Consider the following 57,321-nt stretch of genomic DNA (forward strand, 5'->3'; position numbering starts at 1 on the left):
CTCAGCATTGGGATACGGCTCATCGGAGTAATGGACTTTACCGTCCTTATCGACCCATTTGTACACTGCTGCCTGTGCTAATAGGCTAAGCAGCAGTAAGCTGATGAGGGTTAATAAACGCATGAGAAAATCCTTTTACCTGAGAGATGAGATTATTCAAGAGTAGTTGTTTTTTCATCAAAAATCATGGTGTTTATGCATCGCTAACGAGGTTTTATTGGCGATCAACGGGTTTGCAAGATGACGAGGTGTGCTCGAATGATGGCGTTAACTTTTTTGTAAAAGTCACTTTAAGGCTGGATACGCCTAAACGTGAGTATCCCTTGCCCCGTTTGAGGGAATATCAACGCACCATGATGGTGCGTTGATATCTTTCAAGGCTCACCGCTGCATGGGATTGCAGAGGTGTGAGCTTGAACTATAAGGCGAGAGTTAAAATGTCGCGGCTCATGGCGGGATCGATATTGCCATGTTCACCTAAGGCAACCATGCCATGTTTCTCGAGTTGGGCCACAACGGCGTCAACAGCTTCCTTACCTAAATCATAACTGGATAAGTGTGTTGCAATGCCCATGGCTTCGAAAAACGCTTGGATTTTCACAATCGCAGCCTCAATACGTTCGTCTTCCGAGCCTGTGGTGATATGCCATACTCTGTCTGCAAATTGTAGTAACTTTTCACGTTTAGCAACCTTAGTGCAACGCAATAGTGCTGGTAATACAATGGCTAAGGTTCGGGCGTGGTCAATATCATAGAGCGCGGTAAGCTCATGGCCAATCATGTGAGTCGCCCAGTCGTGCGGAACGCCCGTGGCAATCGTGCCATTGAGAGCCATGGTTGCGACCCACATCAGGTTGGCGCGAATATCGTAATCTTCAGGTTTTGTGAGCGCTTGTGGGCCTAATTCAATCAAAATTTGCAGTAGACCTTCGGCAAATCTGTCCTGAACTGCGGCGTTTACTGGGTAGGTAAGGTATTGCTCGGTGATATGTACAAATGCATCGACGACACCGTTCGCCACTTGACGTTCTGGTAGTGTGAAGGTTTTTGTGGGATCGAGGATGGAGAATTGCGGATAAACTAAGTCGTTACGGAACGGCAGCTTAGCTTTCAATGATTTACGAGTCACCACGCTGGCGTTGTTCATCTCTGAACCCGTCGCAGGTAGGGTTAATACCGAACCGAATGGCATGGCTTTAGTCACCTTAGCACCCCAGCTCGTGAGAATATCCCAAGGCTCGCCTTCGAAAACGGCGGCAGCGGCAACAAACTTAGTGCCATCGATGACTGAACCACCTCCGACCGCGAGTAAAAAGTCGATATTTAATTCACGTACTTGCTCGACAGCCTGCATCAGGGTTTCGTAGGTTGGATTGGGTTCGATACCCTCGAATTCGACCACAAAACGATTTCCAAGCGCTTGTTTTACTTCAGCTAAGGTGCCTGTTCGTTTGGCGCTGCTGCCACCAAATAACACCATAACTCTGGCATTGCTGGGGATTAATGTGTCGATTTCTACGATGGTATTTTTACCAAAATGGATGCGAGTTGGGTTGTAATAGGTGAAATTGAACATACTGCTAGTTGTCCTATGGTTGTATAACGAATTTAGTAGACCAGTCGTCTAGTTTGTGGCTGTAAAATTGATCGATAAGCGATCTTACAAGTAAAATCTCTATCAATTGGTTGTTGTGGCCACCTTTCTGGCTAGCACACCGTTTTATGCTTCAAAATGGATTCAGTTGTTACAAGAGCGCGTTCAAATGCCGCATGACTGTGGCCGAGTTTATTCATCAGACTTGCGCCGAGCCACATGTGATATAGCAGCTCTGCCGTTGCTTGGGCATCCTGATTACAGATGGAGCTATCTTTAATACCATCTTGAATACAGTGTGTTAAGCGTTCAATAATGCCTGCAGACCCCTTTAACAGAACAAGGCGCATAGCCTCAGACAGATCAGCCACCTCGGCACTTAATTTAACCACTAAGCATTTTTGATCGACGCAGCCATCTTGCTGGATATGCAACCACTTTTGCCAGTATTGCATTTGGCGATCAAAGCCTGAGAGTTGAGTGTTGGCAAACAGACTATCAAGCTCCACTTGATATTGCTCAAAATAGCCCGTTAATAATGCCTCGCCGAATTGCTCTTTGGATGTAAAGTAATGGTAAAACGAGCCTTTTGGTACTTGAGCCGCTTTGAGTAATTGAGCTAACCCCAAGCATGAAAAGCCTTGTTTAATGATCAGTGAGTAACCGATATCGAGAATATGCTGGCGGGTAGATTGGGTTTCTGTTTTCATGGGAAAGGAGCATATAGCAAATTAGACCAGTCGTCTAGTGGCCGTTATTTATACAAATTATTGATGCAAACTGAGGAATGCTCAATACGCTCTAAGCATTCCATCGATTTAACACTATAGATAGTGACAGCAATATTCAGCTATTGCATTGTTGCGGATTTTAAAGCTCACATTGGCCGCAAGTTCGAACTGGCTGCCTTCGCTAAACGTTTGCCAAGTTGGACTATTTGGCAGCAAGACCTCAAAGCTGCCGCTGGTGACGTGCATGATTTCGCCTTGGGAGGTGGAAAATTCGTATTCTCCTGGGAGCACGACGCCTAAGGTTTGTTTACTACCATCACTGAAAAATACACTGCGGCTAGCAACTTTACCCTCAAAATAGATATTGGCTTTTTTGGCTACCGCGACTTGCTCAATGAGTTCCATCCCATGCTCCTTTGTTAATGTGTTTTGAATATATATGCAATTCAATGTGATTTTAATTCCGTCGTCAATCTGATTTTTTTACTGTTCAGCGACTCAATGATCCAGATGTTCTTCACATTGGGTTTGTTTTAACGACCAATTCCATAAATTTTATTAATTATTTCAGGTTATTACTACGTTTGTTGACAAGGTGCTTAATAAAATAAGTGACCTAGCTTTGTCGAGCATTCATTCTTCACCTATAGTTTTAAACGTTAGTCATTTAATTCCTATAGCAATGGAATGTTGAGTTCGACAAGGAGTGTTCCCATGGGATTTACGCGCAAAATTCAACTGATTAGCTTATTGATCGTTCTCTTACCTCTCATCCTATCAACAGCGATAGTGACCTATCTTGCAAAAAATGAGTTATTTGCAGAGGCTCAGTCACGTTTGGTGGCTGTTCGTGAAATTAAGCAGCGACAGATCAACAGCATGTTTCAAGACTTTTCCGATAACTTGCAGTCAGTTGGTTCGGTGATCGCAAATCAAAAGAATTTGGACACCTTAAGTGAGCTCGAACCAACACTAAAATCCCTGAATAAGCTGCTTGGTTTTTATGATCTGTTCATTATTTCCGATGATGGCACAGTTTTTTACACTGTGGCTAAGGAACCTGATTATGGAACGAATTTACGCACTGGTCCCTATCGTTCCTCAGGATTAGCGCAATTATTTGAGAAGACACTGACTTCATCCGGCACAGTTTTTTTGCAGGACTTTTCAGCCTATGCGCCATCAAATGGGCAAGCGGCGGCCTTTATTGGACAAGCGATGCAGGTCAATGGACGGCACATTGTGGTGGCGGCACAAGTTTCTATTGATCGAATTAATAGGGTGATGCAGATCCGCGAAGGCATGGGCCAGACGGGGGAGACTTATTTGATTGGTCCCGATAATCGTATGCGTTCGGACTCATTTTTAGACCCCGTCAATCGTACCGTTGTCGCTTCTTTTGCGGGAACAATCGCTAACAATGGAGTTGATACGCTTGCGGTGAAAGCAGCCTTAGCAGGTAATCAAGGTGTTATGCAGGTTTATGATTATAATAATAATTTAGTGCTTTCAGCCTACTCGCCTGTTGTTGAGATGGGGCTTAAATGGGGGTTGATGGCAGAAATAGATGTGAGTGAAATAGCCGCTCCTGCCTACCATATGATGTTGATTGGCCTGCTAGTTTGTGCTTTATCCATTGTGCTGGCGATTGCCGCAGCCAAATTGGTGACCAGCTTCGTGCTTAAACCCTTAGGAGGGGAGCCCGAAGATATGTGTCATTTAACCAGTCTTATTGCCTCTGGCGACTTAACCCATAGTTTGTTGCACACCCAGTCGGATAACCATCTGATGAGTTGGTTAGCGAGGATGCAGACTAAATTAAAAGAAATTATTGGCCAATTAATAGGTATGGGTCATGAATTGGAGTCAGCAGCGGAACAAAACTCAGCGGCAATGTATCAGGCGGATTGTAGTATTCAGCAGCAGGCGAAAGAAACCGATATGTTAGCTACCGCGGTGGAGGAGATGAGTTATGCCGCGGCCGAGATTAGTACTAATACCTCGAAATCCTCCGATGAGGTTTCTGCATGTACCCATTCGAGTCACATTCTTTCGCAAAATTTGGTCAGTACGCGCCACAGTTTAAAGGTGACTTTAGAGAGTTTTGCTGCCATTCATCAGCAAGTCGGTCATCTCGAAGCTGATAGCCAGAAAATAGGCAGTGTACTTGAGGTGATAAATGCTATTGCTGAACAGACCAATCTCTTATCTCTCAATGCGGCGATTGAAGCAGCCCGTGCAGGTGAGCATGGACGAGGGTTTGCTGTTGTCGCCGATGAAGTACGGCAACTTGCCGTGAAAGTGCAAGAGGCGACTCAGGATATCGGTAAGGTATTGCAGGGGATACAACATCAATCGGGAGTTCTGGCTCAGCACAGTGTGACTTGCTCATCCGAGGCGTCAAAAACTGCAGAGGATGCCGAAGGTATGCAAGCGGCAGTGGATGATATTGCTAAGCGGCTTGAGACACTGAGGTCATTAATGATCCAAACGGCTACGGCGGCAGAGGAGCAAACTACTGTATCGGCAACCATAGCGCAGGGGATTGCGGGATTAAGTGCTGCAGCAGAGGAAAATAGTGCGGCGATAAGCCAAGTGGCCGCCAGTACACGTAGTTTGTTAGGGTTAGCTAATCAACTTGGTTTAACAACGGCGCAGTTTAAGGTATAGGAAACCAATACCAAGCAGATGCAGTGTTCTTGCCATTGGGGCTGCGATTGTTACTGAGCTGTCTGTTATGCATCCGCCAGAAAGGATTCTCTGGCGGATTTTTTCTTAAATGTTCTCGGTTATCGTTTACGCCAGATCGTCATTTCTGAGAGGGAGTGTTGGAACTTGCGTTTAGTTTCCCGGATAACAAAGGGGATTTCCTTTACCGCGACTAGCTCAAATTGGCCGATCAAGGTTTCCGTCAACCCATCTAAAGTGGTGAAGTTTTCCCCTTTTACTTTAATGCCTCCGAGCCATTTTTCTTTTGGTGTGTAATCCTCAAGCCAAGTATAAGGCGATGCAATCACTAGGTAGCCACCTTGGTTAATGCGTTGGCCAATACTGGTGAGGAAATGTTTAGGATCGTTCAATCTGTCGATAAGGTTTGATGCATAAACTAAGTCGTAACCTGTATAGATGGGCTTAAGATTGCAGGCATCGCCTTGCATAAAACTGACTTTTTTCGCTTCTTCTTGGTAGCCCAGCTTAGTTAGGCTGGCACTCTTAAATTCTTGCAAATCTCCCTCGGTGCGAATGGTGTAGCGTTTTTCACCTTGTTCAGTCAGCGCGTAGGCTTGTTGAATAAAACGTGCCGAAAAATCGATACCGTCAACATGATCGAATACTTTGGCTAACTCAAAGCTAGCGCGTCCCACCGAACAGCCGATGTCTAACGCCTTAGCGGTATGCTCAAGTTGGATTTCGTTTAACGCCTGTTGAACGCCATTAACGCAGAAATTAGGGACGCCAAAGTATTGAGCGCCATAATGGAATTCTAAATATTGAGAAATCAGTTCATCGGTTTCGTACACATTAACCTCGGCCATTTGCTCTGGGTTTTGCAGGGACTCTACATAACGAAATCCGGCATGTTGGTAGAAGTGACGGCGAAACGCGTAGCGAGAGGCTGCAATGGCTTCATTGCCCGTCGAGATCCAAGAGCCCCCTTTAATTAGGTTATGTTTACCATCGAAAGTTGGCGTTGAAAAATCATCGTAGAGTGGATGCACTGCAAAGCCATTAAAACCATCGATAGCGGTTTCGGTCCATTGCCAGACATTACCGACAATGTCGTAAAATTCATTATGTTTAAAGCGATTCACCGGACAAGAAGAAGCGTAATAAGCCAGCGAGATATTCCCCGGTACTTCTTGCCAGTCGGGGGCATCGGTTGGAATTTTTTCTCGCAGAATATACCATTCGGCCTCTGTCAGTAGGCGGATGTTGCTTTGAGTCTGGCGCGCTTTCCAATAACAAAACGCTTTAGCTTCGAGTTGATTGACTTCAACTGGCCAATTAAGGGGAAGTGGAATTTCGCTGGTAAGATTTCGTTGCCACCATTTACCGTCATAATGGCGCCAAAAACGTGGCATCTGGGCTTGAGTGTAAGCCAGCCATGCCCGGCCTTCTTCATTCCAAAACTCGGGAGATTGATAGCCTCCGGCTTCAACAAAGCTCAAATATTCTTGATTACTCACTAAATATTTTGAGGCTTTAAAGTCTGCCACTTTAAAGCTCTTATTGCCGTACTCGTTGTCCCAGCCGTAGGTCTGATCTTGCTCTTTTTTACCTAAAGTGATTTTTTTGCCCGCCACAGCAATCAGCTGGTTAGCGTCTATCGTTCCATAGTCTTGGCACTCCGGCCAGTGCGCACTGGGGGATACTTCTTCTAAAGGCAACTGACGGATAATGACCGATGAGGTTTCTAAATGGATGCGTTCATGCTCAATTCCCATCAAAATGACCCAAGCGGGACTGTCCTGAGTGATAGGCAAGGTGATAGGCATAGTATCAATTAATTGGTTAACAACGCGATTTACCTTGTCTCGATAGTCTTTTACCTCGGCGACCGTTGGCCATTGGTAGTGGGTTTCATTGAGATCGTCCCAAGACATCTCGTCAACACCAATGGCAAACATCGACTCAAAATGATCGTTGACTCTGTCCTCAAGATATTTACCTAGTTTGAGCTTATTGATGTAGAAGGTTGCGGTGTGGCCAAAGTAAAAAATAAGCGGATGGCGTAAAGGCTCTGCTTTCAAATAATAGGCATGGTCGTGTTTTATCAACTCGAATAGAGACTCATAGAGCGCCCAAGTTTGGTTGAAGTAGTGCTTAAGCGCTTGACGTTTTAGCATTTCATTCTCACCCGTTAGATTGAGTGTTTGCAAAACAGGCATGTTCGATTTCTCCATAGGGCAAGCGGGTGCCATTGTTGTTGCCATGGGTTGTCAGGCTCAATACGTCACGGTTGGTTATCGGATCACTTTACCAACAAAATGTGGCAGTTATTTATCTGAGCTTTCAAGCTAACAGAAACCAAGCCTGAGATGAAACTAGGATTGTATTTTTGTACTCAAGATTGATTGATGCAAAAGACGACAAAATGGCTATTTGTAAATAAAATGTTTCTTCGCTGATATGATTCAGTTTTAATGAGCATAATAGGGTTGTGTTGTGAATGGGTCTTGATATGCAGAAGTTATTTTTCCAATTATTAGAAGAGCGTTATTTCAATCGTTTACCAGAGGCATTAGTGCTCAAGTTTGCAACTGAGTCGGCTGATTTTGTGCGTTTTTGGTTGGTTCACTGCATGCGAAGTATGGTTTCTGAAAGAGAACTGGCCATCGCTTTGTTTTTTAGTGCTGAGTGGGAGCTAGAGGAGCTGGTGAGTTTAAAATCGTTCTGGGGTTCCTATGTCACGATGGAAGATATTCAGCAAGAGCAAGAAGTTAAAGCGACATTTTGTCATTTTGTTCCTTGGTTAAAAACCATCTCGCCTCATCATGAGGATGCGATCTGCGTGTTTTCTGCGTTATGTCTTTTTGAGCACAGACCAACATCTGTCGGGAAACAACTGCAATCGGCAACGTTGTCCCACTCCCAACTTCCAGTGAGCTTATTAGACGAAATCAAGCTATTTTCATTGCCCCATTTGCGGCCTATTACTGTGTATGGACATCAGGGGAAGGGGAGCGTCGAAAGTGGTATCCGCAATAACATGCATTACCCAACACCGATCCCTAATGACAATCTTGCAATGGCTTGCGTCGAAAGGGTTATTGCAAAGTTTGCAGGGATTAAGTTGGCGTTTGCAGAACCCATCGTTGTACTGCGGTATGAACCTGGCCAGTTTTATCAATGGCATTATGATGCAATACATGCATATACGGCTGAAATTCAAGCTGAATTGGAGCGTTTTGGCCAAAGGTCCAGAACGGCCATTTTATATCTTAATGATGATTTTGAAGGAGGAGAAACGGAGTTCAAAGTACCGTATATTCAAGTTAAACCCGAGACTGCCGCTATTTTGGTGTTCGATAATACGGATCAAACTGGCAAACCCATTCCTTCTTCATTGCACCGCGGCTGTGAGGTGACAGCTGGGCAAAAATGGGTTTGTACCCAGTGGTTTAGAGATAAGCCATTTTGGTTAAGAGCGGGATTGTTGGCTTAGTTTTGTCTGAGTGCAATAAAGGCATTGTGATTTACAGGTGTGCTCTATAGTAAAAATTATTTATTCCTGACCAGTATTTTATCGGTCAAGGTTAGGGCAGAATGTTCACGTCCGTAAAATTATTATGCAGGATATAACGGGATGGCAATGAACGCATTATGGATACCCGCTTGGTATGAGCTTGATCCGTCGATCGTTGTGGGCGTGACTGAAGAGTTTATATTTCATAAACCCGCTACCAATGAGGCTTTGAGATTTTACAGCGGAGCGAAAAAAACGGAAGCAGTTAAGGCGACAGGGGCAATTGCAAGCATTCACCACAAGGTCTTGGGGGATATTGACAGTGTGGATGCACAGGGGCTTGATTATACAATTGTTTTAAAAGATGGCCGTCGTTTATTGGTGAATGCTGAGGAAGATCCTGGCCTACTTTACGAATGGGTTGATGACAGTTGGCAACCGTCGGAGATGGTCATTCAGGATTGGCAACTTGAGGTCAAGTTTGCATCACTTTCGCCATTTAAGGCGGTTGACTAATTCTCGTATTATTTTTCAGAGCAGTCAGGCTCACTTTGTTGAATCGACTGCTCTTCAAACAAGATTTGTAGTAATCGATATTCGTATTGGATTTTAGCTACATAATCATCATGAAAGTTCAGCAGATTAAATTCCTCTACGCATTGTCGATAACGGCGTAATTGTTCTTCGCCATCCATATCCTGATGTAGCCAGCCCATTAACATACGAATTCCTTTCGTCTTTATCCTTGGCACCAAGTTTAACCTTTTTCTAATTTAAGACTCGATTGAATCTTGGTGATATTGTTATATTTTCATGAGTAAAGCTTATAGTTTTTAAAATTATTCATATTATTTATCATGATATTAATCGAACATCGTCTTTAATTGTTTAGCCTGAATGTGTTGTGTTACTGAATTTGATTATGGTCAAGGTCTTACAACAAAAGCACGTTTAAGCTGACATTTGATGAATATAGGTATTAGATTCTCAGATTGTGCCACCCCACATTTTGGTCTAGATTGAGGGCTCTTTTAGCCCAAAACTTGTCCTGATTGGGTGTGGTATTCTCTTTCAATGGAGTCCTGTCATGGCAAATATTTTGCTGGTGGCCAATCTTAACTGTGACCGTGTGTTAATTCTTGATAAACCTTTAAAAACCGGTGGGCGCTTTCATTATCAAGATGGCGGTCAAAGGCTCGGCGGCGGTGGTGCCAATACTGGGCTTGGACTTGTTTGGGCTGGTCATCGAGTTGCATTAGTCAGCCAAGTGGGGCGAGATGAGATGGGGGATTGGGCCATTGCAGAGGCTAGTACCCAAGGGCTCGATTGTCGTTTAGTGCAGCGCCGCGCAGGGAATACCTGTGAGATGCTACTCGTAATGACACCTGACGGTGAGCGCACAATTATCCGCCCGCAGCGCCCTGTTTTTGAGTTATCAGTTCCTCCTAAATGGCAGCATTGGGATGCGTTGTATTTTAATACGTCGGCGGAAGGGACTGTGAGTTGGGCTAAAACGGCGCTCGATCATTGCCTTGTTATTGCGCAACTTGCCAAGGATGATAGACCGCGCCCTTGCCATGTATTACTTGCCTCGGTGAGTGATATGCAAGGCCGATGTGATACAGCCTCTTGGGACTACGGCGTGAGTATTGGTGGTGAATCATTACGTTATTTTGTGGTAACTGACGGTGTTCGTGGTGCGAAGGTTTATACCCAAGATGATGTTCAGCATGTGCCAGCGGTGCCTGCTGAGGTTGTCGATACCACGGGTGCTGGCGATGCCTATGCCGCTGGGCTTATTCATGCACTCTGTGCTGGCAAATCAATCACTCAAGCGATGGCTGAAGGTGCAGTTTGGGCCGCTTTTGCCGTCGCAACGGACAGTTCGATTCCTGGTGAGGCTTTAAAACAGTATTTAGAAGCATAGTGCTGGCGATGGGTAGCAACCGTTAAACGATTTGGAAGTCATTTTTCTGTCATCTTGGATTGATAGAGTACGTGCTGTGACAGATAGCTCTTGTTCCTTAACGTTTACTTGTGCTTTTCTCCCATTTTGTTGGTTCGCATGTTTGCCTCGTTTCCCCAACGGGGCATTTTTTTACCTCGAATAAAGTTATTTCATCGAAGAATATTCATATTGCGGAAATGTTGTGCGGTTACTGAAGGATTGCGTTAACATTTAGGTAACTCACCAAGTTAATACAAAATAATAAGCCTACTGCTGTTGGAGTTGGAAATGGGCAATCACGTTTGGAATGATAAAAAGAAATTTATTTGGCTACTTTCGGTTTTGTTGTTAGTTGCCTTTTTAGTGACCAGTGGTATTAGCTATAAAGTGGCCCATGATTCTTTGAGTCAGCAAATTGAGAGCAATACACTTCCCTTAACGAGCGATAATATTTATTCGGAAATTCAACAAGATCTACTACGTCCGATCTTTATTTCCTCACTAATGGCGCAGGATACCTTTGTACGAGACTGGACACTAAATCACGAGCAAGAGCCTGAAAAACTAATCCGTTACCTCAAGGAAATCCAAGATAAGTACGATACCGTCACCAGCTTTTTTATCTCCGAGCAGAGCCGCAATTATTACCACTCATCGGGTGTATTAAAAAAAATTCAAGATGTTGAGCCTAATGATGCCTGGTATTTTCGTGTTCGTTCGTTGCCAGAATCAGAACATTACGAAATCAATATTGATGCCGATACCGCTGATCGCACTAAAACAACCGTATTTGTAAACTATAAAGTTTTTGATTTTGAAGGTAAGTTTATGGGCGTGACTGGCGTTGGCCTTGCAGTTGAAAAGGTAAAGGCGCTGATTGAACTTTATCAAAAGCGTTATAACCGCCGAGTTTTTTTCACCGATAGACAGGGCAACGTCACTCTCCATGGTGATGAATATGATGGCGCTAATTCACTGCAAGCCAGTACTGGTTTGGAGCAACTATCTACACGCATTTTAACTAGCCCAAGTGCTGCATTTAGCTATCAGCGAAACGGTAAAACGGTTTATTTAAACAGTCGATTAGTGCCTGAATTCAAGTGGTATTTAATTGTTGAGCAAGAAGATGCGCCGCAGGAGCAAGAACTGCTAAATACCTTTTGGGGGAACTTAGCTCTGAGCTTGGTGGTGACCATAGGAATTTTGTTTATTTCAAACATGACCTTAGGGCGTTATCAGCGCAAACTTGAGGTTATGGCATCAACCGATAAACTCACCGGAGCCGCTAATCGACAAGTCTTTGAAGAGTATTTCCATCAGGCTTTAGAAAAAGCAAAGTTATCGCAAACTCCAACTTCAGTTCTCCTTGTCGATATCGACCACTTTAAAAAAGTGAATGATAGTTATGGTCATGGTGTCGGTGATTTAGTGCTAAAAACGGTCACTAACCTGCTGCGTAGCCAGTTAAAACCGCAAGATATTCTTTGCCGTTGGGGAGGAGAAGAGTTTTTGGTGTTATTGCCAGAGATGGATTTAAGCCATGCGGCAGAGTTGGCGGAACATTTCCGCGATTCAATCTCCCAGCGAGAATTGAAGGTCAATGGTGTACATATTGCGATCACAGTCAGTATTGGTGTCGCCGAATATCAGAAGCTCGAACCTGCGGAAGATTTGATCAAACGTGCCGATTTAGCCTTGTACCAAGCGAAAGAGGCTGGCCGTAATCAAGTGGTGTTAAATCAGTGAGGCAACGATCTTAAGAGGGTATACTTGGCGTGTGATTTAGCCCCTGTGGCGGCAATGAAGGGAGTAACCAATGTCGACCTTATTAGTAAATAGATTATCGGGTTTGTATTTAGGGGCGAGCCTGCAAGAGCTTAGCGGCGTATCAACTGGCATTGATGGTAAAAAATCGGTGCAGCAGTTAGTGGTGAATATCGACCATGTAGAAGGCGATGCACAGGCCGATCCTAAGCACCATGGCGGGCTTGATCGAGTATTACACCATTTTCCCCGTGAGCATTATGGCCAATACCGTCGTTGGGATTTAATCACCCAACTTGAAGATGCGCCGAGCATGGGCGAAAACATCAGCACAGTTGGCCTGAATGAATCAGAGGTCAATATCGGGGATGTTCTGCAAATTGGTGCTGTGACAGTGCAGGTGACTCAGCCTCGCTCACCCTGTTTTAAGTTAAATCTGCAATTTGGCCATCGAGAGTTTGCCCTTGCAATGCAGCAAAGTCAGCTATGTGGTTGGTTTTATAGGGTGTTAACGCCAGGCATTATCCTGTTAAGTGATAGGATAGAATTAGTAGAGCGTAAAACCGATATCAGCGTTGCTGAGGCGATGGCGTTGTACTTTTCACCCGAATACGATGCTAAGGCCTATGATAGACTTGCATCCTGTGAGGGGCTGGCGCAAAGCTGGGTAAATAGTCTGCAACGGCGTTTAGCCACACAGCAGGTCGAAGATTGGCAAATGCGCTTGTATGGGTAAAAAGGAAAATAAGCTTTATTTTCAAGATGATAATGCAGGGAAAGTGTAATGATAGAGTCAGTGACTAAGAGTGAAAGAGATTTTGGCTTATTTGTGTATGCCTCTAGTTTAATTGGTTATTTAGTGCCGTTTGGCTCGATTCTTGGACCACTGATAATGTGGTTGATGAAGCGTGAAGAGTCGGCCTTTGTCGACCAATGCGGCCGCAGTTGTTTGAATTTTAAGTTAAGCCTATTGATCTACGTGATTATCAGCGGAATGTTAGCCTTGGTGGGCATTGGTTTTATCTTCTTGATCATCCTAGGTATTCTTGACTTGGTTTGCACCATTCTTGGGATGATTAAGGCGAGTGAAGGGCAAGTATATCGTTACCCGCTGACGATTAAGTTCCTTTCCGATAACTAATCGGTGTTTACGCTCTGCAATAAAAACGCCTTAGGGAGAATCCGCTAAGGCGTTTTTGTTTTTAACCCTTCTTGAGCTTACACCTTAAACTTCGCCACTAAAGTATCTAAGCGGTGAGCAAGTTGATTTAGCGCTAAGCTGGCCTGCGCCGCTGCCTGTGCCGTGCTAGCGGTGCGTTGGGTGATGTCGTTAATTTCGGTCACGTTGCGGTTGATATCTTCCACAACGGTCGATTGTTCTTCCGTCGCAGCGGCCACCTGAATATTCATATCACTGATAAGGCCAATACGCTCGCTAATGCCAACCAAAGACTGGCTAGCCTCATCAACTGCAGTCACACCTTCGTGGGAGCGTGCGCGGCTCTGCGCCATAGCACTCACTGCGCGACTTGCCTCTGACTGCAATTTATCGATCATGCCTTGCACTTCATTGGTCGATGCTGCGGTGCGAGATGCCAGATTACGTACTTCGTCGGCTACCACCGCAAAACCACGTCCTGCTTCACCAGCTCGCGCGGCTTCAATGGCTGCGTTAAGGGCGAGTAGGTTAGTTTGCTCCGAAATGGCGCGGATCACATCGAGAATCCCACCGATAGATTTAGTATGAGTTGCTAGGGATTCAATCACTTCGCCTACTTGCTCAACATCATGGGAGAGCTGATTGATGGTATCGCGTGCGCGTGTAACCACCACTTGGCCACTATTGGATTCTGTATCAGCATCTTTCGCGGCGACAGCAGCTTGGGCGGCATTGCTGGCGATTTCATTTACGGTTGCGCCCATTTCATTGATGGCGGTCACCACCATCATGGTGCGATCTTTTTGCTCATGACTATCTTCAAGGGTTTGCTGCGCTTGATTAGACACATCTTTCGCCGAGAGACCGAGTTGCTCGCTGGTCTGCGCTACTTCAATTACTGAGTCTTGGATTTTGCTAATAAAGCTATTAAATCCTTGGGCAAGCTGTGCAATTTCATCTTTGCCATTTACTGGTAAGCGCTGACGCAAATCTCCTTCGCCTTCACCAATATCGCGGAACATCGCTGCGACTTGGGCAATAGGACGGCTTACCGACCCTGCTACAACTATGGCGAGCATAATAAAGCCTGCGGCAATAATTAAGGTCCAAATCAAGATTTGGTAAACTGCGTCCCTGAGTAGGGCAAAGACTTCAGCTTCTGGCACTTGAGCGACCAAATACCAATCCATCGATGGAATATAACTGCTAGCAACGAAGATTTTTTCACCTTGGATTTCGGTATCAATCAGATTGAAATCGCTACGATTGAGTAATGAACCGATGTTGGCCGCAGAATATAAACTCTTTAGGCTAGTTTTGCCGATTTGACTGGGGGCTGGATGCAGTTTGATCTCGCCTTTGGCATCGACTAAGTAGACAAATCCTGTTTCTTCAATTTTAAATGAGTCGAGCAGTTGCACCATATCATCGAGGGATTTGGCAAGCCCGACTAAGCCGCGACCGTTAGGTTGCTGATAATTGATAAAGAGTTTTATCTCGCCATTGGCTTCGGTAAATACGTTGAGCATCCGTTCTTGGCCGCTATCGCGATAACTAAAAAACCAACCGTCTTGCGCGGGGGTGAGTTCACGTAAAAAACCGTCTTGAGTGTAATAAGCCGCGGTTTGTCTATCGGCGTAGGAGGCTTGGGCTAAATGGTATTGGCGGGTGATGTCTTTTAATTGGGCAACGACTTGGGGTTCTTGTTCCTGCGGCCGACCATTTTCAAGCCATTGCAAAAGCATACGGCTGCTGGCGAGTTGTTCGGCAGCATTCATCAAGCTTGAAATATCCAGATCAATTTTATTACGGATCTGCATCATTAGGCTGGGCATTTCCGACCCCAGCATACGCTGTTGTACCACGTTTTTGGCGCTACGTTGGCTGATCACGCCAACAAGTATGGTAGACAGGAGCACCGCAAATGTGACTGTCAGCAGGATTTTCTGCTTAATCGTAAGGTTATTCAATATCATAAATATCAACATGCCTGTGTTAAACGTTTAGAAATATCGGTCGACGATTTGCTGCCAATAACATGTATTGATCAGAACTGCAAAAGTTAACCTTGGTTTAGGTCGATTGCCGAATAAAACTGCTTACAAGACATTTATTAGGCTTAACCTGTTGCTCTTACGGTAGATCTTTATATGTAGAGTATAGATGGAAATGAATTGCGGATTTGAAGCTTGTAATATTTATGGCGTAATTGTTACCAAAGTATAAGGTTAAGGCAAGTAAAAAGAAGGCGCTCAGTGAGCGCCTTATGGATATCAATTACATATTCGGATAATTAGGACCACCGCCACCCTCTGGGGTAACCCAAGTGATATTTTGGCTTGGGTCTTTAATATCGCAGGTTTTGCAGTGGATACAGTTTTGTGCATTGATAACAAACTTGGGCTTGCCTGCTTCTTCAACGATTTCGTACACGCCAGCAGGGCAGTAGCGCTGGGCGGGTTCGTTAAATTGCGTCAGGTTGATCCCAAGTGGAATGCTGCTGTCTTTGAGACGCAGGTGGCAGGGCTGATCTTCCTCATGATAGGTACTCGACAGATAAACTGAGGAGAGTTTATCGAAGCTGAGTTTGCCGTCAGGTTTGGGGTAATCAATCTTGCTGTAGGCGCTAACCGGCGCCATTTGCGCGTAGTCAGGATGCTCATCACGCAAAGTGATCGGGAACTTACCGCCAAACCAGTTTTGATCTATGTAGTTAAATGCGCCACCAAGGAAGGTGCCAAATTTGTGCATCGCTGGGCCAAAATTGCGTGACTTATACAGCTCCTCATGCAGCCAGCTTTCTTCTAGATGGGTTTGGTAGCAGTCGAGATCCTTACCACCTTCGACCTCGGCCATCATGGCTTTTGCTAAGGTTTCGGCCGCGACAATACCGCTCTTCATCGCTGTATGTGTACCTTTAATCTTGGCAAAGTTTAAGGTGCCTGCATCGCAGCCAATTAGCAGACCGCCGGGGAAACTCATCTTCGGCAGTGAGTTCAGGCCACCTTTAGTGATAGCGCGTGCGCCATAGGTCAGACGCTCGCCGCCTGCTAAATATTTGGCGATAACAGGGTGAGTTTTATAACGTTGGAACTCATCGAACGGGCTTAAGTGTGGGTTCTTGTAGTTGAGGTCGATAATTAACCCCACGGCAATTTGATTGTCTTCCATATGATAGAGGAAGCCGCCACCCGATGCGCCATCGGTTAATGGCCAACCACCAGTATGCACAACCTTACCTTGCTCGTGTTGTGCAGCGGGGACTTTCCAAATTTCTTTAAAGCCTAGGCCGTAGTGCTGCGGCGTTTTGCCATTATCTAAATGGTATTTCGCGATCAGCTGTTTGCCTAAATGACCGCGGCAACCTTCTGAGAATACGGTATATTTGGCATGAAGCTCCATGCCGGGCATAAAGCTGTCTTTTGGTTGGCCATCGGCGCCTACGCCCATGTCGCCAATCAAAATACCTTTAACGCTATTGTCCTCATTGAAGAGTAATTCGCTGGCGGCAAAGCCTGGGAAAATTTCTACACCGAGTTCTTCAGCACGGGTTGCGAGCCAGCGGCAGAGGTTGCCGACGCTAACAATATAATTGCCTTCGTTGTGCATGGTTTTCGGCACAAACGCATTGGGCATAAGTTTGCCATCGGTCTGTGAGCTGAGTAGATAGATTTCATCGTGGGTCACCGCTGTGGTCACTGGGGCGCCTTTGTCACGCCAGTCGCTGAATAGCTCATCTAACACTCTGGGTTCGAATACGGCGCCAGATAGAATATGCGCGCCCACTTCGGAGCCTTTTTCTACTACGCAGACGGTAATTGCTTTACCTGAATCCTGTGATATCTGCATTAATCGACACGCAGTCGCCAAGCCCGCAGGGCCCGCGCCGACGATAACAACATCGAATTCCATTGATTCGCGTTCCATCAGTTCACCTTTTCCTTCGCGTATCCCCGATTTTTATCGGGTGTTGTAGTTTGTTTGTAAACGGGCGTTTTATTAATGCTGTCAACCTTACCTCAAAATAACCGCATGGCACAGTGGCTAGGCAGGATGTTTAGCCTAAATAATGACAAATCTTTGGGTGAGCACTGTCACAGATTGTTCACGCTCACTTGAACCTGATCAAGAAATACCTGTTTAGGGGTATAGCTAGGCAATACTTTCGGCTTATAATCACAGCTGACGGTTCTCCGAGCTTGCCTACCTAAGTCAACAGATATGGGGGTGTAGCCGTGGCAATAAGGCCACTGGGGTGAGTAAAGAAATGCTCTCGCCTCCCACACTTGGAAAGGTGATCATGTCTCAATTACAAGACAATTTTGGTCGTAAATTTCATTACTTACGGATGTCAGTCACTGACGTTTGTAACTTCAAATGCAGCTATTGCCTCCCCGATGGTTATCATCCCAATGGCAAACAGCAGTTTTTATCTCTCAGTGAGATAGAAAACCTCGTGTCCGCATTTAGCCTCGTTGGCACTCAAAAAATCCGTATCACTGGCGGCGAACCTACGCTGCGTAAAGATTTTACCGATATTATTCGAGTCGTTGCCGATAATCCGCGTATTCATACCGTTGCCACTACCACTAATGGATATAGGCTTGAGAAGCATGCCAAAGAGTGGTTTGATGCGGGCCTGCGCCGCATTAACGTATCTGTAGACAGCTTAGACCCTAAGATGTTTTACCAGATCACCGGCGAGAACAAGTTCGACGAGGTGATGCGCGGTATTGATGCTGCCTTATCCGCGGGCTTTGAGCGCGTAAAAGTCAATGCAGTATTGCTCAAGGGCATGAACGATAAAGATTTACCGCGCTTTTTGAATTGGATTAAGCACACGCCCATCGATCTGCGGTTTATTGAGCTGATGGAAACGGGGTTGGGCCGTGAGTATTTCCAAGCCCACCATTTGGCGGGTGCCGATATCAAAGCGCAGTTGCAAGCAGAGGGCTGGCAGTTGGATATACCCAGTGCCGACGATGGCCCCGCGCAAAACTTCAGCCACAATGACTTTAAGGGCCGCATTGGTTTGATCATGCCCTATGCCACAAATTTTTGCGCCAGCTGTAATCGCTTGCGGGTCTCGGCTAAAGGTAAGTTACATTTGTGCCTGTTTACCGAATCCGGCATCGATTTGCGTGATCTACTGCAACACCCAAGTCAGCAAGCGGAATTAATCGAGCGGTTACACGGTCAACTGGCGCAGAAGAAAGAAACCCATTATCTGCATCAGGGCATTACGGGCGTAACGCAGCATTTGGCCTCGATTGGCGGTTAATCTAACTTAGGTTTTAGTCTGCTTATCGCGTTATCTTTCATGGCGTTAGATTTCGCGATTGCGCTCAATTTCCCATATGCTTGAATTTAGCAGCAGTTTAAAGGATCGCTTCAATGAGCAATGTATTTACCCATATTAATGCCGACGGCAATGCCCACATGGTCGATGTGACCGAAAAAGCCGTGACCGAGCGTGAGGCCCGTGCCGAAGCCTTTATCGAAATGGCAAGCACGACTCTTGAGATGATTATGAGCGGTAGTCATCACAAAGGTGATGTGTTTGCCACTGCCCGTATCGCGGGGATCCAAGCGGCGAAAAAGACCTCGGATTTAATCCCTCTCTGCCATCCATTAATGCTCACCAAGGTGGAAGTGGAGCTTGAGGCTCAGCCTGAGCACAATCGTGTGCGCATCACTAGCCTGTGTAAATTATCCGGCAAGACTGGCGTCGAAATGGAGGCGCTCACGGCGGCCTCTGTCGCGGCCCTGACGATTTACGATATGTGCAAAGCCGTGCAGAAAGACATGGTGATTTCGCAGGTGCGCCTGCTCGAAAAACGCGGCGGCAAGTCGGGACACTTTAAAGCTGAATAACTCAAGCTGAATAACTCAAAGCGAGATAAGAATATGATTAACGTGTTGTTTTTTGCGCAGGTTCGTGAGCTTTTAGGGGTAGCCCAACTGAGTGTTGAAGCAAGCGAGCAGACACAAACCGCGGAAGGATTACGGGCAACTTTAGCGGCTAAAGATGATAAATGGGCCAAAGTGTTAGCCTCGGACAAATTGTTGGTAGCGGTAAATCAAACCATTAGCCAGTGGGATACCCAAGTGAGCGATGGTGATGAAGTCGCCTTCTTCCCACCAGTGACTGGAGGTTAATATGCGCTTACTGCCAAATGTGCGGGTGCAAACCGTTGATTTTAATGTGGCCGATGAGTACCGCCAATTAGCCCAAGATAATAGCGATGGCGCGGTTGTGACTTTTGTGGGCAAAGTGCGCGATTTTAACGATGGCTCAGTGGTGACCGACCTGACCTTAGAGCACTACCCTGGTATGACGGAGCGCGTTCTTGAGCAAATCGTTGCCGAGGCGCGCGAGCGTTGGCCGATCAATAACGTTACGGTTATCCACCGTGTCGGCACTATGGCGCTAGGTGAGCAAATTGTGTTTATCGGTGTCACCAGCGCTCATCGCAAAGCGGCCTTTGCGGCCTGCGAATTCTTAATCGACTTTTTGAAGACCAAAGCCCCTTTCTGGAAATTAGAAGCTGGGAACAAGGGCAAGAATTGGGTCGAGGCCAAGGATGCCGACGAGCAAGCGGCGCAAGTGTGGCAACACAAAGACTAACGTAAGACTGAGCTAGCAGCAGGCGAGACAGAGAGGTGAGTTTATGCACGGTGTGACAGGGTTAGGCAAAATCTGGAGTCTAGTATTTTCTCTAGCATTGTCGTTCAGTGTTGCCTTGATGCCTGCCGTTAGCCGCGCCGAAACTGTGCCTGCAATTGCCGCCGCCGCGAATATTAAATTTGCCCTCGATGATATTGTCAAAAACTTCAGTGCCGAAACCGGGCTTAAGGTGCGGGTGTCCTATGGGTCATCGGGTAATTTTGTCGCGCAAATTCAACATGGTGCGCCATTTGAGCTGTTGCTCAGTGCCGATGAGCGTTATATCCATGAGCTGCAAAAAGCGGGCTTTACCCGCGATGAAGGTGTGCAATACGCAGTGGGGCGTTTAGCCTTAGTCGCACCCAATAAATCACCCTTAACTTTAGATTCTGAACTTAACGGCGTAAAAGCCCTACTCGCAGCGGGTAAGTTGGAGCGCTTTGCAATTGCTAATCCTGAGCATGCGCCCTATGGCGAACGCGCCCGTGAACTGTTGCAAAAACTAGGCTTGTGGGATGGTCTACAAACCAAGCTAATCCTAGGTGAAAATGCCTCCCAAGCGGCGCAATTTGCCGTGAGTGGCTCTACCCAAGGCGGTATTATTCCGTTATCCCTTGCTTTAGCTCCTCAATTTAAGGCCTTAGGTCAATCCATTGCTTTGCCCGCAGAGCTGCATGGGCCACTTTATCAGCGTATGGCGTTAACGCCTAAAGCGGGTGCTACTGCCGAACGTTTTTACCTCTATCTTCAATCTGATGCCGCCAAATCCGTATTTGTGCAATACGGCTTTGGTTTGCCTGCTCAGTAAGGTTAGCAATGGATTGGCAGGCGCTTTGGTTATCGGTCAAACTTAGTAGCATCACAGTCTTGGTGCTGATCCCACTATCGATTCTAGCTGGGCGCGCCTTGGCTTATCGCCAGTTTGTCGGTAAGTCATGGGTTGAGGCGCTCATCATGGTGCCCTTAGTCTTGCCGCCGACTGTGATTGGTTATTACTTGTTGGTGGGACTTGGCAGCCAAAGCTGGTTAGGGCAGTGGTTAGAGCGTCTGACTGGGCAGCAGTTAGTGTTTCATTTTTCTGGTTTAGTGCTGGCATCTGTGCTGGTCAATATTCCCTTTGCGTTGCAACCGATACAGCGCGCCTTTGAAGCGGTTCCCCACGATGTACGCGATGCTGCGGCCTGTTGCGGTATGAGTAAACTTAAAATACTACTTAAAATTGAACTGCCTATGGTGTGGCCGGGGGTATTGACCGCCATAGTGCTGTGTTTCTCCCATGTGCTGGGTGAATTTGGCGTGGTGCTGATGATGGGCGGCAATATCGCTGGCGAAACCAAGACGATATCGATCTCCATTTATGACAGCGTGCAGGCCTTTGATTTTGGTGCAGCAGGGACTATGTCTTTGGTATTACTGTTATTTGCTATTACCGCATTGGCGCTCACCACAAGTTTGTCACGGCGTTTAGGAGGTCAGCGTGGCGCAAATCATCGCTGATCTGCATTGCCAGATCCAAAATCACAAGCATATTAAACTGAGCGCCGAGTTTAGCTGTAAGGCGGGTGAGGTGCTGGCCGTTGTCGGGCCTTCGGGTGGCGGTAAGACAACGTTACTGCGGATGATCGCAGGGCTTAATCATCCCGACATGGGCAGTATCGTGTTTGGTGATACATCATGGTTCGACAATAAAAGCCGCACCGCGCTGACACCGCAGCAGCGCCATATTGGTTATATGCCACAGCATTTTGGCTTATTTCCCAATCTTACCGCGCTCGAAAACGTGGTAGCAGGGCTTGACCATATTCCTAAATCTGCGCGAGTTGCGCGGGCAAAAGATTGGTTAGAGCGAGTCAATCTGCATGGGTTGCCCGATAGGTTGCCTATGCATCTCTCTGGCGGTCAACGCCAACGGGTTGCGCTTGCCCGCGCCCTTGCCCGTGAACCGTCAGTGCTACTGCTTGATGAGCCATTTTCGGCGGTGGATAGGGAAACCCGCGAGCGTTTATATCTTGAGCTTGCTCGCCTAAAAGAACAGTTGCTTTGCCCCGTGATCATGGTTACCCACGATTTAAATGAAGCCTTGTTGCTGGCCGATTCGATGATTCTGATCAGCCAAGGTCAGATGTTACAGCAGGGTGCGCCCTTTGAGGTGTTATCGCGTCCACGTAACGAGGCCGTTGCGCGGCAGATGGGTTTAAGAAATATTTTCGATGGCGAAGTGGTGTTTCAAGACAGCACTAAAGACATCACTTGGCTGAAGTTTGGTGAGCAGCTGATCGCCAGTGATTTTGGCAAAGACCGTAGCGTTGGCAGTAAAGTACGTTGGGTGATCCCGAATCAAGGTATCAGATTTAACGCTATCACCAATGGGCGTTTATGCCGCAGTTTTAATAAGTTAGATGTCACCATCGACTCCTTGCTGGTGATGGGCGAGTCGGTGCGTGTGGTCTGCTATGCCACTGGGACTGAGCTACAACTTAATACGGAAGTGTCACTTCATCTCGCGCAGAAGCTAGGCTTAACCAAAGGAATGCAAACCACAGTTGCGCTTAAATCTGAGCAAATTCATATTTTAGAGTAGCTAAGTTTTTTCCCGCATTTGGCGAAATCTATTCTCCATTAACGAATAACTCAGCTTGATTTGCGAAGCTGCGTTGCCGTTAAATCCCTAGATGATCAAAGCTTAATCTTGTTTCCATCGGTGTTTCAGTAGGTATTAGGTAAACTGAATACATTCGTCAGTGTTGGCCGAGCCTGAATCAATCGGATTGAGCAATCCACATGGGTGATGAACTAGGCGCCGTCATAGACAAACAGTGATAGAGATTATGGTAGCTTTGGCACGCCATCGACATCTAACTGTTTGTCTCATAAGATACAAACTTAGCCGATTTTTATGGAGGAGCCATGAGACTATGGTTGCTAGGATTCATGTTGATATCTGGGATTGCTACCGCAGCCCAGAGCATGTATTCGATGCTTTCGAGCGGTGAATATCTGCCGCCGTTAAGCGTGATGCAGCAAATTGAGAAGGATTTTCCTGGCGTGATTGCCGAGTTTGAAATGGAAATGCAGGAAGGTGAGTTGGTCTACCAATTTGAGTTGATTAATCCGCTGGCGAATGCGATTACCCGTTTCGAATATCGGGCGCGAGATGGTAAGTTATTGAAACAAAAAGCGGGTAAAGTCACTGCCGACGATGTTGGCGAAGTGGAAGCCGCACGCCTTATCAGCACTAAGCATCAAACCTTCTCTGGCATTATTGCGATGGCGACTAAGGACCATAAGGCCTTTTTGACTGATGCGAAGTTAGATCATGACTTAGGTATCAGCTACTTAGAGTTAAAGTTGCTGGATGATACTGGTAAGTATAAATTGGCATTCGATATTGAAAATTTACGGCAACTACCTTTACTTAAGTGGGATTAGCACTGAGCATCACCGCTAAGTGAAGACAGGGGAGCGCAGCATACAGATGAAAATACTTTTAGTTGAAGATGATGCGACAACGATCGACTACATCGTTAAAGGATTTCTTGAGCAGGGGCATAATATTGAGACCGCCAGCGATGGTCATCAAGGCCTGCTGCAAGCCACCAGTGGTCAGTATGACCTCTTGATTCTCGACCGCATGTTGCCCCAACTCGATGGTTTGAAACTGCTGGCCGCCCTCAGAGCCACGGGTAACCAAACCCCAGTGCTTATCCTGTCGGCGCTTGCCCATGTGGATGAAAGGGTGAAAGGTCTGCGTGCGGGCGGCGATGATTATATGACTAAGCCCTTTGCCTTTTCGGAGCTGCTCGTGCGTGCCGAAAAGCTGATGCAACGGGGCCAATCCGTACCTATTACCACAGATTTAGTGGTCGGTGGCTTAAAAATGGAGTTGCTCACCCGCAACGTGACCTTAGATGGTCACGATTTAATGCTGCAACCCAAAGAATTCCAACTGCTTAAGTATCTGATGGAACACGCCAATCAGGTGATTAGCCGCACGCTATTATTCGAAGCGGTGTGGGATTATCACTTCGATCCCCGCACCAATGTGATCGATGTGCACATCGCCAAGTTACGCCGCAAGTTTGAAGAGTTAGGCCACGGTGAATTGATTGAAACCGTAAGGGGAGCGGGTTATCGCTTACGCCAAAGGCATTAAGCCTTACCAAAGCAGCGCCTGGCGCATCACTATTATCTTCTCGACCTTAGTGACTGTGATCATAGGCGCTTTGCTGTTTGCCCTTTATCGGCAACTGATTATCGAACAGCAGTACCAAGTGACTCAGTATCTCGAGTCAGAAACCCAACGCTATCAGCAGCTTGCGCTTACAGTTGATCGCCGCAGTTTTGCGGCACAAATTCGTGCCGCCGATCCGCAGACGGCGCTCATCGCCTGGCGTAACAGTTATGACATGGTTGGGGCCTTAAGCTTTATGCCTGAAGGCATGCCCATGCTGCCACAAACCCGGGATTTCCCGATTTTAACTGGCGGCCCTGATAAGCTGCATATCCTCACCGGCGGCCTAGTCATGACTCGCTATGGCCCTGTACTCATCGCCACTCGTACCGATAACTTAGCCACCTTGATCGATAAATTTATCAGTGCGGCGGCCACGGCCGTGATGTTGACCGTAGTGTTAACCTTGGCGTTGGGCTATTTGTTTTCTAAGGCGATTTTGCGCCGCTTAGTGCAGTACAACCGCTTGAGTGAGCAAATTGAGCGGGGGCATTACGACACGCGTCTGCCGCTCAGTTGGCGTCAGGACGAGTTCGATATGCTGGCGCTGCAGTTTAATAACGTGCTGGATATTCTCGAGAATAACCTGATGGCGGTGCGCGGGGTGACAGATAATATTGCCCACGACTTGCGCACGCCCTTATCCCATATTCGCATTGGTCTTGAGGAGTTGGCGGCCAAATCCCCCGATGAAATTAGCGAAGGTTGCGCGATTTTGACCGAAGAACTCGATCATTGCCTTGCGACCTTTGATGCCATGCTCTCCCTCACACGGATTGAGGAGGGTCAGCAAACCTTAGATTTACAAGAGCTGAGTTTGGCTCAGCTCTGCACCGATTTGCTGGAAATGGCTGATGCGGTAGCTGAGTCGAATGAGCAAACCTTGAGTCTGTCGCTACTTGCTGATCATAAAGTTCATGGCGATAAATATTTGTTATTCCAAGCCTTATATAACTTGGTCGACAATGCGATGAAGTACTCAGGCCAAGGCGCTCGTATCGATATTATTCAGTCCGGCGCTCAAATTAAGATTTGCGATAATGGCCCTGGGATCCCCGATGACAGCAAGGAAAGAGTATTTGAGCGTTTAGTTCGCCTCGACCCAAGCCGGCATTTGCAAGGCACGGGTTTGGGATTATCTATGGTCAAAGCGATTTTATCGCGGCACAATGCGCAGATTACTCTTTCGGATAATCATCCTGGCCTTGTGGTCACCATCCAGTTTTAGGCCTATATCCGCGTGACACTGTTGAGAACTCCATGTACCAAATCATAGCCGATGAGGCTGATTTCCTTGTTATTTCTAAATCGCCAAATGTGCATTTTCACAGTCAAGACGGCAGTGCTGGTGTCGTTGCACAGCTCGAGCAGGATTTAGGCATCAAGCTGTTTGCCGTGCATCGGCTCGATACGCCAACTTCAGGCCTGTTGCTGTTAGCAAAGCATCCCGCGGCAGCGCGGCAGTTCACTGAGCTTTTTAGTGCCCACCAAGTGCAAAAATACTATCTTGCCCTCGCCAAAGGTAAACCTAAAAAGAAGCAAGGCTGGGTGATTGGCGATATGGCTAAATCCCGTCGCAGCATGTTTAAGTTGCTTAGAACAAAAGAAAACCCCGCAGTAACGCAATTTTTCTCCACCAGTGTAGCTGATGGGCTAAGGCTCTATTTGCTCAAACCCCATTCGGGTAAAACCCATCAGTTGCGCGTTGCTCTTGCTAGCCTTGGGGTGCCGATTTTGGGTGATGCCCTTTATGGTGTTGATGTGGCAGACCGTTGCTATCTGCATGCCTATTGCCTGCATTTTCGTTATCGACATGAGGATGGCACTTGGCAGGATTATGCGTATCTCGATAGGCCGCAGCAGGGTGAGCTCTTTTTAACAGAGAAGGTCAGCGAGGCGCTTGCCCTTTGGCAAGCGCCAGCAACCTTAGATTGGCCTGAGCGATAGGTTTTTATTGGGTGGATAAGGCTTGGCAGATCCGGTCCCTCCCTTCGGATTTCGCGCGGTACATGGCATGATCGGCCTCAATCAGCAGTTTGTCCGGCTGACATCCTTGGTAAATAGTGGCGTAACCAATACTGGCATAAAGCTGGATTTCTTGCCCTTGGCATTGAAGCGGATTCTCCCTCAGTATCCGATGTAGTTTGTCCGCAACAACTCTGGCCGCTTGCGCGCTTGTGGCGGGGAGTAACACTAAAAACTCCTCGCCACCATGGCGACAGAGCACATCGTATTCTCGTAATGTACTGCTGAATAATCTTGCTGCTGTGAGTAGTGCGAGATCACCAACATCATGCCCATATTGATCGTTAATTTGTTTGAAGTGATCGAGGTCGAGCAAAATTACGCTATAAGGCTCATGATGTTTTTGCCAACGTTGGTGAATTGCCGTAAGCCTCTTTTGCATCGCACGTCGATTCCACAAACCTGTAAGCTGATCTTTTTCAGCTAATATTCTGATTTTGCTAACAAGACGAGTCATTGCGTTACCAATCATCACAATATTTATGAGTAGGGCGAGGAAAACATAAAACCAAAGTACTGGCACTGCATCAGCAGTGTACATGGCGATAAATATCTGTGCTTCGCTAGGGGAAAACAGTGCGATAAAAAAGCGAATACAGAAGATGGCTACCATTGCGATTAATGGCATCACCATAGCTGCCGCGACCTTGTTCCCTGTGTCTTTCATAATCGCGCTGTAATTGTCCCTTGTTAACATCATAAAAGACAGCGCTGCATTTACTGAAAACAGCATGGCGAGTATGGATTCCGAGTGATAGTTTGGCGGAACCATCAACATGAGTGCAGCGGTGATCGCAAGGATTGTAAGATCGAACCTTGCGCTGTGCTGCAATCGGAACAGGTATTGCGTGCCCCACCGCAGCATAATAAATCCGAGTAAAATAGCGATATCTGCGCAAAACCAGTAGAGGTAACTATCTGATTCTGTTCGCTGGGTGTTGAGTGTAATACCGATGAGAACACAAATATTGGCAAGGGAAAAACGCATGCTGGCTAAGGTGGCAATTTTTAATGGTTTTGCGATTAATCCCCATGCAATGGCTGCTGTACCCGTCAGCAGACAGATAAATTTAATCAGTAAAAGGGCTTGGGGATCAAATTCCATGGCAACGTTCAATTTTCCTTTAACTATAGATGGCTTTTGGTATTTTTGTTGAAAGGGTTGAATGTTAATTGAAGGCGAGTTCGAAAGCGACTTAAGCAAAGCAGTTGATAATGAAGTGGTTGCAAACCAGCGCACTAACTGCGAAGTTAGCAACTGCTCACTCGTCACTCATTACGGTTTAAGGATGGCCAGCCATGGATACAAACAAATTACTATTAGTCATTATTGCGATTCTATTGCCTCCCGTTGCGGTATTTTTAAAAGCGGGCGCAGGCAAAGAACTGCTAATTAACATTGTGCTGTGTATATTTTTCTGGTTTCCCGGTTTGCTCCATGCCTTATGGGTGGTTACAAAGGAATAGCGCGTTTCAATGAGCCAATAAAAAGCGCAACCTAGGTTGCGCTTGTTTTTACAGTCAATGAACGTGCTAATTAAAATGCCACGGTATAGCCCAAGGTGGCGGTACGGCCCATGCCTTTGAAATAACGATCATTTGTACCCATGGTTTGTGAGTAGTAGTTGAAATAATCCTTATTAAACAGGTTTTGTACACCAATGCTTAGGGTGCCAGTGTAGAGCGGCATCGAGAATGACGCATCGACAGTGGTGTAACCATCAAACTCGGCATATTTAGCACCTTTGGCATTTTCAAAATCACGGTCCATAAAGTAGTTGGCTTGAACACGTGTCGACATTTCATTATCGAAGTTGTGGGTCCAGAATAAGTTGATACGATTTGGTGAAATATTGGCGCCATCGAGATCGGTATCGACCTTGTTATCGCCGTTTACATCGTATTCGCCGCGCTGCAGGGCGATGTTCATCCCCAAATCATCATTGCTTGTCAGGTAAGCGGTGACATTGGCTTCGATACCATCAATGACACTTTTCTCACGTTTTACATCGTAAAAACCGTCGCTGTTTAAGGCTAAACGGGCACCAAAATCGGTGGCTGAACGGTAGTAAGCAATCTTGGCACTTAAGAAACTACCTTGATAATCTGCGCCCAATTCAACGTTATCGGTCACGATTGGGGTTAAGGCTAAAGAGTCGTTAATGCTTGGATTCGCGCCAGGGAAACTGTTGCCGTCACGTAGAATACGGCCAATGTCTGGCATGCCAAAACCTTGGTTGTAGCTAGTGTAAACGCGGATATCCGGCGTGATTTTATAGGATAAACCGACATTGAATAAGGTTTCATCGAAGGTCGCTTCGCCCCCCGCAATTTGCTTATTACCAGCACCATAGAGGGTTTTGTAGTCATCAACATTGAGGGTGGCGTGTTCGTAACGCACACCGGTTGATAAGGTTAAATCTTTAATTAAATCATAGTCTAACTGCAGGTACGGTGCGAAGTTATCATAGGTGCTTTCAGGCACCCAAGAGAAGCCTGTTTTCACTAAGTCCTGCTCAGTCGTATCGCGGAATAGGTCGATACCATAGGCGGCATCGATGCCCGTATCAGCAATGTTTTTAGCGATTAAGGAGGTTTTTAGGCCCCACTTAACCGAAGAGTTGCGCGATTGCTCGTAGTATAAGTGCTCGCCTTTACTATTTACGCCACACTGAACCACCTGATCGCTGCCTTCAAAGGAAGGATCGTAGAAGCTATCGAAGCAACCTCCACCGTATACGGCTTTAAAGTCCTGATTAAACAATTGCATACTCAGTTGTTGGCCAGCAATATTTTCGTGACTGTAGGTCAAACTCGTGGTGGTGACTTCGTTATTAGCTGCTTCCCAGGGTTGTTTTTGTTCCACTGCACCGGTTGGAATACCGTTGGGTTTATTACCTGCAACAGCCATCCAGTCGCCATTGTTATCCATGTTGTAATGGTTAACCATCAGCTCTAAGCGTGACTCAGTAAAGTTGTGACCTAACTTAATAAAGAAGTCTTTACTCTGGCTATCCATGGACTCGCCTTGCGTGGTGTCCACCCCAATCACATCGTGATTGGCATCGTAGTAAACCCCGTTATTGCGATAGCTCACCGAGCCTAGCATATCGATCAATTCAGACTCGCCTGAAAACGCATAGCTGGCACCAAAACTGACACCGTTAGATTTGAGCGAGTCAGGCACTGTGACATCAAAGCTGGCGACGTGCTGGTTATCACCTGTGGGCTTTTTGGTGATGTAGTTAATAATACCGCCCTGTGCGCCTAAGCCGTGCATCGCATTGGCACCGTGAATAATTTCGATGCGTTCAATCATCGCAGGATCAATAGTTTGTCCTGAGCGGCCACCACTGCGCAGCGGGTTAGATTGCGGCACGCCATCGATCATAATTAATGGTGCACGACCACGCAGAGTTTCACCCGTATTGCTCATCTTTTGGCGGCTGGGTGAAAAGCTTGGCGCTAAGTTACCAATAATGGTCGACAGATCTTTGGTGGTGCGGAACTGCTCTTCGAGTTGCACGCGGTCGATAATGGTCACCGTATTGGGGATTGAGCTTGGCGATTTATCCATTCGGCTCGCAGTCACGGTAATTCTTTCGATGTCTTTGTTTTTATTTATTTCCGTGTCGGATTTTTCTTGTGCAATAGCGGATTGGGTGAGTGCCGCAAATACGGCGAGGGCAACAAAAGAGGTTTTGAACGTCATATAACTTCCTGCTAAGGGCGAGTGAGTTTGCTTCACCGTATCCTTGGCATCAGACTATTCCGTTAAACAACATTGCAAATGATAACGATTTTTATTGTCGCTGATTTTAAGGAAGTGAATTGGGCTTGTCTAGTCGCGTTGTAAATAAAATGCAGAGGAAAAGTGGCATTCTGTAGGAGTTGTGATTGGCCTAACAAATAGGTGCATTTAGATTGATGGTTTATGCGGCGGCCTATTTCCCTGATTTGTTGCCGAGTTAAAGGAAGATTATAATGGTCGCCTTTTTCTCGCCTTGGTGCCCATATGAACCGTAAAAAGAAAATTAATCAAACGCTTAAGCAGAAGGCGAAAAAGGCCAATGCCAAGTTACATAACAGCAATAAGCCCAAATATATTTCGAAAGCCGATCGGGCGGCGCAGGCCATCGCAGTAGAAACCGAACTTGCATCGCCTATTGCGCTAGTTGCAGCAGAGATCGTCGCTAACGAGAATGCTTAACTGATTAACCTTAAGTCAGCTCTACTTAGGGTCTAAATAGTCGATTGGATTTAAGTAAAACGCCTTCTTATATCCTTGAGTTGAAGTGTCTATTCGCCAAGGTCTTGGGAACAGGCTTAAAATGGAATAGTGCAAATGGGGCGGTTTACCTTGAGCATTGCCTGTGCTGCCGACGGTACCGAGCACATCTCCGCGCCCCGCAAATAAGCCTGTCGATGTATCAATACTATCGAGGTGAGCAAAATAATGGATTTGCCACTTTGGTCCGAGTCCAACGATCACCTTACCGCCCTTAAAAAACTCCCCCTTATACAAAAGTAACATGGGCGTTGGCGCGATAACGGGGGTATTCGTGGCTGCAAAAATATCGATGCCCTTATGTGTGCCCGAACTTCCCCAAGGCTCATACCAAAAGGTTTGGCTATTCCAATCCTTATTCGTGGCACCTTTTACGGGGATAATCGGCTGCTCAGGCACTAGGCATCCGGCAAGGATAAAAAGGGCGATAACGAGGGTGATATATTTCAGTTTCATTGTTTACCTCTTACAGCTCGCGTTTAGTGAAACTCACTGAATTCACGCCAGTTTGTGGGATATTGCAGGCGCTCAGTTTCCCCAAGTGATAACCAGTAGGGTCGCCAAAATGCATCGCACCAAAAGCCAATATTCCCCTGCAGACTCCCCAGTGTATCAGGATCGACATCGGGAAAACTTTCCCAAGGAGCAGGCGGCATGGCCTTAAATGCAATAAGCTGTTGCAATAGATTAATATCATTGGTGATGAGTAGTACGCAGGACCCTGCAAAATCAGCATATTGCTGTAAAAATACCGTTGTCTGTTGGCTGGTGTGATGCAGCACGCCATTAAATGGCGCGTCAGAACCTACAATTTGCTCTAATCCCGCCCGGTACAGTAAAGTGTCGAGTCGCTGTTTATCTTCATCATTCAACAAGCAATGGAGTTGATAGGCGGATAATTCAGTCTGAGCTGTTGGCGTGACTAAGGGATAAGCTTGGTGGAGAGGCAAAGAGAGACTAGGCGTTGCCGATGCACCAAAGAGTGTTTGAAGATCAGTTTCCTGCAAGCTGGTTTTCGCTTTTATGCCCAGTTGCTGCTTTAGCCAGTTAATGATCCCCACACCTATTCCTTAATGACCATTACGGGGTCGATAAAGCCGCTATTCTCAGTTACCACATCGGGTCTGGTTTCCCAGCGCAACCAACCTTTGGCGCGAGGCGCATCGATATACCAGAGGCCTGCTTGTTGTATTAACGGAAAATATTCCCGTGATGGTGCAAATGGGCCGGGGTTTTGCTGGGCAATTTCGATACCGTTGTCTGTTACGGCCGCGATGATGGCAACATGGCCATAGGGATTTAAAATCCATGGTGCAAAGACCAGCAAATCATCAGCCATAGGTTTGCTTTGGCTGCCATTGGTAAATTGGCGCAGCGCACGTTTTTCATTCCAACTGCCATCAGTGAGCAGATTATCGAAGAAGTCTCGAGCGTGCCCAAAACTGTCAGGCATTTGGTGCTGATATCGTTGGTAAAAGTAGCGCTTAACAAATTCTACGCATTGATATTTTATGCCGAGGTTATAGCCGTCGAGAGAGAGGTTGCGTCCCTCATTCGTATTGACGCCGCCGTTATAGTAAATCTCGACCCCATTGAGGGAGTCGATAACATCACCCACTTGGTGATCAGTGTTGAAGTTATAGCGTGTAAGCCACTGATAACCGAGAAAACTGAAGCTAAGCCCCAGACTCACACTCAGTATCCATAAGCGAAAACCTTTAGCCATCTTTAGTACTACATTCTCAAAAGATAAATTGATTCAGCAAGATATAAGGCTGGATTGTATGCTGCTGTTGCTAAAGACGTCTAGCTGATAAGGGGATTTAGCGGGAGCTTAATACTTTCGTACAGAGCATTTTCATCTCTTTCAATAAATCAGGCCGATAACAATGAGGCGTTATCGACCTGACTATATGTGCTTATTAACGCAAACCAACTTTACAGTAGCGTAGTTGCCAGCAGATAACCCACGGTTGAGGCGGTACCAACACCAATCAGTCCTGGGATAATAAAGCTGTGGTTAATGATGAACTTACCAATTTTAGTGGTGCCAGAACGGTCGAAACCGATGCAGGCCAAATCGCTTGGATAAGTTGGCAATACAAAGTAGCCATAGCTGGCGGGTAAAAATGCAATTAACAGCTTAGGATCCACGCCTAAAGCCAATCCCATCGGTGCGATTGCGGTGAGCGCAGCCGCTTGGCTGTTGACCAGTTTAGAGATTAAAAACAGCACTAGGGCATAGGTCCAAGGCTGGTTTTGCACAACATGGGAGAGGTTTTCCTTCAGCACATCCATATGGCTAATAAAGTAAGTATCACTCATCCACGCCACGCCAAAAACTGAGAAAATCGCCACCATACCCGCTTTAAAAACCGGACCATTGGCAATCTCAGCCGGTTTGACTTTGCAGCTCATCAAGATAAAGGCGCCGGCGATCAACATCATCATTTGGATCACTAGATTCATCGACAGTGGCGCTAGCTTGCCTTTTTCTTCAAATACTGGGCGCAGCTCACTAAAGGAGCCGAGCAATACCACGGCGGCGATAGCGGCAAAGAAGATCCCCGTTGCCCAATACGATTCCTTGGGGAAGGTTTGATTTAGCAGCGTTTCGCCCTTGTCGTAGATAAAGGCTCTTTGCACAGGATCTTGAATTCGTTCTTGAAACTCTTCGTCTTTATCTAAATCTTTGCCACGACGTAGGCTCCACAGTGCTGCCACTAACACACCGCAAAGGGATGCGGGAACGGACACCATTAAAATGTCCAGCATGCTATAGGCATGACCGACGCCCTGCTGCGCCGCCAAAATCGATACCATAGAAACGACGGCAACCGATACGGGCGAAGCACAAATTGCCATTTGCGATGCGACCGAGGCAACAGCCATCGGGCGTTCTGGACGAATGTTTTTCTTTAGGGCGATATCAGAGATAATCGGGAACATGGTGTAAACCACATGGCCCGTGCCGCACAAAAAGGTCAGTGTCCACGTGGTTAATGGTGCCAGAATGGTAATGTATTGCGGATGGCGGCGCAGTAAGCGTTCGGCAAACTGCATCATCACATCTAAGCCGCCCGCGGTTTGCAGTACTGCGGCACAGCCGATAACCGCAAGAATGGTTAACATTACTTGCACTGGTGGTTGTCCGGGGGCAAGGCCAAAGACAAACGTCAGTAAAAACAAGCCAATACCACTAATCAGCCCGAGACCCATGCCGCCATAGCGGGTGCCCAGCAGTAAGCAGCCGAGTACGACAATAAATTCCATTAAAATCATTTTGCTTTACCCCAGCGGAACCTGCCGCACTATTTGTATTAGGACTACCTGTATTTGGCGCTATTTTGCGAGGCGATTGGCTTTAAGAACTTGCGCTGGCGCAAGGTGTAAATAAAAAGTGGCATTAGATTTTTCATAAATTTGAGCTAGCGCTAGAAACGCACTGCCAAAAGTTGCATCCTTGTTAACTCGGAAGCGCTAATGACGCCTGCAGCCAAGTAAAAATGCCCTAGTACTTGCTCCGGTAAAAATAACCATAACAATCGCCAAGGATGTCCAAGTGAAACCTGCCACCTATAATACTGAAGCCTTCGATGAGTGGATCCGCAGTCGCTTTGTGGAACTCAACTCGCAGCTTGAACAGCTTTACTACCAGCAAACGGACCGTGCTAATGTGCAAGGGGTTGGCACTGAGCTTAAACACGCATTGGAAAGTGAAGGGCGCGAGCTTGTCAAAGCGTTGCTCGATGAAGGCAATACCGATGAAGGCTTTGACAGTGCCTTTGATTTACTTGGCAATGTTGGCCTGTATATGGCCGCCTGTCGTCGCCACGAAATTACCGAGCCAACGCGGGAAACCACCTCGCCACTCCTCGAAGCTTCGGCGCTGGCGATGCATATCGGCGCCTCGATTGGGGTCACGCCGCGCTTTGCTACTGCCCATTTAACCACCCATAACCGCGCCCATAATGGTATCTACAAACGTTTTACCGATCTGCCCGATGAAAAGCTGTTTGTGGATTACAACACAAAAGGCATTTTGGCCTATAAGCGTGCAAGTGATGCGCTATTAAAAATTCAGCCTTTGGGGATTTCTCACCCTATTAGCCATGATTTACTGCGGGTGACTAAACAAGCGCTACAGGATGTGATTGAGTCAAACCAGCAATTATTCAAGCGCTTAGATACTGATCGTTTCTTCTACTGCGTTCGACCTTATTACAAACCTTATCGGGTCGGTTCTGTGGTGTATCGAGGCGCTAATGCGGGTGACTTTGCCGGGATTAACGTTATCGATTTAACCCTAGGTTTATGTTTTGCCAACGAAGCATCTTATTCGCAAATGTTGGTGGATAAGTTTTTATACATGATGCCGGAGGATCAACAAATCCTGCGGGAATGCATGCGCCGCCCTAATTTGATGGATGACTTTTTGCAAGCCAAGGGCAGTGTTCATCAGGACTGGTATCAAGAAAACCTCAAGCTGTTTATCGAAGTCTGTGAATTGCATGGGCAAACTGCGATTCAACATCACAATGAATTAGTAACTAAATATATTGCTGAGCCTTCGGTCAGCATGGAACAACAACATTTAGCCAAAGTGACCGCCAGTGGCCCACCATTGCATGTACTGCTCGCCTCCCTTGAGCGTTTAAGGGATAGACGCGCCGCCGTATTACGTGACGATATTCGCACCCGTTATTACGATTTGAAAAAACTCAAAGACAGTTTGAGGTAAGGCCATGCTGCTAAATGTAAAACAGGATTTTTGCCTTGCCGGCCCTGGTTATCTGCTTAACCATTCTGTGGGGCGACCGCTTAAATCAACCGAGCAGGCGCTGAAGCAGGCATTTTTTGCGCCATGGCAGGAGTCTGGGCGTGAGCCTTGGGGTCAATGGCTAGGTGTAATCGATAACTTTACTGCTGCGCTGGCGAGCTTGTTCCAAGGGCTGCCACAGGATTTTTGCCCGCAGGTGAACTTATCAAGTGCCTTGAGCAAAATCGTGATGTCCCTTGGCAGATTAACGCGCGATGGCGGCGCCGTGGTGCTGATGAGCGAAATTGATTTTCCCAGCATGGGATTCGCCCTTAAAAAGGCATTGCCCGCAAGCTGCGAATTGCGCTTTATTCCCAAGAGTTTAGATGTTACCGACCCCAATGTGTGGGACGCGCATATCTGCGACGATGTCGATTTGGTCTTTGTCAGTCACGCCTATTCAAACACAGGACAACAAGCACCCCTCGCGCAGATTATCCCCCTTGCCCGTGAGCGTGGCTGTTTGAGCCTTGTTGATGTGGCGCAATCGGCGGGGATTTTGCCGCTGGATTTAGCCAAGTTACAACCGGATTTTATGATTGGCTCGAGTGTGAAGTGGTTATGCTCCGGCCCTGGCGCAGCGTATCTGTGGATTAATCCGGCCATCTTGCCCGAATGTCAGCCGCAGGATGTGGGCTGGTTTAGCCATGAAAATCCCTTCGAATTTGATATTCATGATTTTCGCTACCATCCAACGGCGTTGCGGTTTTGGGGCGGTACGCCTTCCATCGCTCCCTACGCTATTGCCGCCCATAGTATTCGCTATTTTGCCAAGATTGGCTCACAGGTCATGCGTGAACATAACCTGCAACTGATGGAGCCAGTGGTGCAGACATTGGATAAAGAGCTGGTTTCGCCACGGGAAGTGGACAAACGTAGCGGCACGCTGATTTTGCAATTTGGCGAGCGGCAGCCGCACATAATGGCTGCTTTGGCTGAGGCAAATATCAGTGTCGATGCCCGCAGTTTAGGGATACGCGTATCGCCGCATATTTATAACGATAAGGCCGATATCCTAAGGTTGCTGGAGGTAATAAAAGCCCATCGGTAACGGATTGAACTTAGCTTACTCGGCCGACACGCCGTAATTGCCTCGAACAGGGAGTATGGCTATGGTGCGCCAAGGCGACCCCTAATACCCGATGTCGTTAACCCATGCCCTGAGGCTGAGGTCATTTATGGGTGGCGAATATGCTTAAATGCTGTAGTTATAGCGGCAGAACATAGAACGCGGGGTTCGTAGCTTGGGATTGCTGGGCGTGATAGCCAAATCGACGGGCAGCATCACAGTATCGACGATCAGCGAGCTACCCATATCTACCAGTGTCAGGGGGATAGTAAACAGTAGCAGTGGCGGGGCGGATAACGCAGAAACTATCGCACACTCCTCGCCATTATCGACCGCCGTTTGAACACTGGAGAAAGAATGCCCCCAAGTTGAATCGGCTCCCATCCTCGATGTTATTGTTGCGCATCCCGTGAGAGACCAGCACACAATCAACCAAACCAACCAACGCATCATAACCACTCCATTGTTTATATGTGATTGTTTATATATGAAAAACGGCATTGCTTCGGTAGAGGACTCACCAGAACAACTAAGCGCGTTAGTCGTGTGGAACCAGAGCTGGCTGTATTCGACGCTAACGTTTTCTGTTTCAGCGGCATTCTAACGATATGATCATCCCTGTCAAATATTCAGCAATAGTAACAAGATCTAACCAACCTAAATAACCTAGTTGTTAACTGCGACGATGTATTGGTTCAGCGTTAACCAAGGTGCCTCGTAAGCTGAGCTCTCGCAGCTTAGAGATACGTGGATCGCCGCATATCCATTAAAAATATCCCAGCGGCAAAGCAATTTAGTAGGCATATTTACCATGTGTTATAAGGTCAATACCACGGCATTGGCCTGCAATATTTGTGGTGTGATTTGATGTGGTGTGAATCAGATTCGCCTTGTGTAGTTTATATATTAAAATTTCGTTCAATTTACCCTGTGACACAGGGGGAGCTTGGTAACAGTCGTTCTTTATGTTGTTCTACATGATAAATAAAAGAGTGGTAATAAATTGTTTTATAAAAAAATTAATACATTTTTGAACGCAAATATGCGGGCCTTAGAAATGGTTGGCGTCCTAATGCGGATATTTAGTTTTTCGCTTGTTAGTTGGCTTGGCCCTGAAAGTCCTTTTATGTTTGTTTGGATTTTCAACACAATAGATGCTGTTTTACTAACATGGTGTGCCGCTTTGCGCAAAGATGCCGCTTATACCTTACTCAATGGTTTTTGGATTTTGATTGGTATTATCGGGATCGTAAGGGCTGGCGGATTGATCCACTAATTTTTCTTATTCATGTCAGTGAATCACTCTGTACCAGACTGATTCACGCTATTCCTTTAAACCCGTGCTATTACGGCAGTTTTTCCCTTGATATGAATCATACCTTTAACGAATTGATTCAACGGTAGTTTGCGTTGCTTGCATCCACAAAATAGCGATACAAAAAAGCCCCGACAGCAAAACTGTTGGGGCTTTTATACTTTATGCATGCATTTATACAGTGAGTAGTTGCATGCTGTTAGCCATTACAGGCTGTAGTACATTTCAAACTCTAATGGGTGAGTTGTACGTGCTACACGCTCAGCTTCTGCAGATTTCAGTGCAATGTAAGACTGGATGAAATCTTCGCTAAATACACCACCGCGAGTTAAGAATTCGTGGTCAGCTTGCAGGTTCTCAAGGGCGTTTTCTAATGAAGTCGCTACTTGTGGGATTTCAGCCGCTTCTTCTGCTGGCAGATCGTACAAATCTTTATCCATTGCTTCGCCTGGATGGATCTTGTTTTGGATACCATCAATACCTGCCATCAGCAGTGCTGCGAAACCTAAGTATGGGTTTGCATGTGGATCTGGGAAGCGAGTTTCGATACGGCGACCTTTAGGGCTTGGTACCACTGGAATACGAATTGAAGCAGAGCGGTTACGCGCTGAGTAAGCTAGCATAACTGGCGCTTCGAAGTGTGGTACTAAACGCTTATAAGAGTTGGTGCTTGGGTTAGTGAAAGCGTTCAGCGCGCGAGCGTGCTTGATGATACCACCGATGTAGTACAGTGCAGTTTCACTTAAGCCTGCGTATTTGTCACCGGCGAACAGGTTCACGCCATCTTTAGACAGAGATTGGTGAACGTGCATACCGCTACCGTTGTCGCCAACGATTGGCTTAGGCATGAAAGTCGCAGTTTTACCGTAGGCGTGGGCCATGTTGTGTACTACGTACTTCAGGATCTGGATTTCGTCCGCTTTTTTAGTCAGGGTATTGAAGCGAGTAGCGATTTCGTTTTGACCAGCAGTGGCCACTTCATGGTGGTGAGCTTCAACCACTTGACCCATTTCTTCAAGCACTAAACACATAGCACTACGTAGATCTTGTGATGAGTCAACTGGTGCCACTGGGAAGTAACCACCTTTCACGAATGGACGGTGACCGGTGTTGCCGCCTTCGTAGCTAGTGCCTGAGTTCCAAGCTGCTTCTTTTGCGTCGATTTTAACGAAACAACCAGACATGTCAGTACCGAAACGGACATCGTCGAACAAGAAGAATTCGGGTTCTGGTCCAACTAATACTGTGTCAGCAATACCAGTTGAGCGTAAGTATTCTTCCGCTTTTTTAGCGATAGAACGTGGGTCGCGATCGTAACCAGTCATTGTGCCTGGTTCGAGGACGTCACAGCGGATCAGTGCAGTGGTTTCTTCGGTGAATGGGTCTAACACAAATGTCGTTGGGTCAGGCATCAGCACCATGTCTGATTCGTTAATGCCTTTCCAGCCAGCGATTGACGAGCCGTCAAACATTTTACCGTCTTCGAAGAAGTCAGCGTCTACCTGATGAGCAGGGATAGATACGTGCTGCTCTTTACCTTTGGTGTCGGTAAAACGTAAATCAACAAACTTAACTTCTAATTCTTCAAGTTGCTTTAAAACTGATTCAACTGACATTCTCAAGTCTCCGGTAGGGTAAAGGGATGTCCCTTCTATAATCTTTTAACTCAAGTTGTGCTTGAGCAAACTTACGAGTTATATAGCGATATCCATGCCAACAATTTAACTTGTTGATATTTATGGGGTATGTTTTTTATTGCACCAGGTTAAACTCTTGGTTGCACTGTGTTGGTGCGTTTGTATGTGGCATTTTGGTGCATTCATCCATTTTGGTGCGCCTGATTCGTATCCCATTTTAGTGCAGTGACGATAAGCGCAAGCTTGCTTGGCTCATTGCAACCCATATTCAAGCTAAACTGCATGCCTGTTACCGTCGATTCTACTAAGCAAAGCGGAATGAATTTAGCACATTAGTGAGTCTAGATAACCGCTTAAGCTCACTGCTTTAACCGTTTGCCATAATGTCACAAAACTATGGAATGCTGAGTTGTTTTTTGTAAACTAATTTGGATTTGATTTAATAAATAATACTTTATTGTCAATATGTTAGTTAGGCTGTTCGTTGCTGCGAATAGAGTTTGTTGAAACTGCGTCTAAAACCATCTGCGCCAGCATATATGCATGATGGTTTTGCGCCTTGATATGCTTGGGCTAAAAAGCTTGGCAGCTTAACTTGGGTTATTCGCTATACTTATTGCGGCCTTGAGCGCATAGTCTGCAATGACATTTCAGTGAAGAATAGTGATTTCAGCTGGTTAGCCATGTTAGCGTCAAGATAAAGTGGCAAATTGCCTGCTCTTTAACGGTGCATTTGGGTGATTTGTCTTATCGCCATAATTGATTCGATAGCATGGGGCTCAAAAAATTGTTTTATAAGTGTTCAAAAATAATCCTGTGCGATATGGCCGCTCTGGAGTAGAATGTCACGCTTTTTTATGGCGACTCAACGTAGATTGCTGTAACGAATATTGTAATATCCCTAATTTTTGTTTGATGGTAAGAGGTTTATCCGTGCTAGAGAATTTACGTAACATCGCCATTATTGCGCACGTTGACCATGGCAAAACGACCCTGGTTGACAAGCTGCTGTCGCAATCAGGAACCCTTGCAACCCGGGGAGAAGCTACTGAGCGGGTGATGGACTCCAACGATCTTGAAAAGGAGCGTGGAATCACGATTCTGGCAAAGAACACTGCCATCAAGTGGAACGACTACCGCATTAACATCGTAGACACCCCTGGTCACGCCGACTTCGGTGGTGAGGTTGAGCGTGTTCTGTCTATGGTCGACTCAGTGTTACTGCTGGTTGACGCCGTTGATGGTCCAATGCCACAGACTCGCTTTGTAACCAAAAAAGCGTTTGCTCAAGGCTTAAAGCCAATCGTTGTTATCAACAAGATTGACCGCCCAGGTGCTCGTCCTGATTGGGTTATCGACCAAGTATTCGACCTGTTCGACAACTTAGGTGCGACTGATGAACAATTAGATTTCCCAATCGTTTATGCCTCTGCATTAAACGGTTTTGCAACCTTGGATCCGGATGAAGTGAGCGAAGATATGACGCCACTGTTCCAGACTATCGTTGAAAAAGTATCCCCACCTGCAGCTGACGCTGAAGGTGCGTTCCAGATGCAAATTTCTCAGCTTGATTACAACTCATATGTAGGTGTTATCGGTGTAGGTCGCATCAAGCGTGGCAGCATCAAAGCTAACCAACAGGTGAGCGTAATCGGTGCTGACGGTAAAGTGCGCAATGGTAAAATGGGCCAAGTATTAGGTTACATGGGCTTAGAGCGTACTGAAGTTGATGTCGCTAACGCGGGTGACATCGTGGCGATTACTGGTTTAGGTGAGCTGAAAATCTCTGATACCGTGTGTGCTGCTGGTAATGTTGAAGCGCTGCCACCATTGTCTGTTGACGAGCCAACACTGACCATGACTTTCCAAGTCAACACTTCACCTTTTGCGGGTAAAGAAGGTAAGTACGTGACTTCACGTAACATTCTTGAGCGTCTGCAACAGGAATTAGTGCACAACGTGGCACTGCGTGTTGAAGAAACCGACAGCCCAGACCGTTTCGCGGTATCTGGCCGTGGTGAATTACACTTATCTATCCTGATCGAAAACATGCGTCGTGAAGGTTACGAATTAGCAGTTTCTCGCCCAGAAGTTATCTTAAAAACCATCGATGGTGAACTGTGTGAACCATACGAAACCCTGACCGTTGACGTTGAAGAAGAACATCAAGGTACAGTGATTGAGAAGCTGGGTATCCGTAAAGCTGAAATGAAAGACATGCAGCTTGACGGTAAAGGCCGCGTGCGCGTTGACTTTATCATCCCAAGCCGTGGCTTAATCGGTTTCCAAACTGAGTTCTTAACGGCAACTTCAGGTACGGGTCTGATTTACCACTCATTCGATCACTACGGTCCGCACAAAGGTGGCGATATCGGTCAACGCGCTAACGGCGTATTGATCTCTAACGCAACGGGTAAGGCACTGACATTCGCACTGTTCGGTCTGCAGGACCGCGGTCGTCTGTTTATTGGCCACGCTGCCGAAGTTTACGAAGGTCAAGTTGTGGGTATCCACTCACGTTCAAACGACCTGACAGTTAACTGTCTGAAAGGTAAGCAGCTGACTAACATGCGTGCTTCTGGTACTGACGAAGCTCAGGTTCTGACTACGCCAATCACTTTAACTCTTGAGCAAGCGCTTGAGTTTATTGATGATGACGAATTAGTTGAAGTGACACCTAAGAGCATCCGTGTTCGTAAGAAACACTTAACTGAAAACGACCGTAAGCGCGCTAGCCGCGGCTAATGGTGGTTGTGGCGACCACAAAGTGATCGCCTACAGTGAATGAATAAAGCCCCGCTAAGGCAACTTAGCGGGGCTTTTTAATGGTTATATTTGAGCTCCATTAGGTGGTGCTGAGCGTATGCAGTTACGGCCTGTAGACTTAGCCAAGTAAAGGGCAGTATCTGCTTGGTGGACTAATTCAAGGGCGTTATGTTTATTTGAGGGGAGTAAACACGCGACCCCCACGCTGACGGTGACAATGCCTAGGTTGGTTTTAATATGGGGAATAGCAAGCGATTGGATAAGTTGATGTACCTGCTTGGCTGTATCGAGTGCCGTTTGCAGATCCGTATTGGGGAGTAAAATAACAAATTCTTCGCCGCCATAGCGTGCGACCAATTCACCCGCCCGACGACCAAATTGAGATAAGCCGTTCGCCAGCATTTTGAGACAGTCATCTCCAGCGAGGTGGCCATAAAAATCATTAAATAATTTAAAGTGATCAATATCTAGCATGATAAGAGAAACGGGGGTGTTGCTACGTTGTCCACGGCTCCATTCCTTTTGTAGCATTTGATCAAACAATCTACGGTTGCCAATATTGGTTAATCCATCGGTATTACTGAGTTTTTCTAGCCTGTTATTTGCTTCTGCAAGTTCATAGGTTCGCGCTTGGATAATGGACTCTAGCTCTCGATTGCGCTCTTCTAAACTTGTCATTGGATAAATTTCACCTTTTTTGGCTATGCCATAGGGAATCGAAATTCCACTATGGACGATTTTCCAATCTTTGCTTTCTTGCTGAAAAACCAGCACTAATCTTGCTGTTTCTTGGCTGAGTATCGAGTCTGGAATGGGGAGATGAATATGAAAAAATGCAGTAATAACAATAATATCTTCAGTAAGATCCTGTAGTGATAGATCTAACATCTCAATACGGATCCGTTCGGGGACTTGGGCGAAGTCCTGACGGGTTATTTTTATCCATTCATCTTTACTGGTGACAAGGATATCACTGCTACCTGCATAACCACTAAAATTATCACTAAAACGGGCTGTGAGCTTGTCGTCCCGTGAGGCGTACATCTCAATATATTCATCAAAAAGTGACTGCATAAGTTGCAAGCGTCTCTGCCGCATGGGTTCACTCCGATTAAGAGGATATAAACGTATTCTTGTTCTTATTTGAGATGAGTATTGACGATAAACTCGTCCCGCGGTCTGATTAAAATCAATCTAGTGATGTAAAAATCACGGATAGTGTGATCTTAGCCTGTTTTTTGAGCTATGGTTTGATGTTCTCGTTACTGTCTCCTCGCTTTAATTGCTTAAGTTTGAAATGTTGTCATGTTGTTCATTTAGTATACAGATTGAAAAGTGCATTAATCGTCATTTTGGATCAATGCAGAAGGGATTAATGCAAACGCTAAAACGCTCAACCAGATTAGCCTAATGACACCGTAAAGTGTCATTCCCTTCGTTAGCCATAAGTAAAGGAATATCCCATGGATAAGACTCAAAGCTCTCAAGGTAAATGCCCCGTGATGCATGGGGCAAATTCTGTAGTTGCCAGCAACAATATGGACTGGTGGCCTAAGGCCCTTAACCTCGATATCTTGCATCAGCATGATAAGAAGACAGATCCCATGGATCCCAACTTTAACTACCGCGATGCCTTCAACAGCCTCGATTTAGCCGCGGTGAAGCGCGACCTTAATGCCTTAATGACCGATAGCCAAGATTGGTGGCCAGCCGATTGGGGGCATTATGGTGGCTTGATGATCCGTATGGCATGGCACTCGGCGGGGACCTATCGGATTGCCGATGGCCGTGGCGGTGCGGGGACGGGTAATCAACGCTTTGCCCCACTCAACAGCTGGCCCGATAACGCCAACCTTGATAAAGCCCGCCGCTTATTGTGGCCGATTAAGAAAAAGTACGGCAATAAACTCTCATGGGCAGATTTGATGATCCTCGCGGGTAATGTGGCCTACGAGTCTATGGGCTTAAAAACCTATGGATTTGCCGGCGGTCGAGAGGATATTTGGCACCCAGAGAAGGACATTTATTGGGGCTCTGAAAAACAATGGCTTGCGCCAAGTGATAATCCTAACAGCCGTTATTCGGGCGCGCGTGACCTTGAAAATCCCTTAGCCGCCGTAATGATGGGGCTGATTTATGTGAATCCTGAAGGGGTTGATGGTAAACCCGATCCCGTGCGCACCGCTCAAGATGTGCGTGTCACTTTTGCACGGATGGCGATGAATGATGAAGAAACCGTGGCCTTAACCGCTGGCGGCCACACTGTCGGTAAATGCCATGGTAATGGTAAGGCGCAGGATCTTGGCCCCGAGCCTGAGGGGGAGGATATTGAAGCACAAGGGTTGGGCTGGCTTAATAAGCACGGTAGAGGAGTTGGCCGAAATACCGTTACTAGCGGTATTGAAGGGGCTTGGACTACCTATCCGACCCAATGGGATAACGGCTATTTCAAACTGTTACTCAGTTATGACTGGGAGCTGAAAAAGAGCCCGGCCGGAGCGTGGCAATGGGAACCGATTAATATTAAGGAAGACGATAAACCCGTTGATGTAGAAGATCCTTCCATTCGTTATAACCCCATCATGACCGATGCCGATATGGCGATGAAGATGGACCCCGAATATCGCAAAATATCCGAGAAGTTTTATCAAGATCCCGCCTATTTCTCCGAGGTGTTTGCCCGTGCTTGGTTTAAGTTAACTCACCGTGATCTTGGGCCTAAGAGCCGTTATTTAGGTCCAGAAGTCCCGAGTGAAGAGTTGATTTGGCAAGACCCCATCCCAACCGTTGATTATCGTTTAGATGCCAGTGAGATTGTCGAACTTAAGGCTAAATTATTGGCCTCAGGGCTCAGCGTATCCGAGTTAGTGGCGACCGCTTGGGATAGCGCCCGCACCTTCCGTGGCTCGGATTTCCGTGGTGGCGCCAATGGCGCACGAATTCGTTTAGCGCCACAAAAAGATTGGCAGGCCAACGAACCCGAGCGGCTGCAAAAAGTGCTTAAAGCATTGACAGAATTGCAGGCAAGCTTAAGCAAAAAGGTCAGTATTGCCGACTTGATTGTCCTCGGTGGCGTAGCGGCAATTGAAAAGGCCGCCCACGCTGCTGGCGTGAATATCACAGTGCCTTTCATGCCTGGCCGTGGTGATGCCACACAGGAAATGACCGATGTGGAATCCTTTGCTGTGCTTGAACCTTTGCACGATGCGTACCGAAACTGGCTGAAAAAAGATTATGTGGTTCAGGCTGAGGAAATGATGCTTGATCGCACGCAACTGCTGGGATTAACCGCCCATGAGATGACGGTACTGATAGGTGGCATGCGAGTATTGGGCACTAACCATGGCGGTACGCGTCATGGTGTGTTTACCGATAAAGTGGGTGTATTAAGTAATGATTTCTTTGTCAATCTCACCGACATGGCCTACAACTGGAACCCCGTTGGAACTAACCTGTATGAAGTTGTTGAGCGCAAAACTGGCGCAGTGAAGTGGACGGCAACCCGCGTCGATTTAGTGTTTGGCTCTAACTCTGTGCTGCGCGCTTACGCCGAGGTGTATGCACAGGATGATGCCAAAGAGAAGTTTGTGCATGATTTTGTGGCTGCTTGGACCAAGGTAATGAATGCCGACAGGTTCGATCTGGCTTAGTCACTAGCGCTTAAACTAGGGCGTGTTGACGTTTCAGGACGGGACACCGCCAAAATAAAAGGTGCAGCCAAAGCTGCACCTTTTTTATGCCTACTTATATGTAAATCAAATCGTTAATGGCCAACTCGATCAATCACTTGGATAAGTTCCATTCGGATACTATCCGGTGTTTGGCTATGCCAAAATCCGGCTAAATAGGCTGTCAGTGGTAGCGCAAATAGTGCCAATAATAACAAGACTAACAATCCCTTATGGCTAACTCTGTGGCCAGATTTAAGGCTAAAACCGAGCGCTGCCGATTTAGGACAGGCGGCCACGCAGCGCATGCAGGCTTGGCATTCGTCGCTGCGAACCGTGGTTTTGGTATGCACTATGATATTGGCGGGGCAGGCGCGGGTGCATTTATCGCACTTCATGCCCTTGGCTTCGATCAAGCAGTGCTGAGTGTTGCGGCGGATCTTGAGTGGACTGGCAAAGCTTAATAGTCCGAGCATGGCGCCATAGGGACATAAATAACGGCAAAAACCTTGGCGACGCCACGCGGCTAAGACGAGAATAAAACCAAAGCAGGCTAAGGTAATGAGCCCTGGCGTGACAAAAAACAGCGCCATCTTAAGGTCGGCAATCTTATGGTAGTTACCCTGCAGATAATAGGGAATCGACTCGCTTGGCATACCGATCACAATGTAAAAAAGCGCCAGCAGCAATAGATACTTAAGCATTCTAAGCGGCCAGTCTAGCCATGCGGGGGGCGCGAGTTCTGCTTTGATAAAACGTTTGCGTAAGGCGTAGAGATATTCCCCTGCTAAGCCTAATGGGCAGGCCCAGCCACAGAAGGCGCGTTTGCAGAGCAAGCCTGTGAGTAGCACGGCGGCGAGCATCACGGCCGCAGCGGGATGGGTTTGGTCCCACAGGTTGAGCGTGACTATGGCTTTTAATTCAATCCCGCCGGCGATAGGCAAAAAGGCATCGACAACATCGGGGCGCATTAACCAAGGCGTGACCCCTTGTTTGAGTTGGATGGCATTAATGCAGTATTGAATGGCGACTAAAAACAGTGAGAGCGCGAGCAGGTGTTGGCAGCCTTCACGCAGGGCGTTGATTTTTATCTCGGCCTTAAATTCAGCAGGCACGAGTTTATGGGCAAGTATGCTAAGTGGCAGAGCAATGAGGAGAGCAAGTGCTAGCGGCCAATACTGGCTAACGGCCACTGCGCCGATACTTAACAGTAAGGTTACCACCGTGCCCCATTTTTTACCGCTCCAATAGCTTAGGGAGGCGATATACATCAGGGCCAACATTAGGGTAAGGGATTCAATAAAGGTCATGTTAATACTGCAAATAGAATACACGTATTCAATCTGAGCAATCTTTTGTAGATAAGTTTTTGAGCCTAAAGTGAATTTGTGCGTTAGATCCAATATTGATTGAATTATCACACTAAAGCGCGCCATCGCTCACAAAGCTAAAAATCTTAGCCTTGCACAAACGAAACTGGGAATGCAGGAAGGATAAAATCAACAGCAAACCGCCATCACTGCTTGCCGAGGTGTTTAGGGGGGGCGAGCATCAGTGCTAAGCTGTTAATTCAGATTGGTTTGACGGAATTAACAGCCAGTTTAAGCAAGCTAAATGGCCTTACCCTTTTGCGTTCTCAAGGGCCTCGATAAATCGAGTCGATTCCTGGATAGACTTGTTCATCTCTTTGATTAAGCCTGAGATATCTGTTTGTAAGCTAGCAAATTCGCCTTTAATCGCGCCAATCGCTTGGGCATTCAAGTTATGCTTTAAATACAGCATATTGTCTTTCATGGCAGTGAGGATGGGCGGCATTTTAGCTTCGGCGCGGCGCATGGTTTTGATCAACTGCTCGTAGGAGCGGCGGGTTTCCTTGAGCTTAGTTTCGCTGTTGCGGCGTAGGCTCGCTTTGCTGATCTCACCAATTTCCGTTTGCCACTCATCGAATAGCGCCTCGGCAACATCTTCGACCTTGTTGATGCGATTACTTACATCATCGGCGGCACTTTGGGCTGACTCGTATTCATCTTTAGCCTTGTTATAGGCCTTTTCGAGGTTGCCACCATTGTGGTTGAGTAGGGCTTGCATCTCTTCGAGTGCTGAGCTGAACTCTTTTTGCGCATCTTCTTGGGATTCTTTTGCGGCTTTCACTCTGTCGACCATAATGTCGCGTTTGTGGTAGCCCACTTTTTCCATGGCACCGTAATAGGCTGTTTGACAGCCCGTCAGCAATAGCGTTGCTGCGATTAGGCTAGAGGTGATCAATCTTTTCATGGGGTATTCCGTCACTGAGTCAGGTGAAATTAGTCGGCCTTAAAGCGGGCCGCATCGATAATGCTCCAGAGGTGAAAGATAGCACCTATTACCGCAGGTACAATTAACCACCAAAGGGCGTAGCCGACCACAGTGACCACGAAGAATAGTAATGCAGCCAAAACTCGTCCTTGTAGTAGTTGGCCTAGACCGGGAAAAAACAGACTTGCGATTGCGGCGATTACATTGCCAGTGGATCCTTGTTGTGACATCAATTCACTCCTTAGACTTGTAAATTCAGTGTTTATTGTACGAAGATAACGAGTCTACACCAACAGAATCAAGAGAAACCCGTGACTAAGAAGATAGATCTGGCACAAATTCGAGTCTTATTCCTTGGCATATGGCACTTTCTGCTGCATTTACGCCAGCGTTTAGTTGAAGATCAAATCAATATTCGTGCCGGCCACTTGGCGTATGTCACCCTGTTATCCCTTGTGCCTATGGTGGCCGTGACTATGTCGATGCTCTCGGCTTTCCCTGTGTTTAAGGGGATCCGTGGCCAAATCGAGGCCTTTGTTTACGAGAATTTTCTACCCGCTGCGGGCGATACGGTACAAGTCTATATCAATGAATTTGTGGGTAATGCCTCTAAAGGCACTGCCGTGGGGATCGCGGCCTTAGTCGTGGTAGCTATTATGCTGATTTCCGCTATCGATAAGTCGCTGAATAATATCTGGCGTACTAAGGAAAAACGTTCTGTGGTCGTAGCATTTTCCATGTATTGGATGGTGATTACCTTAGGACCTGTGCTGGTGGGCGCGAGCTTAGTGGCGACCTCCTACGTCGTGTCGCTAAAACTGTTTGAAGGTGATGCTTTATCTGGCGTGATGCCGCTGTTTATCGAGCGTTTGCCGCTGTTATTTTCGGTGGCTGCATTTTTACTCTTGTATATGGTGGTGCCAAACCAAAAGGTGAAGTTTTGGCACGCGCTGTTGGGCGCTGTGGTGGCGGCGCTGCTATTCGAATTGGGGAAAAAGGGCTTTGCCTTTTATGTGACTAAATTCCCGAGCTACGAAGCCATTTATGGTGCGCTGGCGACCATTCCTATCCTATTCGTTTGGGTGTATTTATCCTGGATGATCGTGCTGCTGGGCGCCGAAATTACCGCGGCCATGCCCGAGTATTTGGACTATGAGTCCAGTAGCGATATCAACGAACTTAACCTCGATGGTCAGCCTTTAGCGGCGCAGGATGCACCCGCCGTGCCGCCAGAAACCACATCAGCCCAATCAAGCCAAGTGCTTGAGATAAAAGCTGAACTTTCCGAAAGCGCGCCGCAATCGCCTACACAGGATAAGCCGTAGCGAAGTTGTCATCCATTAATACGTTTAACGAGCCTTAGCCCGCCTATGATTACTGATGGCCATCATTTTGCCCCTTTTATCCGCCGTGATTGGCTGATGATGGGCAATGGGCAGCAGTTGCATCTGGCTCAATATGGTAACCCGCAGGGTATTCCGCTGCTTTACCTGCATGGCGGTCCTGGCGCAGGCGCTAGTGTGAGTGAGCTAAGTTTATTTAACCCCGAGCATTACTGGATTTTACTGCTAGATCAACGTGGTGCGGGGCAATCTCTGCCTTCTGGTGAGTTAGCGCATAATCATTTGAATGGGCTTATCTGCGATATTGAGGCGATTCGCATTCACCTAGGCATTGCGCGTTGGTGCTTAGCGGGTGGCTCATTTGGTGCCACCTTAGCCTTAATTTACAGTGGGTTATTTCCCCATCGTGTTATTGCCCAAGTGCTATGGGCGCTGTTTATTCCATCAAAAGAGGGGGTTGAATGGCTCTATGCGCCCTCGGGCGCGGCGCAGTTATATCCACAGGCTTTCCGTGAATTTGCTGTACCTTCTATTGGATTGGCGGATTTATTTACGCACTATCAGTTAGGATTTAACGCTCAAGATGAACAAACTCGCCATGACTTTGCCCGCCGTTGGCTCCAATGGGAATTAACCCTAGCGGGCGTACCAACTGGCCTACCTAAGCAGCTTGCGCCGCCGCTATTCGCCTTAGCTCAAATCGAGCTGCACTATGCGCAAAATGATTACTTCAATATGTTCAGTGTATTACAGCGGGTGACATCGCAAGTCTCTGCGCGTACCCTGCTATTACAAGGCACGCAGGATGCCGTCTGTCCCGCACGCTTATTAGCCGCATTTTGGGTAAAAATCGATAATCCCAAGATTCAAATCCACACTATTGTTGATGGCGGGCATTCGCTGAATAGTGAAATACTCTCACTTGCCGTCACTCTCGAAATTCAAGCCATGTGGGCTTGGATAAAGCGACAGGAGTTAACATGAAATTAGCCATTATTATTGCCGCCATTTTGGGATTAACGGCTTGCGCGGCCACCTCATCCTCTATCCCAGAATCTCAATCGACATCTCCTGCGGTCGAATCGAGCGAGGCTCACGCTCCTGTTGCGCCTAAGGTGGTGCAATTGGCGGGGATGACCAACGAGGCCGCTGCCGATGCCTTGTATCAGGCATTACTCAATGCTAATTATTTGGCAAACAAAGTTGGGCCAGATAAGGTGGCGGTACAATTTGGTAGTAATGATTTTATGTTAGAACCCAGCATGAATGCTGCTGGGATTGACCGTATTTTAATGAATCGTTTTTATGCGGTGCATCCGCAGTTGCAGGCCAGCCCTGAACTGCCCGCGGTGATTGGCGAGCTGAATGCCAAGCTCAATTTCGCTAAATTTGTATTGCGTGAGCAAGGTGCGGTGATCCAAATCCAAGGCACTGTGACCTTTGCCGATAAGGTCGAGATTGAAGAACTGCGCCGTTTTATGCTGTGGACCGATGGCGGCTTGGCACAAATCGCTAAGTCCTTGCCGGAGGGAATTGAGCAGTATCTGCGCCCAATTCCTTTGATGCCCGTTGTTAAGTCTTAATTTAAAGGAAAAGTTGTGATCGCTTTAATTCAAAGAGTCAGCCGCGCCAGTGTGGTTGTGGATAATCAAACCATAGGTGCTATCGATAAAGGCTTGTTAGTCTTGCTCGGGGTTGAGCGGGAAGATAACCGCGAGAAGATGGAAAAATTAGCTACTAAGGTGATGAGTTATCGAGTGTTTTCCGACGAAAACGGCAAAATGAACCTCAATTTGACTCAAGCGGGAGGCTCGCTTTTAGTGGTATCCCAATTTACCTTGGCCGCCGATACGGAGCGTGGGCTAAGGCCGAGCTTTTCGGGCGCGGGTACGCCTGAGCAAGCGCTTGGCCTGTATGAAGAGTTTGTCGCCTTTTGCCGCGCCAAGGGCGTGACCACCGAAACAGGACAATTTGCTGCTGATATGAAGGTTGAGCTGGTCAACGATGGTCCTGTGACCTTCCATTTACAGGTTTAACCTCAATACGCTAGCCTCAGTAAAGGAACATGCCCATGGATGAACTGCTCAACCAATTACGCCAGACCTGGCACCGCACTATACCTGTGAGTGAGTTTATGCAGATTGCGCCGCTGTCCTTTACTGATGGCGAACTGAGCGTGAGTGCGCCATTAGCGCCGAATATTAATCTGCACCACACCATGTTTGCGGGCAGCATTTATACCCTAATGACGTTAACAGGTTGGGGGATGGTATGGCTGCAACAGCAACTCCTTAATGTGGATGGCGACATAGTATTGGCCGATGCCCATATCCGTTACTTGGCGCCCATTCGCAATCAACCTATTGCACGCGTGGTATGGCAGGATGCCAGTTTAGCGGGCTTATCTGCGGGGCGAAAAGCCAAAGTTCGACTTGTGGTTAAACTTTACTGTGAAGACCAGCTCTGCGCTGAGTTCTCCGGCCTGTATATTAGCCTTCCGAATATTGCTAAATAGTTGCTGCTGTTTATTTTTTGTGAATTTTCATCGTTGATGTTGTCTTTAACTTGCAATAGAATCTTTGGCTTAATGCAACTTAAGTTGCATCTGCCATGGTCCGTACGGTTGTCGTATTTATGCTGTATGGCGCTATTTGCATTGATATTAAGGATAACCGATGCGATTTCTCTCCAGTGTGCTTATTGCTCTACTTTGTGTTCATCTTAGTGGCTGCGCCAATACCAAGTTAAATGCCAATAAATTACCTAAAGGTGTGGTGCTAAATAAAGCTATTACGCTCCCTGTGGATGTGAGTGTTGCTTATTATTTACCCCACTCGCAGTTAAATAACCGTTTTTATTTAGAGAAGTGGAATATTTGGGTCGATCCCGGAAAATCACTTAGTGATGGTGTAAAGGACGGTTTTGGTGCTTATTTTTCAAATGCTAAGTTATTAGACCGCACGCAAACGAGCCAGTATGGGTTATTGATCGATATTGATCCTGAGTGGAAATTTGACTCAGGCAAAGCGGAAATGATCATGAGCTATCGGGTATTTAATGGCTCCGATAAACCCATTCGCGAGGGGCAAAAATCCTTTAAGGCCGATATTGGCTATTTAGGGGATGGTTTAGGCCTTTATAACGCCGCATTGCGCGCAACTCAGTTAGTGATTGTCGATGTACTCAACACGCTGACACCTTCGGCCAGCTCCTATCCAGCGCAGTATGCAATGAAAGATGTCTCAGCTAATTTGCTCGCAAATATGCAAAAACCAGTCAGTACAGGGACAGGTTTTTATATTAATCCTCAGGGACAAATTGTCACAGCGGCCCATGTTCTCAAAAATTGCATGGTGACACAGGTGAATGTTGACGGTAAATCCTTTGATGCGGCCGTAGAGGCTAGCTCGACCTTATTGGATTTAGCGGTCGTGAGTACGGGGACGCCAGCGGAGCAATACTTACCATTGCGTAAAGGTACAGAGATTTTCCTGGGCGAGGCGATTACCAATGTTGGTTATCCCTTACAGGGATTATTGGCGGCCTCTCCCAATTTAACGCGCGGAAATATCAGTTCCCGCGAGGCATTAAAGGGGGCGGTGGGGCAATTCCAGTTTTCGGCACCGATCCAGCCTGGCTCAAGTGGTGGCCCAGTGGTCTCTGATGGTGGGGAGTTATTAGGTATTACCGTCAGTACCTTAAATGTGACGAGCCTGCGTGAATCGGGGGCACTGCCGCAGAATGTTAACTTTGCCCTCGATGCAAAATATGCCGCCCGCTTTTTAGATAAGCATCGCATTAGTTATCAGTCGGTTGAACCCAATATGAAGGGCGATATTCGAACGGCAAATGCGGCAGCACTTGGTGCTGTTGTTCAACTAAATTGCTATCAATAAGGATGTTTCCAATGCTATCTATGTTTCGTTTTTTGATGCTGAGTTTGTTGCTCATAAGCCCGTTTGTTAAAGCGCAAACCACGGTACTTCCACCAGTGTTTTTTATTAGTACCATTGATTCAACTGACTTTTATAACAAACTTAAGGGCATGCCATTATTTGAAAAAATGGATAAAGAGAATATCGGCAATCCATTAAAGTTGATTGTGACCTATAAAATGGAACCTACAGCAGGGGGAGAAGCCGCAGGGCTGACCTCGTCGATTTTAGCCGGTGGCTCCCTAGGGCTGTTACCTATGGTGACCAATAATGATTTAGTGCTGACCTATGAGTTTAGGGTCCACAATGAGGTGGTTGCTAGCGTCAGTTACCGTGAGAATTTCACCAAGGCTCACAATATGTACTCCAATGAGGGAATGTATAGCCTAGATAAAGATAGTTTGGCATGGGCGATGACCACGACCGATAAGTTTATGGTTGATATTCAAAACTCGCCTGAGCTTTCCCAGCTAATCAGTGAATACAACTATTATTTTGCTCAATAGTTCGAGTGATGCCTTTGCATAAGCTAAGGGCTAGCTTTGCTAGCTCTTAGTTTAACAGTTCTACTTTTTAGAAAGTAATCTCAAATTTTATCCGCTTTTATTCTTTTTTATGGACTAATAAACTAGCGTCATAGAGTCGAGTGCAAGCTGAAAGACTCCCCCAAATTTCAATTTTCGGAGCAGATTATGTCTAAAGTCCTAGTATTAAAATCCAGTATCCTTGGCGGTTATTCACAATCAGCCTTGTTAGTTGACTACTTAATCGGTAAATGGGAAAACCAAGGCGCAACCATCACGGTACGCGACTTGGCGGGTAAAGATGTGTTACCTATGGTTGACGGTGAAATCGCCTCTGGCCTACGTGGCGGTGCAGATTTAACCGCGCGCCAACAAGAGATGCTCGATCTGTCTAACGCCTTAGTTGAAGAGTTAAAAGCGAACGACACTATCGTGATCACTGCGCCAATGTACAACTTCAACATTCCAACCCAACTGAAAAACTGGATTGATTTTGTGGCCCGTGCGGGTGTGACTTTTACTTATACCGAAAACGGTCCTAAAGGCTTAGTGGAAGGCAAACGCGCCGTGTTGATCACCACCCGTGGTGGCGCACATAAAGATGGCCCAACCGATCATATGGTGCCTTTCTTAAAAACCTTCCTCGGTTTTATCGGTATCACCAATGTGGAAGTGGTTTATGCTGAAGCGCTGAACATGGGCCCAGAAGCCAACCAAAAAGGGATCAGTGAAGCTAAAGCCAGTATCGATAAGCTAGCGGTTTAATCGTAAAAATAATAAAAATGCCAGCATCTTAGCTGGCATTTTTGTTTATGTAGAAAGCCTATTACTCACAAAGCTTGCAGCCAAGAGACATGGCGCTGGTTTCGATATAACGCACTTTGGCGCTCGCTTGGCCACGGTTACGGCTCACGCTGTAGCAGGTTTCGCGAACCACTTTGGGCTGCGGCGGTTGTTCGCCGCTCGTTGGGCGCGGGCACTTTGTTGTCATCTGCACCTCCTCACGCATGGTTGCTTGGTTTAGGTTTTAGCTTGGCTGGCAGCAGACTAAATCTTTTAGTGAGCCACCATTGACTACACACTCAAAGCCATTGGCTTTGAGAATATCGCAGCCCTTTTGGGCACGGATACCCGCGCCGCAGTAAAGCACAAAGGGATGCTGTTTATTTTCAACCTGATGCAACCATTGGTCGAGCGTTGGCAGCGGCACATTGATGGCCTGAGGCAAATGACCCGAAGCAAACTCTTCCGGTGAGCGCACATCGATAACGCGCGCACCCTGCTCAATCAGTTGCCAACATTTTTCACCACTGCTGCTGCCAGATAATTTAGCCAGTAAAGATTGAAACATCACTTTGCCTCTATGATTAGAAAAATTTCAATAAGTTTATTCTAATGAATTGGTGGGCGCAAGCTTGAAAAAGGGTGCGAGCGAAGAGGCCTAGTGATGAGCTTTATCACTCAATCGCTCACAGGGAGGCGCTATATGTTTTTGGTCATAAATACGCTATTGGGGTCGAGCACGTAATCGGCAAAGGGGCCACATAGCTCGAAGCCAAACTTAGCGTAGAGAGAACGTGCGGGCTGAAAAAAGGCCATCGAGCCAGTTTCTAAACTGAGGCGTTGCACGCCAGCGGCTTTGGCGTCATTGATCAAGTGCTGCAATATCTGGGATGCCACGCCTTGTTGTTTGTAAGTCGCTGCGGTTCGCATCGATTTGATCTCTGCATGTTCAGCATCTAACCATTTTAGTGCACCGCAGCCCGCCAGATTACGGCCATCCCACAATGTCCAAAAGCGAATATTGGGTTGGCGCAGGCCGTCAAGGTCTAATGCGTGCACACTTTCTGGTGGCGAGGTTGCCCGCATATCTTCAAGGTGCTCAGTTAAAAGTGCTGCAATTTCAGGCCCTTTTAGATCATCTAGTATTATTTTCATCGTTGCTCTCAAGATTAAAATTCCCTGTGTTGTCGCTTATCCATCATAGCGTTATCGCGTTTGGTTGTTTTTGGGGTTAAAACGCTGCGGTGACTAAGCAAAGGGTAGGCCAATATTCTTTGCTAAAAGGATGATGCTTCATCCCTTGGTTTTATCGAGAGGCGAGCAAGGAAGCTTGTCCTTAGTTTTGGACTTTTAAATAAAAAAACAAAGTCGTGAGGCTTCACCCCACACCCGACCAAGGAGGACTGCTCGTCCTATCCTCCTTGGATGCTCCAAGACGCCCCTAACGGAGTTGAAAGCCCCTTGGGCATTTAGCGTCCTTATGCTATCGCGTCAGACGCTCGTCCCTGATTAGACTGACGCTATCTCGGCATCCATGCCTCGCTCATGCAACGAACGCAAATGCCCTGCGGCAACTCCGAGGGGGTGGTGTATTCCTTAGGCTATAGCGTTATTGGTCAAATTTTGAATGAAAAAAGTTATGCCTGTCCGATCTTATTGCATACCACCTTAATCACTAAAACCAACGCATAGTAAAAATGCCACGCGTTGTGAATCCCTCTTGGACAGTTTGTTATATTCGATCACCAACTACGTACAATATTTTCTCTAAAAATCGCCGTTTTTCGGTCCTTGTTGAGGTATTCAATTACACCTATTAGCTCCTTGGATAAGTCGATTGTGAATGGAATTGAGTGCGGCTTAGGTACATGAAATTCAAAACTCAAGCTATGCAGTTTTAAACTATATTCAGGCGTCTCAATATAAGCATTTTCACATGGGTAATTGAGCGAATGCTGACCATATTTACCACGATACTCATTACGCAAGCGGTTTTCGAGTTCATGAATAGAAAACTTATCATTTTTCAGCAAGTCATTAATGAATACTTCATTGGACATAGATTCGAATCCGAGAGGTTTAGTAATATCAATATCGGTATTCGCTTTTACCCAGTGCCCGTCAATCATCGGGTGAAAACCGATAATTCGGACCGGTAGCTGTGCCTGTATATCAACATTCATATACTTTAATAAAGGTGTACCATCTTTGTCATACCAATCAGACTCGTTTTGCTCACGAACGATAAGTAAGTCAATCTTATTATTTGTTGCTTTAGCCTCTGCACCACTTTGATAACCGACCTTCGTTGCGAATACAGGCTTCAAATCTGGAATATCCCTAATTTTACCGATTAAGGCATCGATTTTTTCAACTGAGACTTTGGAAGCATAGTCCTTACATTCGATGATGGTTTTATATGAAACACCAGCTAATTCATACTCCCAATAAAGATCAAACTCCCGCAGAATCCCAAAATTATCAGCAATTTTCTTATTTCGCTCGATCTCAATATTTTTATGCTTTAAGAACTCTTCAGAATCGAGCAACGCTTGCTGCAAGTTTTGAACAAA

At 46.7% G+C, this 57,321-nt stretch carries 57 protein-coding genes and 1 riboswitch (2 of these 58 only partly in view); of the genes, 33 read left to right on the top strand and 24 right to left on the bottom strand.

Features of this window, described 5'->3' with window-relative positions; all coding sequences use genetic code 11:
• The 4 genes from H9J30_RS12390 to ppnP all read right to left on the bottom strand — a co-directional run.
• Positions 1-123: the beginning of a DUF4124 domain-containing protein gene (locus H9J30_RS12390; RefSeq protein WP_240131282.1), read on the bottom strand. The gene continues 411 nt to the left of window position 1, outside the view; the window shows 123 of its 534 coding nt (coding positions 1-123); its start codon is at positions 121-123; its stop codon lies off the left edge, out of view.
• A gap of 295 nt (positions 124-418) precedes the next feature.
• Positions 419-1,576, bottom strand: a complete 1,158-nt coding sequence (locus H9J30_RS12395) for an iron-containing alcohol dehydrogenase (RefSeq protein WP_240131283.1) — start codon at positions 1,574-1,576, stop codon at positions 419-421.
• Positions 1,577-1,707: 131 nt separating this feature from the next.
• Complete coding sequence (locus H9J30_RS12400) at positions 1,708-2,304, bottom strand: TetR/AcrR family transcriptional regulator (RefSeq protein ID WP_240131284.1); 597 nt, start codon at positions 2,302-2,304, stop codon at positions 1,708-1,710.
• Positions 2,305-2,418: 114 nt separating this feature from the next.
• Entirely contained in the window at positions 2,419-2,730 is a 312-nt protein-coding gene (gene ppnP / locus H9J30_RS12405; protein ID WP_240131285.1) for a pyrimidine/purine nucleoside phosphorylase, read from the bottom strand.
• Positions 2,731-3,039: 309 nt separating this feature from the next.
• Between ppnP and H9J30_RS12410 the strand changes: the two genes are divergently transcribed.
• Entirely contained in the window at positions 3,040-4,995 is a 1,956-nt protein-coding gene (locus H9J30_RS12410; RefSeq protein ID WP_240131286.1) for a methyl-accepting chemotaxis protein, read from the top strand.
• A 119-nt stretch (positions 4,996-5,114) separates the two neighbouring features.
• Here H9J30_RS12410 and ovoA read toward each other — a convergent pair whose 3' ends face one another.
• Positions 5,115-7,214 carry a 5-histidylcysteine sulfoxide synthase gene (gene ovoA / locus H9J30_RS12415; protein WP_240131287.1) on the bottom strand — a complete coding sequence of 700 codons (2,100 nt, stop codon included), beginning with the start codon at positions 7,212-7,214 and terminating at the stop codon, positions 5,115-5,117.
• Positions 7,215-7,507: 293 nt separating this feature from the next.
• Between ovoA and H9J30_RS12420 the strand changes: the two genes are divergently transcribed.
• Together H9J30_RS12420 and H9J30_RS12425 are read left to right on the top strand one after the other, a co-directional pair.
• The gene (locus tag H9J30_RS12420; protein WP_240131288.1) at positions 7,508-8,491 is read left to right on the top strand and encodes a prolyl hydroxylase family protein; all 984 of its coding nucleotides are present in this window, start codon (positions 7,508-7,510) and stop codon (positions 8,489-8,491) included.
• Between the two features lie 141 nt (positions 8,492-8,632).
• The gene (locus tag H9J30_RS12425) at positions 8,633-9,028 is read left to right on the top strand and encodes a hypothetical protein (protein WP_240131289.1); all 396 of its coding nucleotides are present in this window, start codon (positions 8,633-8,635) and stop codon (positions 9,026-9,028) included.
• A gap of 8 nt (positions 9,029-9,036) precedes the next feature.
• On the opposite strand, the gene H9J30_RS12430 is transcribed toward H9J30_RS12425, so the two are convergent.
• Positions 9,037-9,228, bottom strand: coding sequence for a hypothetical protein (locus H9J30_RS12430; protein WP_240131290.1), 192 nt, complete (start codon positions 9,226-9,228; stop codon positions 9,037-9,039).
• A 371-nt stretch (positions 9,229-9,599) separates the two neighbouring features.
• On the opposite strand from H9J30_RS12430, the gene H9J30_RS12435 reads away from it, so the two are divergent.
• The 4 genes from H9J30_RS12435 to H9J30_RS12450 all read left to right on the top strand — a co-directional run bounded on the left by H9J30_RS12435 (position 9,600) and on the right by H9J30_RS12450 (position 13,365).
• A complete protein-coding gene (locus tag H9J30_RS12435) occupies positions 9,600-10,439 on the top strand; it encodes a PfkB family carbohydrate kinase (protein WP_240131291.1) in 840 nt (279 codons plus the stop codon).
• Between the two features lie 309 nt (positions 10,440-10,748).
• Positions 10,749-12,206, top strand: coding sequence for a sensor domain-containing diguanylate cyclase (locus tag H9J30_RS12440; protein WP_240131292.1), 1,458 nt, complete (start codon positions 10,749-10,751; stop codon positions 12,204-12,206).
• Positions 12,207-12,276: 70 nt separating this feature from the next.
• Positions 12,277-12,960 carry an MOSC domain-containing protein gene (locus H9J30_RS12445; protein WP_240131293.1) on the top strand — a complete coding sequence of 228 codons (684 nt, stop codon included), beginning with the start codon at positions 12,277-12,279 and terminating at the stop codon, positions 12,958-12,960.
• 48 nt (positions 12,961-13,008) lie between these two features.
• Complete coding sequence (locus tag H9J30_RS12450) at positions 13,009-13,365, top strand: DUF4870 domain-containing protein (protein ID WP_240131294.1); 357 nt, start codon at positions 13,009-13,011, stop codon at positions 13,363-13,365.
• A 77-nt stretch (positions 13,366-13,442) separates the two neighbouring features.
• Here the strand turns inward: H9J30_RS12450 and H9J30_RS12455 are convergent, their stop codons facing one another.
• Both H9J30_RS12455 and H9J30_RS12460 read right to left on the bottom strand, forming a co-directional pair.
• A complete protein-coding gene (locus tag H9J30_RS12455) occupies positions 13,443-15,359 on the bottom strand; it encodes a methyl-accepting chemotaxis protein (protein WP_240131295.1) in 1,917 nt (638 codons plus the stop codon).
• A 301-nt stretch (positions 15,360-15,660) separates the two neighbouring features.
• The gene (locus H9J30_RS12460) at positions 15,661-17,310 is read right to left on the bottom strand and encodes an electron transfer flavoprotein-ubiquinone oxidoreductase (RefSeq protein ID WP_240131296.1); all 1,650 of its coding nucleotides are present in this window, start codon (positions 17,308-17,310) and stop codon (positions 15,661-15,663) included.
• Between the two features lie 252 nt (positions 17,311-17,562).
• Positions 17,563-17,696: riboswitch (molybdenum cofactor riboswitch) on the top strand.
• On the opposite strand from H9J30_RS12460, the gene moaA reads away from it, so the two are divergent.
• The 11 genes from moaA (at position 17,684) to H9J30_RS12515 (ending at position 26,228) form a co-directional block, all read left to right on the top strand.
• Positions 17,684-18,664 carry a GTP 3',8-cyclase MoaA gene (gene moaA / locus H9J30_RS12465; protein ID WP_240131297.1) on the top strand — a complete coding sequence of 327 codons (981 nt, stop codon included), beginning with the start codon at positions 17,684-17,686 and terminating at the stop codon, positions 18,662-18,664. (Overlaps the previous riboswitch by 13 nt.)
• Before the next feature lie 158 nt (positions 18,665-18,822).
• Positions 18,823-19,257: a cyclic pyranopterin monophosphate synthase MoaC gene (gene moaC / locus H9J30_RS12470; protein ID WP_372841800.1), complete on the top strand. Its 435-nt coding sequence runs from the start codon at positions 18,823-18,825 to the stop codon at positions 19,255-19,257.
• A 33-nt stretch (positions 19,258-19,290) separates the two neighbouring features.
• Positions 19,291-19,542 (top strand): molybdopterin synthase sulfur carrier subunit, encoded by a 252-nt coding sequence (gene moaD / locus H9J30_RS12475; protein ID WP_240131298.1) that lies wholly within the window; start codon positions 19,291-19,293, stop codon positions 19,540-19,542.
• 1 nt (position 19,543) lies between these two features.
• Entirely contained in the window at positions 19,544-20,011 is a 468-nt protein-coding gene (gene moaE, locus H9J30_RS12480) for a molybdopterin synthase catalytic subunit MoaE (RefSeq protein WP_240131299.1), read from the top strand.
• 43 nt (positions 20,012-20,054) lie between these two features.
• Positions 20,055-20,858: a molybdate ABC transporter substrate-binding protein gene (gene modA, locus H9J30_RS12485; protein ID WP_240131300.1), complete on the top strand. Its 804-nt coding sequence runs from the start codon at positions 20,055-20,057 to the stop codon at positions 20,856-20,858.
• 8 nt (positions 20,859-20,866) lie between these two features.
• Positions 20,867-21,547, top strand: coding sequence for a molybdate ABC transporter permease subunit (gene modB, locus H9J30_RS12490; protein WP_240131301.1), 681 nt, complete (start codon positions 20,867-20,869; stop codon positions 21,545-21,547).
• Positions 21,528-22,631: an ABC transporter ATP-binding protein gene (locus H9J30_RS12495; RefSeq protein ID WP_240131302.1), complete on the top strand. Its 1,104-nt coding sequence runs from the start codon at positions 21,528-21,530 to the stop codon at positions 22,629-22,631. Before modB ends, H9J30_RS12495 begins: the two co-directional genes overlap by 20 nt.
• 326 nt (positions 22,632-22,957) lie before the next feature.
• Positions 22,958-23,479: a PepSY domain-containing protein gene (locus H9J30_RS12500; RefSeq protein WP_240131303.1), complete on the top strand. Its 522-nt coding sequence runs from the start codon at positions 22,958-22,960 to the stop codon at positions 23,477-23,479.
• 46 nt (positions 23,480-23,525) lie between these two features.
• A complete protein-coding gene (locus H9J30_RS12505) occupies positions 23,526-24,203 on the top strand; it encodes a response regulator transcription factor (RefSeq protein ID WP_011621087.1) in 678 nt (225 codons plus the stop codon).
• Positions 24,204-24,252: 49 nt separating this feature from the next.
• Positions 24,253-25,509, top strand: a complete 1,257-nt coding sequence (locus H9J30_RS12510) for a sensor histidine kinase (protein WP_240131304.1) — start codon at positions 24,253-24,255, stop codon at positions 25,507-25,509.
• Between the two features lie 32 nt (positions 25,510-25,541).
• Positions 25,542-26,228 carry a TIGR01621 family pseudouridine synthase gene (locus tag H9J30_RS12515; protein WP_240131305.1) on the top strand — a complete coding sequence of 229 codons (687 nt, stop codon included), beginning with the start codon at positions 25,542-25,544 and terminating at the stop codon, positions 26,226-26,228.
• Between the two features lie 4 nt (positions 26,229-26,232).
• Here the strand turns inward: H9J30_RS12515 and H9J30_RS12520 are convergent, their stop codons facing one another.
• Positions 26,233-27,411 (bottom strand): GGDEF domain-containing protein, encoded by a 1,179-nt coding sequence (locus H9J30_RS12520; protein WP_240131306.1) that lies wholly within the window; start codon positions 27,409-27,411, stop codon positions 26,233-26,235.
• A gap of 194 nt (positions 27,412-27,605) precedes the next feature.
• Between H9J30_RS12520 and H9J30_RS12525 the strand changes: the two genes are divergently transcribed.
• Positions 27,606-27,773, top strand: coding sequence for a YqaE/Pmp3 family membrane protein (locus H9J30_RS12525; RefSeq protein WP_240131307.1), 168 nt, complete (start codon positions 27,606-27,608; stop codon positions 27,771-27,773).
• A 70-nt stretch (positions 27,774-27,843) separates the two neighbouring features.
• Here H9J30_RS12525 and H9J30_RS12530 read toward each other — a convergent pair whose 3' ends face one another.
• The gene (locus H9J30_RS12530) at positions 27,844-30,018 is read right to left on the bottom strand and encodes a TonB-dependent receptor (RefSeq protein WP_240131308.1); all 2,175 of its coding nucleotides are present in this window, start codon (positions 30,016-30,018) and stop codon (positions 27,844-27,846) included.
• 303 nt (positions 30,019-30,321) lie between these two features.
• Between H9J30_RS12530 and H9J30_RS12535 the strand changes: the two genes are divergently transcribed.
• Complete coding sequence (locus tag H9J30_RS12535; protein WP_240131309.1) at positions 30,322-30,516, top strand: DUF2986 domain-containing protein; 195 nt, start codon at positions 30,322-30,324, stop codon at positions 30,514-30,516.
• Between the two features lie 21 nt (positions 30,517-30,537).
• On the opposite strand, the gene H9J30_RS12540 is transcribed toward H9J30_RS12535, so the two are convergent.
• From H9J30_RS12540 to H9J30_RS12555, 4 genes are all read right to left on the bottom strand, one after another.
• Entirely contained in the window at positions 30,538-31,050 is a 513-nt protein-coding gene (locus H9J30_RS12540; protein ID WP_144345230.1) for a M23 family metallopeptidase, read from the bottom strand.
• Between the two features lie 23 nt (positions 31,051-31,073).
• Positions 31,074-31,655: a hypothetical protein gene (locus H9J30_RS12545; RefSeq protein WP_240131310.1), complete on the bottom strand. Its 582-nt coding sequence runs from the start codon at positions 31,653-31,655 to the stop codon at positions 31,074-31,076.
• Between the two features lie 2 nt (positions 31,656-31,657).
• Positions 31,658-32,320 (bottom strand): CHAP domain-containing protein, encoded by a 663-nt coding sequence (locus tag H9J30_RS12550; protein ID WP_240131311.1) that lies wholly within the window; start codon positions 32,318-32,320, stop codon positions 31,658-31,660.
• A gap of 212 nt (positions 32,321-32,532) precedes the next feature.
• Positions 32,533-33,876 carry an anaerobic C4-dicarboxylate transporter gene (locus tag H9J30_RS12555; protein WP_240131312.1) on the bottom strand — a complete coding sequence of 448 codons (1,344 nt, stop codon included), beginning with the start codon at positions 33,874-33,876 and terminating at the stop codon, positions 32,533-32,535.
• Between the two features lie 280 nt (positions 33,877-34,156).
• On the opposite strand from H9J30_RS12555, the gene H9J30_RS12560 reads away from it, so the two are divergent.
• Positions 34,157-35,335, top strand: coding sequence for a PrnB family protein (locus H9J30_RS12560; protein ID WP_240131313.1), 1,179 nt, complete (start codon positions 34,157-34,159; stop codon positions 35,333-35,335).
• A 4-nt stretch (positions 35,336-35,339) separates the two neighbouring features.
• Positions 35,340-36,464, top strand: a complete 1,125-nt coding sequence (locus H9J30_RS12565; protein ID WP_240131314.1) for an aminotransferase class V-fold PLP-dependent enzyme — start codon at positions 35,340-35,342, stop codon at positions 36,462-36,464.
• Between the two features lie 144 nt (positions 36,465-36,608).
• Here the strand turns inward: H9J30_RS12565 and H9J30_RS12570 are convergent, their stop codons facing one another.
• Complete coding sequence (locus H9J30_RS12570) at positions 36,609-36,935, bottom strand: YceK/YidQ family lipoprotein (RefSeq protein WP_240131315.1); 327 nt, start codon at positions 36,933-36,935, stop codon at positions 36,609-36,611.
• Between the two features lie 550 nt (positions 36,936-37,485).
• Between H9J30_RS12570 and H9J30_RS12575 the strand changes: the two genes are divergently transcribed.
• Positions 37,486-37,758 carry a CBU_0592 family membrane protein gene (locus H9J30_RS12575; protein WP_240131316.1) on the top strand — a complete coding sequence of 91 codons (273 nt, stop codon included), beginning with the start codon at positions 37,486-37,488 and terminating at the stop codon, positions 37,756-37,758.
• 245 nt (positions 37,759-38,003) lie between these two features.
• Here the strand turns inward: H9J30_RS12575 and glnA are convergent, their stop codons facing one another.
• Entirely contained in the window at positions 38,004-39,413 is a 1,410-nt protein-coding gene (gene glnA / locus H9J30_RS12580) for a glutamate--ammonia ligase (protein WP_240131317.1), read from the bottom strand.
• A 954-nt stretch (positions 39,414-40,367) separates the two neighbouring features.
• Here glnA and typA point away from each other — a divergent pair.
• Positions 40,368-42,179, top strand: a complete 1,812-nt coding sequence (typA, locus tag H9J30_RS12585) for a translational GTPase TypA (RefSeq protein WP_240131318.1) — start codon at positions 40,368-40,370, stop codon at positions 42,177-42,179.
• Between the two features lie 84 nt (positions 42,180-42,263).
• Here the strand turns inward: typA and H9J30_RS12590 are convergent, their stop codons facing one another.
• Positions 42,264-43,298 (bottom strand): diguanylate cyclase, encoded by a 1,035-nt coding sequence (locus H9J30_RS12590; RefSeq protein ID WP_240131319.1) that lies wholly within the window; start codon positions 43,296-43,298, stop codon positions 42,264-42,266.
• A gap of 365 nt (positions 43,299-43,663) precedes the next feature.
• On the opposite strand from H9J30_RS12590, the gene katG reads away from it, so the two are divergent.
• The gene (katG, locus tag H9J30_RS12595) at positions 43,664-45,850 is read left to right on the top strand and encodes a catalase/peroxidase HPI (RefSeq protein WP_240131320.1); all 2,187 of its coding nucleotides are present in this window, start codon (positions 43,664-43,666) and stop codon (positions 45,848-45,850) included.
• 113 nt (positions 45,851-45,963) lie between these two features.
• On the opposite strand, the gene H9J30_RS12600 is transcribed toward katG, so the two are convergent.
• The 3 genes from H9J30_RS12600 to H9J30_RS12610 form a co-directional block, all read right to left on the bottom strand.
• Positions 45,964-47,178: a 4Fe-4S binding protein gene (locus tag H9J30_RS12600; RefSeq protein ID WP_240131321.1), complete on the bottom strand. Its 1,215-nt coding sequence runs from the start codon at positions 47,176-47,178 to the stop codon at positions 45,964-45,966.
• Between the two features lie 310 nt (positions 47,179-47,488).
• The gene (locus tag H9J30_RS12605; protein ID WP_240131322.1) at positions 47,489-48,142 is read right to left on the bottom strand and encodes a DUF2959 domain-containing protein; all 654 of its coding nucleotides are present in this window, start codon (positions 48,140-48,142) and stop codon (positions 47,489-47,491) included.
• A 29-nt stretch (positions 48,143-48,171) separates the two neighbouring features.
• Positions 48,172-48,393, bottom strand: a complete 222-nt coding sequence (locus H9J30_RS12610) for a hypothetical protein (RefSeq protein ID WP_240131323.1) — start codon at positions 48,391-48,393, stop codon at positions 48,172-48,174.
• Between the two features lie 81 nt (positions 48,394-48,474).
• Here H9J30_RS12610 and H9J30_RS12615 point away from each other — a divergent pair, with 81 nt between their 5' ends.
• The 8 genes from H9J30_RS12615 (at position 48,475) to azoR (ending at position 54,730) form a co-directional block, all read left to right on the top strand.
• Positions 48,475-49,488 carry a virulence factor BrkB family protein gene (locus H9J30_RS12615; protein ID WP_240131324.1) on the top strand — a complete coding sequence of 338 codons (1,014 nt, stop codon included), beginning with the start codon at positions 48,475-48,477 and terminating at the stop codon, positions 49,486-49,488.
• A gap of 45 nt (positions 49,489-49,533) precedes the next feature.
• Entirely contained in the window at positions 49,534-50,490 is a 957-nt protein-coding gene (locus H9J30_RS12620) for an alpha/beta fold hydrolase (protein WP_240131325.1), read from the top strand.
• Complete coding sequence (locus H9J30_RS12625) at positions 50,487-51,089, top strand: hypothetical protein (RefSeq protein ID WP_240131326.1); 603 nt, start codon at positions 50,487-50,489, stop codon at positions 51,087-51,089. The genes H9J30_RS12620 and H9J30_RS12625 overlap by 4 nt, the downstream gene beginning before the upstream one ends.
• A 15-nt stretch (positions 51,090-51,104) precedes the next feature.
• Positions 51,105-51,542, top strand: coding sequence for a D-aminoacyl-tRNA deacylase (dtd, locus tag H9J30_RS12630; RefSeq protein WP_037423224.1), 438 nt, complete (start codon positions 51,105-51,107; stop codon positions 51,540-51,542).
• A 35-nt stretch (positions 51,543-51,577) separates the two neighbouring features.
• A complete protein-coding gene (locus tag H9J30_RS12635) occupies positions 51,578-52,021 on the top strand; it encodes a thioesterase domain-containing protein (RefSeq protein ID WP_240131327.1) in 444 nt (147 codons plus the stop codon).
• 160 nt (positions 52,022-52,181) lie between these two features.
• Positions 52,182-53,402, top strand: a complete 1,221-nt coding sequence (locus tag H9J30_RS12640; RefSeq protein ID WP_240131328.1) for a S1 family peptidase — start codon at positions 52,182-52,184, stop codon at positions 53,400-53,402.
• An 11-nt stretch (positions 53,403-53,413) separates the two neighbouring features.
• Positions 53,414-53,947, top strand: coding sequence for a hypothetical protein (locus H9J30_RS12645; protein ID WP_240131329.1), 534 nt, complete (start codon positions 53,414-53,416; stop codon positions 53,945-53,947).
• A gap of 186 nt (positions 53,948-54,133) precedes the next feature.
• Positions 54,134-54,730, top strand: coding sequence for an FMN-dependent NADH-azoreductase (gene azoR / locus H9J30_RS12650; protein ID WP_240131330.1), 597 nt, complete (start codon positions 54,134-54,136; stop codon positions 54,728-54,730).
• A gap of 61 nt (positions 54,731-54,791) precedes the next feature.
• Here azoR and H9J30_RS12655 read toward each other — a convergent pair whose 3' ends face one another.
• The 4 genes from H9J30_RS12655 to H9J30_RS12670 all read right to left on the bottom strand — a co-directional run.
• Complete coding sequence (locus H9J30_RS12655) at positions 54,792-54,956, bottom strand: hypothetical protein (protein WP_240131331.1); 165 nt, start codon at positions 54,954-54,956, stop codon at positions 54,792-54,794.
• Between the two features lie 36 nt (positions 54,957-54,992).
• Positions 54,993-55,316, bottom strand: coding sequence for a rhodanese-like domain-containing protein (locus H9J30_RS12660; protein WP_240131332.1), 324 nt, complete (start codon positions 55,314-55,316; stop codon positions 54,993-54,995).
• 131 nt (positions 55,317-55,447) lie between these two features.
• Complete coding sequence (locus H9J30_RS12665; protein ID WP_240131333.1) at positions 55,448-55,903, bottom strand: GNAT family N-acetyltransferase; 456 nt, start codon at positions 55,901-55,903, stop codon at positions 55,448-55,450.
• Between the two features lie 587 nt (positions 55,904-56,490).
• A protein-coding gene (locus H9J30_RS12670; RefSeq protein ID WP_240131334.1) for a restriction endonuclease crosses the window boundary here: on the bottom strand, positions 56,491-57,321 show its 3' portion. It continues 27 nt past the right edge of the window; the window shows 831 of its 858 coding nt (coding positions 28-858); its start codon lies beyond the right edge, outside the window; it ends in the stop codon at positions 56,491-56,493.

This window comes from Shewanella cutis (genome assembly GCF_022410515.1).
Lineage (GTDB): Bacteria > Pseudomonadota > Gammaproteobacteria > Enterobacterales > Shewanellaceae > Shewanella > Shewanella cutis.

What these genes read in the sequence shown, in the direction of transcription:
- H9J30_RS12620 (WP_240131325.1), top strand. Translation starts at nt 49,534, where the DNA reads ATGATTACTGATGGCCATCATTTTGCCCCTTTTATCCGCCGTGATTGG.
- H9J30_RS12645 (WP_240131329.1), top strand. Translation starts at nt 53,414, where the DNA reads ATGCTATCTATGTTTCGTTTTTTGATGCTGAGTTTGTTGCTCATAAGC.
- H9J30_RS12655 (WP_240131331.1), bottom strand. Translation starts at nt 54,956, where the DNA reads ATGACAACAAAGTGCCCGCGCCCAACGAGCGGCGAACAACCGCCGCAG.
- glnA (WP_240131317.1), bottom strand. Translation starts at nt 39,413, where the DNA reads ATGTCAGTTGAATCAGTTTTAAAGCAACTTGAAGAATTAGAAGTTAAG.
- H9J30_RS12570 (WP_240131315.1), bottom strand. Translation starts at nt 36,935, where the DNA reads ATGATGCGTTGGTTGGTTTGGTTGATTGTGTGCTGGTCTCTCACGGGA.
- H9J30_RS12525 (WP_240131307.1), top strand. Translation starts at nt 27,606, where the DNA reads ATGGATACAAACAAATTACTATTAGTCATTATTGCGATTCTATTGCCT.
- H9J30_RS12660 (WP_240131332.1), bottom strand. Translation starts at nt 55,316, where the DNA reads ATGTTTCAATCTTTACTGGCTAAATTATCTGGCAGCAGCAGTGGTGAA.
- H9J30_RS12445 (WP_240131293.1), top strand. Translation starts at nt 12,277, where the DNA reads ATGTCGACCTTATTAGTAAATAGATTATCGGGTTTGTATTTAGGGGCG.
- moaE (WP_240131299.1), top strand. Translation starts at nt 19,544, where the DNA reads ATGCGCTTACTGCCAAATGTGCGGGTGCAAACCGTTGATTTTAATGTG.
- H9J30_RS12590 (WP_240131319.1), bottom strand. Translation starts at nt 43,298, where the DNA reads ATGCGGCAGAGACGCTTGCAACTTATGCAGTCACTTTTTGATGAATAT.
- azoR (WP_240131330.1), top strand. Translation starts at nt 54,134, where the DNA reads ATGTCTAAAGTCCTAGTATTAAAATCCAGTATCCTTGGCGGTTATTCA.
- H9J30_RS12500 (WP_240131303.1), top strand. Translation starts at nt 22,958, where the DNA reads ATGAGACTATGGTTGCTAGGATTCATGTTGATATCTGGGATTGCTACC.
- ovoA (WP_240131287.1), bottom strand. Translation starts at nt 7,214, where the DNA reads ATGCCTGTTTTGCAAACACTCAATCTAACGGGTGAGAATGAAATGCTA.
- H9J30_RS12400 (WP_240131284.1), bottom strand. Translation starts at nt 2,304, where the DNA reads ATGAAAACAGAAACCCAATCTACCCGCCAGCATATTCTCGATATCGGT.
- moaA (WP_240131297.1), top strand. Translation starts at nt 17,684, where the DNA reads ATGTCTCAATTACAAGACAATTTTGGTCGTAAATTTCATTACTTACGG.
- H9J30_RS12420 (WP_240131288.1), top strand. Translation starts at nt 7,508, where the DNA reads ATGCAGAAGTTATTTTTCCAATTATTAGAAGAGCGTTATTTCAATCGT.
- H9J30_RS12565 (WP_240131314.1), top strand. Translation starts at nt 35,340, where the DNA reads ATGCTGCTAAATGTAAAACAGGATTTTTGCCTTGCCGGCCCTGGTTAT.
- H9J30_RS12550 (WP_240131311.1), bottom strand. Translation starts at nt 32,320, where the DNA reads ATGGCTAAAGGTTTTCGCTTATGGATACTGAGTGTGAGTCTGGGGCTT.
- H9J30_RS12600 (WP_240131321.1), bottom strand. Translation starts at nt 47,178, where the DNA reads ATGACCTTTATTGAATCCCTTACCCTAATGTTGGCCCTGATGTATATC.
- H9J30_RS12625 (WP_240131326.1), top strand. Translation starts at nt 50,487, where the DNA reads ATGAAATTAGCCATTATTATTGCCGCCATTTTGGGATTAACGGCTTGC.
- H9J30_RS12520 (WP_240131306.1), bottom strand. Translation starts at nt 27,411, where the DNA reads ATGGAATTTGATCCCCAAGCCCTTTTACTGATTAAATTTATCTGTCTG.
- H9J30_RS12610 (WP_240131323.1), bottom strand. Translation starts at nt 48,393, where the DNA reads ATGTCACAACAAGGATCCACTGGCAATGTAATCGCCGCAATCGCAAGT.
- H9J30_RS12540 (WP_144345230.1), bottom strand. Translation starts at nt 31,050, where the DNA reads ATGAAACTGAAATATATCACCCTCGTTATCGCCCTTTTTATCCTTGCC.
- modB (WP_240131301.1), top strand. Translation starts at nt 20,867, where the DNA reads ATGGATTGGCAGGCGCTTTGGTTATCGGTCAAACTTAGTAGCATCACA.
- H9J30_RS12530 (WP_240131308.1), bottom strand. Translation starts at nt 30,018, where the DNA reads ATGACGTTCAAAACCTCTTTTGTTGCCCTCGCCGTATTTGCGGCACTC.
- H9J30_RS12665 (WP_240131333.1), bottom strand. Translation starts at nt 55,903, where the DNA reads ATGAAAATAATACTAGATGATCTAAAAGGGCCTGAAATTGCAGCACTT.
- H9J30_RS12440 (WP_240131292.1), top strand. Translation starts at nt 10,749, where the DNA reads ATGGGCAATCACGTTTGGAATGATAAAAAGAAATTTATTTGGCTACTT.
- modA (WP_240131300.1), top strand. Translation starts at nt 20,055, where the DNA reads ATGCACGGTGTGACAGGGTTAGGCAAAATCTGGAGTCTAGTATTTTCT.
- H9J30_RS12455 (WP_240131295.1), bottom strand. Translation starts at nt 15,359, where the DNA reads ATGATATTGAATAACCTTACGATTAAGCAGAAAATCCTGCTGACAGTC.
- H9J30_RS12635 (WP_240131327.1), top strand. Translation starts at nt 51,578, where the DNA reads ATGGATGAACTGCTCAACCAATTACGCCAGACCTGGCACCGCACTATA.
- H9J30_RS12425 (WP_240131289.1), top strand. Translation starts at nt 8,633, where the DNA reads ATGGCAATGAACGCATTATGGATACCCGCTTGGTATGAGCTTGATCCG.
- H9J30_RS12395 (WP_240131283.1), bottom strand. Translation starts at nt 1,576, where the DNA reads ATGTTCAATTTCACCTATTACAACCCAACTCGCATCCATTTTGGTAAA.
- H9J30_RS12460 (WP_240131296.1), bottom strand. Translation starts at nt 17,310, where the DNA reads ATGGAACGCGAATCAATGGAATTCGATGTTGTTATCGTCGGCGCGGGC.
- H9J30_RS12450 (WP_240131294.1), top strand. Translation starts at nt 13,009, where the DNA reads ATGATAGAGTCAGTGACTAAGAGTGAAAGAGATTTTGGCTTATTTGTG.
- H9J30_RS12535 (WP_240131309.1), top strand. Translation starts at nt 30,322, where the DNA reads ATGAACCGTAAAAAGAAAATTAATCAAACGCTTAAGCAGAAGGCGAAA.
- ppnP (WP_240131285.1), bottom strand. Translation starts at nt 2,730, where the DNA reads ATGGAACTCATTGAGCAAGTCGCGGTAGCCAAAAAAGCCAATATCTAT.
- H9J30_RS12505 (WP_011621087.1), top strand. Translation starts at nt 23,526, where the DNA reads ATGAAAATACTTTTAGTTGAAGATGATGCGACAACGATCGACTACATC.
- H9J30_RS12430 (WP_240131290.1), bottom strand. Translation starts at nt 9,228, where the DNA reads ATGGGCTGGCTACATCAGGATATGGATGGCGAAGAACAATTACGCCGT.
- H9J30_RS12605 (WP_240131322.1), bottom strand. Translation starts at nt 48,142, where the DNA reads ATGAAAAGATTGATCACCTCTAGCCTAATCGCAGCAACGCTATTGCTG.
- H9J30_RS12640 (WP_240131328.1), top strand. Translation starts at nt 52,182, where the DNA reads ATGCGATTTCTCTCCAGTGTGCTTATTGCTCTACTTTGTGTTCATCTT.
- moaD (WP_240131298.1), top strand. Translation starts at nt 19,291, where the DNA reads ATGATTAACGTGTTGTTTTTTGCGCAGGTTCGTGAGCTTTTAGGGGTA.
- H9J30_RS12515 (WP_240131305.1), top strand. Translation starts at nt 25,542, where the DNA reads ATGTACCAAATCATAGCCGATGAGGCTGATTTCCTTGTTATTTCTAAA.
- katG (WP_240131320.1), top strand. Translation starts at nt 43,664, where the DNA reads ATGGATAAGACTCAAAGCTCTCAAGGTAAATGCCCCGTGATGCATGGG.
- H9J30_RS12435 (WP_240131291.1), top strand. Translation starts at nt 9,600, where the DNA reads ATGGCAAATATTTTGCTGGTGGCCAATCTTAACTGTGACCGTGTGTTA.
- H9J30_RS12410 (WP_240131286.1), top strand. Translation starts at nt 3,040, where the DNA reads ATGGGATTTACGCGCAAAATTCAACTGATTAGCTTATTGATCGTTCTC.
- H9J30_RS12555 (WP_240131312.1), bottom strand. Translation starts at nt 33,876, where the DNA reads ATGATTTTAATGGAATTTATTGTCGTACTCGGCTGCTTACTGCTGGGC.
- moaC (WP_372841800.1), top strand. Translation starts at nt 18,823, where the DNA reads ATGGTCGATGTGACCGAAAAAGCCGTGACCGAGCGTGAGGCCCGTGCC.